At 64.6% G+C, this 57,671-nt stretch carries 46 protein-coding genes (2 of these 46 only partly in view); 24 read left to right on the plus strand and 22 right to left on the minus strand.

Annotation, left to right across the window (positions count from 1 at the left end):
- From ACVWYS_RS01015 to ACVWYS_RS01035, 5 genes are all read left to right on the plus strand, one after another.
- Positions 1-583, plus strand: the 3' end of a protein-coding gene (locus ACVWYS_RS01015) for an NCS1 family nucleobase:cation symporter-1 (RefSeq protein WP_344365764.1). 986 nt of this gene lie to the left of the window's left edge; only the last 583 of its 1,569 coding nucleotides appear in the window; its start codon lies off the left edge, out of view; the stop codon is at positions 581-583.
- A 27-nt stretch (positions 584-610) separates the two neighbouring features.
- Positions 611-1,354 (plus strand): aspartate/glutamate racemase family protein, encoded by a 744-nt coding sequence (locus tag ACVWYS_RS01020; protein ID WP_456508126.1) that lies wholly within the window; start codon positions 611-613, stop codon positions 1,352-1,354.
- A gap of 69 nt (positions 1,355-1,423) precedes the next feature.
- Positions 1,424-2,407 (plus strand): aldo/keto reductase, encoded by a 984-nt coding sequence (locus tag ACVWYS_RS01025; protein WP_456508127.1) that lies wholly within the window; start codon positions 1,424-1,426, stop codon positions 2,405-2,407.
- A gap of 51 nt (positions 2,408-2,458) precedes the next feature.
- Positions 2,459-3,199: a HEAT repeat domain-containing protein gene (locus ACVWYS_RS01030; protein ID WP_456508128.1), complete on the plus strand. Its 741-nt coding sequence runs from the start codon at positions 2,459-2,461 to the stop codon at positions 3,197-3,199.
- Complete coding sequence (locus ACVWYS_RS01035; protein ID WP_456508129.1) at positions 3,196-3,840, plus strand: uracil-DNA glycosylase; 645 nt, start codon at positions 3,196-3,198, stop codon at positions 3,838-3,840. The genes ACVWYS_RS01030 and ACVWYS_RS01035 overlap by 4 nt, the downstream gene beginning before the upstream one ends.
- 29 nt (positions 3,841-3,869) lie before the next feature.
- On the opposite strand, the gene nboR is transcribed toward ACVWYS_RS01035, so the two are convergent.
- The 9 genes from nboR to uraD form a co-directional block, all read right to left on the minus strand.
- Positions 3,870-4,490 carry a nicotine blue oxidoreductase gene (gene nboR, locus ACVWYS_RS01040; RefSeq protein WP_456508130.1) on the minus strand — a complete coding sequence of 207 codons (621 nt, stop codon included), beginning with the start codon at positions 4,488-4,490 and terminating at the stop codon, positions 3,870-3,872.
- A gap of 34 nt (positions 4,491-4,524) precedes the next feature.
- Complete coding sequence (gene aceE / locus ACVWYS_RS01045; protein WP_456510265.1) at positions 4,525-7,266, minus strand: pyruvate dehydrogenase (acetyl-transferring), homodimeric type; 2,742 nt, start codon at positions 7,264-7,266, stop codon at positions 4,525-4,527.
- A gap of 180 nt (positions 7,267-7,446) precedes the next feature.
- Entirely contained in the window at positions 7,447-8,145 is a 699-nt protein-coding gene (locus ACVWYS_RS01050; RefSeq protein WP_456509112.1) for a maleate cis-trans isomerase family protein, read from the minus strand.
- 41 nt (positions 8,146-8,186) lie between these two features.
- Complete coding sequence (locus tag ACVWYS_RS01055) at positions 8,187-9,632, minus strand: amidohydrolase family protein (protein WP_456509202.1); 1,446 nt, start codon at positions 9,630-9,632, stop codon at positions 8,187-8,189.
- A 58-nt stretch (positions 9,633-9,690) separates the two neighbouring features.
- Positions 9,691-10,494: an aspartate/glutamate racemase family protein gene (locus ACVWYS_RS01060; protein WP_456508132.1), complete on the minus strand. Its 804-nt coding sequence runs from the start codon at positions 10,492-10,494 to the stop codon at positions 9,691-9,693.
- The gene (locus tag ACVWYS_RS01065; protein WP_091254270.1) at positions 10,491-11,174 is read right to left on the minus strand and encodes a GntR family transcriptional regulator; all 684 of its coding nucleotides are present in this window, start codon (positions 11,172-11,174) and stop codon (positions 10,491-10,493) included. The genes ACVWYS_RS01060 and ACVWYS_RS01065 overlap by 4 nt, the downstream gene beginning before the upstream one ends.
- Positions 11,175-11,241: 67 nt before the next feature.
- Positions 11,242-12,597, minus strand: a complete 1,356-nt coding sequence (locus ACVWYS_RS01070; protein ID WP_456508133.1) for an MFS transporter — start codon at positions 12,595-12,597, stop codon at positions 11,242-11,244.
- A 472-nt stretch (positions 12,598-13,069) separates the two neighbouring features.
- Complete coding sequence (gene uraH / locus ACVWYS_RS01075) at positions 13,070-13,411, minus strand: hydroxyisourate hydrolase (protein WP_456508134.1); 342 nt, start codon at positions 13,409-13,411, stop codon at positions 13,070-13,072.
- The gene (uraD, locus tag ACVWYS_RS01080; RefSeq protein ID WP_456508135.1) at positions 13,408-13,905 is read right to left on the minus strand and encodes a 2-oxo-4-hydroxy-4-carboxy-5-ureidoimidazoline decarboxylase; all 498 of its coding nucleotides are present in this window, start codon (positions 13,903-13,905) and stop codon (positions 13,408-13,410) included. Before uraD ends, uraH begins: the two co-directional genes overlap by 4 nt.
- Positions 13,906-14,438: 533 nt before the next feature.
- Here uraD and ACVWYS_RS01085 point away from each other — a divergent pair.
- Positions 14,439-14,618 (plus strand): hypothetical protein, encoded by a 180-nt coding sequence (locus tag ACVWYS_RS01085; protein WP_456508136.1) that lies wholly within the window; start codon positions 14,439-14,441, stop codon positions 14,616-14,618.
- A 51-nt stretch (positions 14,619-14,669) separates the two neighbouring features.
- Here the strand turns inward: ACVWYS_RS01085 and ACVWYS_RS01090 are convergent, their stop codons facing one another.
- The 3 genes from ACVWYS_RS01090 to lhgO form a co-directional block, all read right to left on the minus strand.
- Positions 14,670-15,335, minus strand: a complete 666-nt coding sequence (locus tag ACVWYS_RS01090) for a response regulator transcription factor (protein ID WP_456509203.1) — start codon at positions 15,333-15,335, stop codon at positions 14,670-14,672.
- Positions 15,336-15,530: 195 nt separating this feature from the next.
- Positions 15,531-16,445 carry a serine hydrolase gene (locus tag ACVWYS_RS01095; RefSeq protein WP_456508138.1) on the minus strand — a complete coding sequence of 305 codons (915 nt, stop codon included), beginning with the start codon at positions 16,443-16,445 and terminating at the stop codon, positions 15,531-15,533.
- Between the two features lie 164 nt (positions 16,446-16,609).
- Positions 16,610-17,824 (minus strand): L-2-hydroxyglutarate oxidase, encoded by a 1,215-nt coding sequence (gene lhgO / locus ACVWYS_RS01100; protein ID WP_344367117.1) that lies wholly within the window; start codon positions 17,822-17,824, stop codon positions 16,610-16,612.
- A 121-nt stretch (positions 17,825-17,945) separates the two neighbouring features.
- Here lhgO and ACVWYS_RS01105 point away from each other — a divergent pair, with 121 nt between their 5' ends.
- From ACVWYS_RS01105 to ACVWYS_RS01135, 7 genes are all read left to right on the plus strand, one after another.
- Positions 17,946-18,866 carry a 2-hydroxyacid dehydrogenase gene (locus tag ACVWYS_RS01105; protein WP_456508140.1) on the plus strand — a complete coding sequence of 307 codons (921 nt, stop codon included), beginning with the start codon at positions 17,946-17,948 and terminating at the stop codon, positions 18,864-18,866.
- A 146-nt stretch (positions 18,867-19,012) separates the two neighbouring features.
- On the plus strand, positions 19,013-19,588 hold the full coding sequence (locus ACVWYS_RS01110) for a hypothetical protein (RefSeq protein WP_344367113.1): 576 nt from the start codon (positions 19,013-19,015) through the stop codon (positions 19,586-19,588).
- Positions 19,589-19,680: 92 nt separating this feature from the next.
- The gene (locus ACVWYS_RS01115; protein ID WP_456509204.1) at positions 19,681-21,423 is read left to right on the plus strand and encodes an ABC transporter ATP-binding protein; all 1,743 of its coding nucleotides are present in this window, start codon (positions 19,681-19,683) and stop codon (positions 21,421-21,423) included.
- Positions 21,420-23,465: an ABC transporter ATP-binding protein gene (locus ACVWYS_RS01120; protein WP_456509205.1), complete on the plus strand. Its 2,046-nt coding sequence runs from the start codon at positions 21,420-21,422 to the stop codon at positions 23,463-23,465. The genes ACVWYS_RS01115 and ACVWYS_RS01120 overlap by 4 nt, the downstream gene beginning before the upstream one ends.
- A gap of 572 nt (positions 23,466-24,037) precedes the next feature.
- Entirely contained in the window at positions 24,038-25,159 is a 1,122-nt protein-coding gene (locus tag ACVWYS_RS01125) for a DUF262 domain-containing protein (protein ID WP_456508143.1), read from the plus strand.
- A gap of 733 nt (positions 25,160-25,892) precedes the next feature.
- The gene (locus tag ACVWYS_RS01130) at positions 25,893-27,860 is read left to right on the plus strand and encodes a hypothetical protein (protein ID WP_456508144.1); all 1,968 of its coding nucleotides are present in this window, start codon (positions 25,893-25,895) and stop codon (positions 27,858-27,860) included.
- 573 nt (positions 27,861-28,433) lie between these two features.
- Complete coding sequence (locus ACVWYS_RS01135) at positions 28,434-29,303, plus strand: peptidoglycan-binding domain-containing protein (RefSeq protein ID WP_456508145.1); 870 nt, start codon at positions 28,434-28,436, stop codon at positions 29,301-29,303.
- A 69-nt stretch (positions 29,304-29,372) separates the two neighbouring features.
- On the opposite strand, the gene ACVWYS_RS01140 is transcribed toward ACVWYS_RS01135, so the two are convergent.
- The 4 genes from ACVWYS_RS01140 to ACVWYS_RS01155 form a co-directional block, all read right to left on the minus strand.
- Positions 29,373-33,635, minus strand: a complete 4,263-nt coding sequence (locus ACVWYS_RS01140) for a hypothetical protein (protein WP_456509206.1) — start codon at positions 33,633-33,635, stop codon at positions 29,373-29,375.
- A complete protein-coding gene (locus ACVWYS_RS01145; RefSeq protein ID WP_456509207.1) occupies positions 33,632-36,595 on the minus strand; it encodes a hypothetical protein in 2,964 nt (987 codons plus the stop codon). The genes ACVWYS_RS01140 and ACVWYS_RS01145 overlap by 4 nt, the downstream gene beginning before the upstream one ends.
- A gap of 30 nt (positions 36,596-36,625) precedes the next feature.
- On the minus strand, positions 36,626-36,829 hold the full coding sequence (locus ACVWYS_RS01150; RefSeq protein ID WP_456508149.1) for a hypothetical protein: 204 nt from the start codon (positions 36,827-36,829) through the stop codon (positions 36,626-36,628).
- Positions 36,830-37,797: 968 nt separating this feature from the next.
- Complete coding sequence (locus tag ACVWYS_RS01155; RefSeq protein ID WP_456508150.1) at positions 37,798-38,127, minus strand: hypothetical protein; 330 nt, start codon at positions 38,125-38,127, stop codon at positions 37,798-37,800.
- Positions 38,128-38,521: 394 nt separating this feature from the next.
- Here ACVWYS_RS01155 and ACVWYS_RS01160 point away from each other — a divergent pair, with 394 nt between their 5' ends.
- Entirely contained in the window at positions 38,522-39,331 is an 810-nt protein-coding gene (locus ACVWYS_RS01160) for a hypothetical protein (protein ID WP_456508151.1), read from the plus strand.
- 646 nt (positions 39,332-39,977) lie between these two features.
- Here the strand turns inward: ACVWYS_RS01160 and ACVWYS_RS01165 are convergent.
- A complete protein-coding gene (locus ACVWYS_RS01165; RefSeq protein WP_456508152.1) occupies positions 39,978-40,583 on the minus strand; it encodes a glycerol-3-phosphate responsive antiterminator in 606 nt (201 codons plus the stop codon).
- A 358-nt stretch (positions 40,584-40,941) separates the two neighbouring features.
- Here ACVWYS_RS01165 and ACVWYS_RS01170 point away from each other — a divergent pair, with 358 nt between their 5' ends.
- The 4 genes from ACVWYS_RS01170 (at position 40,942) to ACVWYS_RS01185 (ending at position 46,084) form a co-directional block, all read left to right on the plus strand.
- The gene (locus ACVWYS_RS01170) at positions 40,942-42,405 is read left to right on the plus strand and encodes an FAD-binding oxidoreductase (protein WP_456509208.1); all 1,464 of its coding nucleotides are present in this window, start codon (positions 40,942-40,944) and stop codon (positions 42,403-42,405) included.
- A gap of 91 nt (positions 42,406-42,496) precedes the next feature.
- On the plus strand, positions 42,497-43,285 hold the full coding sequence (locus ACVWYS_RS01175) for an SDR family oxidoreductase (RefSeq protein ID WP_456508154.1): 789 nt from the start codon (positions 42,497-42,499) through the stop codon (positions 43,283-43,285).
- Between the two features lie 24 nt (positions 43,286-43,309).
- Entirely contained in the window at positions 43,310-44,746 is a 1,437-nt protein-coding gene (locus tag ACVWYS_RS01180; protein ID WP_456508155.1) for an FGGY-family carbohydrate kinase, read from the plus strand.
- A 12-nt stretch (positions 44,747-44,758) separates the two neighbouring features.
- Positions 44,759-46,084: an MFS transporter gene (locus ACVWYS_RS01185; RefSeq protein ID WP_456508156.1), complete on the plus strand. Its 1,326-nt coding sequence runs from the start codon at positions 44,759-44,761 to the stop codon at positions 46,082-46,084.
- Positions 46,085-46,349: 265 nt separating this feature from the next.
- On the opposite strand, the gene ACVWYS_RS01190 is transcribed toward ACVWYS_RS01185, so the two are convergent.
- Both ACVWYS_RS01190 and ACVWYS_RS01195 read right to left on the minus strand, forming a co-directional pair.
- The gene (locus ACVWYS_RS01190; protein ID WP_456508157.1) at positions 46,350-46,649 is read right to left on the minus strand and encodes a hypothetical protein; all 300 of its coding nucleotides are present in this window, start codon (positions 46,647-46,649) and stop codon (positions 46,350-46,352) included.
- 116 nt (positions 46,650-46,765) lie between these two features.
- Positions 46,766-47,686 (minus strand): LysR family transcriptional regulator, encoded by a 921-nt coding sequence (locus ACVWYS_RS01195; RefSeq protein WP_456508158.1) that lies wholly within the window; start codon positions 47,684-47,686, stop codon positions 46,766-46,768.
- Between the two features lie 212 nt (positions 47,687-47,898).
- On the opposite strand from ACVWYS_RS01195, the gene ACVWYS_RS01200 reads away from it, so the two are divergent.
- A complete protein-coding gene (locus ACVWYS_RS01200) occupies positions 47,899-48,336 on the plus strand; it encodes a hypothetical protein (protein ID WP_456509209.1) in 438 nt (145 codons plus the stop codon).
- Between the two features lie 134 nt (positions 48,337-48,470).
- On the opposite strand, the gene ACVWYS_RS01205 is transcribed toward ACVWYS_RS01200, so the two are convergent.
- Complete coding sequence (locus ACVWYS_RS01205) at positions 48,471-48,947, minus strand: hypothetical protein (protein ID WP_456508160.1); 477 nt, start codon at positions 48,945-48,947, stop codon at positions 48,471-48,473.
- Positions 48,948-49,138: 191 nt separating this feature from the next.
- Here ACVWYS_RS01205 and ACVWYS_RS01210 point away from each other — a divergent pair, with 191 nt between their 5' ends.
- Together ACVWYS_RS01210 and ACVWYS_RS01215 are read left to right on the plus strand one after the other, a co-directional pair.
- A complete protein-coding gene (locus tag ACVWYS_RS01210) occupies positions 49,139-50,041 on the plus strand; it encodes an aminoglycoside phosphotransferase family protein (protein WP_456508161.1) in 903 nt (300 codons plus the stop codon).
- Between the two features lie 85 nt (positions 50,042-50,126).
- Positions 50,127-51,629 carry a DUF222 domain-containing protein gene (locus ACVWYS_RS01215; RefSeq protein ID WP_456509113.1) on the plus strand — a complete coding sequence of 501 codons (1,503 nt, stop codon included), beginning with the start codon at positions 50,127-50,129 and terminating at the stop codon, positions 51,627-51,629.
- A gap of 472 nt (positions 51,630-52,101) precedes the next feature.
- Here the strand turns inward: ACVWYS_RS01215 and ACVWYS_RS01220 are convergent, their stop codons facing one another.
- Both ACVWYS_RS01220 and ACVWYS_RS01225 read right to left on the minus strand, forming a co-directional pair.
- Positions 52,102-52,935 carry a hypothetical protein gene (locus ACVWYS_RS01220; protein WP_456508162.1) on the minus strand — a complete coding sequence of 278 codons (834 nt, stop codon included), beginning with the start codon at positions 52,933-52,935 and terminating at the stop codon, positions 52,102-52,104.
- Positions 52,936-53,084: 149 nt separating this feature from the next.
- Entirely contained in the window at positions 53,085-53,567 is a 483-nt protein-coding gene (locus ACVWYS_RS01225; protein WP_456508163.1) for a sensor histidine kinase, read from the minus strand.
- A 440-nt stretch (positions 53,568-54,007) separates the two neighbouring features.
- On the opposite strand from ACVWYS_RS01225, the gene ACVWYS_RS01230 reads away from it, so the two are divergent.
- The 3 genes from ACVWYS_RS01230 to ACVWYS_RS01240 all read left to right on the plus strand — a co-directional run.
- Complete coding sequence (locus tag ACVWYS_RS01230) at positions 54,008-55,444, plus strand: MFS transporter (protein WP_456508164.1); 1,437 nt, start codon at positions 54,008-54,010, stop codon at positions 55,442-55,444.
- Positions 55,445-55,635: 191 nt separating this feature from the next.
- Positions 55,636-56,469: a sulfurtransferase gene (locus ACVWYS_RS01235; protein WP_456508165.1), complete on the plus strand. Its 834-nt coding sequence runs from the start codon at positions 55,636-55,638 to the stop codon at positions 56,467-56,469.
- Positions 56,470-56,750: 281 nt separating this feature from the next.
- Positions 56,751-57,671, plus strand: partial view of a sensor histidine kinase gene (locus tag ACVWYS_RS01240; protein WP_456508166.1) — the 5' portion only. It continues 477 nt past the right edge of the window; 921 of the gene's 1,398 nt are visible here — the first part of the coding sequence; the start codon lies at positions 56,751-56,753; its stop codon lies beyond the right edge, outside the window.

A 57,671-nucleotide genomic window follows, 5' to 3' on the forward strand; every position in this document is an offset into this window, starting at 1 on the left:
GTCGGACATCGTCCAGACCATCCCGAACACGATGTTCCTGGTCCTGGCCTGCCTTGCGCTGCTGATCCTGACCATCGCCGTGAACCTGATGGCCAACTTTGTGGCTCCCGTCTATGCGCTGACCAACCTCTTCCCGAAGCACCTGAACTTCCGCAAGGCGGCCTGGGTCAGCGGCACGATCGGCCTCATCATCCTGCCGTGGAACCTGTACAACAACCCGATCGTGATCGTGTACTTCCTGGGCGGACTCGGAGCGCTGCTCGGCCCGCTATTCGGCGTCGTAATGGCCGATTACTGGCTGCTGCGCCGCGGCAAGGTCAACGTCCTCGAGCTCTACACCGAGGACCCGGCGGGAGCCTACTTCTACAAGAAGGGCTTCAATCCCCGGGCGATCATTGCTTTGGTGCCGGCCGCCTGCGTTGCGCTGCTGGTCGCCTTTGTTCCGGCGCTCGAAGCCGCCGCCCCGTTCGCGTGGTTCGTCGCAGCCGGCATCGCCGCGGCGGTCTACTACGCCATCTCGGACCGCTCCCAGCGGCTCGTCGACGTCGACGGCGAAGCAATCGCTGTCGCCAGCAACCACTGACCCATCTGTCCGAAAGCGGAAAGCACCATGCGCATTCTTGTCGCCAACGTCAACACCACGCAGTCGATGACAGACTCCATCGCCGCGCAGGCACGCCAGGCCGCGCTGCCGGACACGGAGATCGTGGGACTCACTCCCCGCTTCGGCGCCGACTCCTGCGAGGGAAACTTTGAGAGTTACCTCGCGGCGATCGCCGTCATGGACAGGGTCCTGTCCTACCCGGAGCCGTTCGACGCCGTCATCCAGGCCGGCTACGGTGAGCACGGCCGCGAAGGACTCCAGGAGCTCCTCGACGTTCCAGTAGTGGACATCACCGAAGCGGCCGCGAGCACCGCGATGTTCCTTGGCCACAAATACTCCGTGATTACCACCCTGGACCGTGCCGTCCCCCTGATCGAGGACCGGCTGAAGCTGGCCGGCCTCGACGCCCGGTGCGCCTCGGTCCGGGCCAGCGGAATGGCAGTGCTGGAACTCGAGGAGGAACCGGAGCGCGCCGTGGAAGCCATCATCGAACAGGCACTCCTGGCGGTCCGCGAGGACAAGGCGGAAGTCATCGTCCTCGGGTGCGGCGGAATGGCCGGCCTGGACGAGGAGATCCGTAAGCGTGCCGGCGTCCCCGTGGTGGACGGGGTGGCGGCTGCCGTCACCATCGCCGAATCGCTGGTCCGGTTGGGGCTGAGCACTTCAAAAGTCCGGACCTATGCCACCCCGCGGCCTAAGACGGTCATCGGATGGCCGCTGACGGGGGCCGCCACGGCGGCGATGCCCTGAGTCGGAGCTAGAGGTGCCCGACGCCGTCGGCCACTCACATTGAGGGCGCCGACGGCTTATAGTCGGACGATGGAACAGCGAATGTTGGGCAAGACCGGACGGAACGTCTCGATCGTCGGGTTGGGGACCTGGCAGCTTGGCGCGGACTGGGGCAACGTGGATCCCGGGCAGGCGCAGGCCGTCCTTGCAGCCGCGGCGGAAGCCGGCGTCACCTTCTTTGATACCGCCGACGTCTACGGCGACGGGCGCAGCGAGCAGGCCATCGGAGCGTTCCTGGCGGACAACCCCGGCCTGGACATCACGGTGGCCACCAAGATGGGCCGGCGGGTGGAACAGACGCCGGAGAACTACAACCTGGCCAACTTCCGCGAATGGACGGACCGCTCCCGGCGGAACCTGGGGATGGACTGCCTGGATCTGGTCCAGCTGCATTGCCCGCCCACCGCCGTGTACAGCAACGCCGAAGTCTACGACGCATTGGACACCCTCGTGGCCGACGGCGCCATCCGGAACTACGGCGTCAGTGTGGAGCGGACCGACGAAGCCCTCGAAGCCATCCGCCACGAAGGCACGTCAACGGTGCAGATTATCTTCAACGCCTTCCGGCTCAAGCCCCTGGACGAGGTTCTTCCCGCCGCACAGGCAGCCGGTGTGGGCGTCATTGCTCGCGTGCCCCTCGCCTCCGGGCTGCTGTCAGGCAAGTACACCAAGGACACGTCCTTCGCGGAGAACGACCACCGGAACTACAACCGCACCGGCTCCGCGTTCGATGTCGGGGAGACCTTCTCGGGCGTGGACTTTGAGCAGGGCCTCAAAGCGGTCGCCGAGTTCGAGGAACTGGTGCCCGACGGCGTCAGCACCGCCCAGGCTGCGATCGCCTGGATCGCGGCGCAGGACGGCATCAGCACGGTGATTCCGGGGGCGCGGAACGTGGACCAGGCGCGCTCCAACGCCGCCGCGGCGGGCGTCAGCGGCATTGACGCCACATTCGACGTCGGCGTCCGGGAAATCTATGACCGCTACTTCCGCGAATCGATCCACCCGCGCTGGTAAGGCGCAGGATTCTCCACGGTCAGGCGCACTTCGGCAGCGAGGAATTGACCCGTGACCAAACGATCGGACTACAGAGCGGTCCTGGAATCGCTCCCGCCTGAGAAGTGGGTGGGATACCTGAACGCCGAATCCGGCCTTCCCGGTCCCAGGGGGAACCTTGAACTTGCGGAGGCGTTCGCTGATGTGGCTGACCCTGCGCTGATCCGGACGTGCGCGGAGAGCCCGGACGAATACCTGGCGACGTGCGGCGCCGTCGGCTTTGGCCGACTGCTGGCCGACGGCGAGCGGCACGCCGCTGAGACGTTGAGGGTGCTGGCGGCCGATTCGCGCTGGCGCGTGCGAGAGGGCACTGCCATGGCCCTGCAGCGGCTCGGCGATGCGAATATGCCGTCGTTGTGGACCCTGGCTGAGGATTGGGTAGATGGTCCGCCGCTGGTGCAACGCGCCCTTGCGGCCGGTATCTGCGAACCCCGCCTGCTTCGCGCACCCGACGACGCCGTCCGGGCCCTGGACACCCTGGACCGGATCACAGCTTCATTCAGGGGCATGGATCATCAATCGCGGCGTGACGAGCAGTTCCGTGTGCTGCGGCAGGGGCTTGGGTACTGCTGGAGCGTCGCAATTGCGGCTGCACCGGCGGAGGGTTTCGGACGCCTGGAAAGGTGGGCCGCCAGCGACGACAAGGATGTGCGCTGGATCGTGCGGGAGAATCTCACGAAGGCACGGTTGGCCAAGGCCGCCCCTGCAGCTGCCCAACGCGTGGCCGCCGTCCTGGAGCGGGCCGGCAAATGACCGCTTCTTCCCTCGATGCCTTCATTGACCGGCTCGCTTCGGTGGAAACAGGGCCCTGGTGCAACAACTTCTTCGATCACACCATCCCGGGGAACGCGCGGCGCCGGCAGAACCTGCGTATCTACCTGCAGGAGATGCTGAACCGCTCCCCGCAGGTGTTGCTGCTGGGCGAAGCCCCCGGTTTCCGGGGCATGCGGATCACCGGCGTGCCCTTCACCAACCGGACCATTTTGGAGGGGCCCGCCAACGGCTTCGGGCTCTTCGGGCCGGGAAAGGGCTACGTGCTGCCGGCGGACGCCGCCGGGGTCGCGGCGGAGCCGACCGCAACGGTGATGTGGGAGGTCCTGGCCGAGCTGGACTTCCTTCCCCTGTTATGGAGCGCCTGCCCTTGGCATACCCACATGCCGGGTCGGCCGCTGTCCAACCGCACCCCGACATCCGCCGAAGCAGCCCTCGGAACCCCGTTTTGGCAGGCGCTAACAGAGCTGTTTCCCATCGAAACCGTGGTGGCGGTGGGCAATGTGGCGCACCGCAGCCTGCAGCGGAGCGGCCTGGACACACCGAAAATCAGGCATCCTGCCCACGGCGGCCGCTCCGGATTCAAACGCGGCCTGCAGGAGCTGCTGGGCACCTCCGGCTAAGACCAACGCGTCGGTTGCCGCGCCGGCCCCTAATCCAGCAGGTGCAGCTGGTCCGGGGTGTCGAGGTCCTCACCGCCGGAGAGGTCACTGCAATCCACCAGATCAACCAGATCCGGGCGGCCCTGCAGGAAGACGCGCGCCCCGGCGTCGCCCGTCGCCGTTTCAGCGGCCGCAGCGCGAAGGCCGGCATCCAGGAGCAGCGGATGTCCCCGCCGTAGCTTGCCTTGCGGGCCGCGGTAGGCGGCCGCCGTCACCCGGCCCGGCCGATGGGCCGCCAGCAGCCGGGCGACCGTCCCGGCGGTCAGGCCGGGCTGGTCCACGAGCGCGATGAGCACATGATCCTCCGGAGGCGCCGCGGCGACCCCCGCCCGGAAGGAGCTGCCCATCCCGGACTCCCAGTCCGGGTTTTCGATGACCTTGTGCCGGCTGAGGTCGGTGGTGGCGCGGACCGTTGCCGCGTCCGCGCCGAGCACTGTCACCACTTCCCGGCAGCCGCCCTGCAGGAGCATGTCAGCGAGCACTTCGACGAGCGTGCGGCCGCGGAACCGGAGCAGCGCCTTGGGGCCGAGCCCCAGCCGTGTGCCGGCGCCGGCGGCAAGCAGCACCGCCGTCGTGCGTGTAGTCGGGCTCAGGGTTCCGCTGTCGCTCATCTGCCCACCCTAACGCGCGCCTCGAACACAACGCTCAGGAGTCGCCGCCCGCTCCGCCGGTGGTCCCGGCGTTGACATCCAGGAGCTTGTAGCGGTCCATGGCGTACGACGGCGCGCCCCCCTCCACGTCGCCCCTCGCCGCGAGCAGCTGCAGGGTCTTCACCACGATCGAGTGGGTGTCGTTCTTGAAGAAGCGGCGTGCCGCGGCGCGGGTGTCGGAGAAGCCGAAGCCGTCCGCGCCGAGGGAGGCGAACTGGTGCGGGAGGAACTGCCGGATCTGGTCCGGCACGGCCTTCATGTAGTCGGTCACGGCCACGATCGGACCGGTCGCGTCCGCGAGCTGCTGGGCCACGAATGGGACGCGGGCAGGCTGGCCGGGGTTGAGGAAGGCCTCTTCCTCGGCGGCGAGCCCGTCGCGGCGCAGTTCGTTCCAGGACGTCACGGACCACACATCGGCGGAGACGCCCCAGTCCTCGGCGAGGATCCGCTGGGCTTCGAGAGCCCAGGGGACGGACACGCCGGAGGCAAGGATCTGGCTCTTCGGCCCGGCCACTTCCGAAGCCGACGCCCGGTAGATGCCCTTCAACACACCGTTGACGTCGAGGTTCTCGGGTTCGGCCGGCTGGGCGATCGGCTCGTTGTAGACCGTGATGTAGTACATCAGGTTCCGGTCTTCGGAGTCGGGTCCGTACATCCGCTCCAGGCCGTCGCGCATGATCACGCCGATCTCGTAGCCGTACGCGGGGTCGTAGGTGACGACTGCCGGGTTGGTGGCGGCGAGGATCGGGGAGTGGCCGTCGGCGTGCTGCAGGCCTTCACCGGTCAGGGTCGTGCGGCCGGCGGTGGCACCGATGATGAACCCGCGGGTCATCTGGTCCGCGGCGGCCCAGAAGGAGTCGCCGGTGCGCTGGAAACCGAACATCGAGTAGAACACGTAGATCGGCACCAGCGGTTCGCCGTGCGTGGCGTACGAGGTGCCCGCGGCGGTGAACGCGGCCACGGAACCGGCCTCATTGATGCCGGCGTGCACGATCTGGCCGGAAATCGACTCCTTGTAGGCCAGGACGAGGTCCCGGTCCACGGAGAGGTAGTTCTGGCCGTTCGGGTTGTAGATCTTCGCGGTCGGGAAGAACGCGTCCATGCCGAAGGTGCGGGCCTCGTCCGGGATGATCGGCACGATCCGCTGGCCGAAGTTCTTGTCCCGCATGAGGTCCTTGAGCAGACGGACGAACGCCATGGTGGTGGCGGCCAGCTGCTTGCCGGAGCCGCGGTTCGCGACCTCGTACGTCTTCTCATCCGGCAGCGTGATCTCGCTGTGCTTGGACCGGCGTTCGGGGACGAAGCCGCCGAGGGCTTGGCGGCGTTCCATGAGGTACTGGATTTCGGGGGCGTCCGGGCCGGGGTGGTAGTACGGGGGCCGGTAGGGGTCGGCTTCGAGCTGGTCGTCGGTGATGGGGATGCGCAGGTGGTCGCGGAAGGCCTTCAGGTCCGCGAGGGTGAGCTTCTTCATCTGGTGCGTGGCGTTGCGGCCCTCGAAGTGGGTGCCCAGGCCGTAGCCCTTGACCGTGTGGGCCAGGATGACCGTCGGCTTGCCCTTGAACTCGGTCGCGGCCTTGTACGCGGCGTAGACCTTGTTGTAGTCGTGGCCGCCGCGCTTGAGGTTCCAGATCTGGTCGTCGGTGAGGTCCTGGACCATTTCCTTGGTCTGCGGGGTCTGGCCGAAGAAGTGTTCGCGGACGAACGCGCCGGATTCGGCCTTGTAGGTCTGGTAGTCCCCGTCGACGGTCTCGTTCATGATCTTCACGAGCGAGCCGTCCTCGTCCTTGGCCAGCAGGTCATCCCACTCCCGGCCCCAGACGACCTTGATCACGTTCCAGCCCGCGCCGCGGAAGAACGCCTCGAGTTCCTGCATGATCTTCCCGTTGCCCCGGACCGGGCCGTCCAGGCGCTGGAGGTTGCAGTTGATCACGAAGTTCAGGTTGTCCAGCTTGTCGTTCGCGGCGAGCTGGAGCAGGCCGCGGGACTCGGGCTCGTCCATTTCCCCGTCACCCAGGAACGCCCAGACCTGCTGGTCGGAGGTGTCCTTGATGCCGCGGTTGTGCAGGTACCGGTTGGACTGGGCCTGGTAGATCGCGTTCATCGGCCCGATGCCCATCGAGACCGTGGGGAACTCCCAGAACCCGGGCATCAGCCGCGGGTGCGGGTAGGAGGACAGGGCGTGGCCCTCCTTGGACTTCTCCTGCCGGAACCCGTCCAGGTCCTCCTCGGACAAACGGCCCTCCATGAAGGCCCGGGCGTACATGCCGGGGGAGGCGTGGCCCTGGAAGAAGACCTGGTCCCCGCCGCCGGGGTGGTCCTTGCCGCGGAAGAAGTGGTTGAACCCGACCTCGTACAGGGTCGCGGCCCCGGCATAGGTCGAGATGTGCCCGCCGACCCCGATGTCCGCCCGCTGCGCCCGGTGCACCATGACCGCGGCATTCCAGCGCAGCCACGCCCGGTACTTCCGCTCGATCTCCTCGTCCCCGGGGAACGGCGCTTCCTGGTCCACCGGGATCGTGTTGACGTAGTCCGTGGTGGTCACCATCGGAACACCCACACTCTGCGCCCCGGCCCGCTGAAGCAGGCTCCGCATGATGTACTGGGCACGCTCGGTGCCCTGTTCCTGAATCAGCGTATCCAGGGACTCCAGCCACTCGGCGGTCTCTTCCGGATCACGATCAGGCAGCTGGTTTGTCAACCCGCTGAGGATATGGGAGGTATCTTCTCCTGCAGCCACGTCCAGCCTCTTTTCATCGTTGAATGGTTGGCTCAAGTTTTCATTCTATGAGAAAACTTTCTTGCAATTCGAGATTATCGATGCGGCCCGGGGCTCGTCAACACCAACGGCGCATCACCGCGGCCCTGCAGTCACAATCGAGCGGAAGGACCCCGCGTTGCTTGTTAACCGCGGAGTCGCTCAGGCCGAGGCGAGCAGCCTGCCCCAGCGCGGGGAGAGCAGCGGGGCGCCCGTCATCTTGAGGCAGCTCCACAGTGTCACGGCCACCGAGTCAAGCACGGGTACGCCCATAGCCGCTTCGATTTCCTCGGCAATGTTGGCGCCGTAAAGGTTGGTGCAGAGGTAGACGAGCGCGTCCGGGTTCGAAGCCGCGAGTTCCAGCGATCCGGGCCGCATTTCGGCGTCGGAGACCCGGGCAAATGATTCGTTGTCGCTCAGGCCGAGGAACCGGTGGTCAAGTGTCTTGATCCCGTCCCGTTCGTACGACGCCACGATCGCGCGGTTGACGTCCTCCGTATAGGGGGTGAACAGTCCGATCCGTTCGGTGCCGAAGGCTCGGAAGGCCTCCATGTACGCCAGCGTGGAGGTGGTGGCGGGGATGCCGGTGGCGTCCTGTATTTCCTGGACGAGTTCGCGGTCGTGACCGGCGCCGAGCCACGAGCCCGAGGTGCCGTTCCAGGCGATGACGTCGACGTCGGCGGTGGCCAGGATCTCGGCGGCGGCCCGCATGACCGGGGCATCGAACTGCTTGTCTGAGGAATCGTCGAGGGCGATCCTCGTGACCTGGATCCTCGCGAAGTGGATGGTGACGTCGTCGCGGTCGCCCAGGATGCGGTAGCTCTGCGGTTCGAGGCAGGTGTTGGAGGACGGCACGATCATGCCGATGCGGGTGGGGCGGTTTGCGGAATGCACGGGGGCTCCTAGCGGGTGGCGGGGACGGTGATGGGTGCGGAAGCGGCGCCGGCCGCGGCCTGGTGTTCGCGGAATCCGTTGCGGCCCACGAAGCTTCCGACAGGGCCGGGGTCATGGAAGCCGTTGGCGTCGAGCACCACCCGTCCGGCTGACACCACGACGTCGGGCCAGCCCGTGAGCGTCCGGCCGTCGAACGGGGAGAAATCGGTCCCCATGTGCAGGGCGGCGCCGTCGACGGCGCGTTCCCGTGCCGGGTCGAACACGACGAGATCGGCGTCGAATCCGGCAGCGATGATGCCCTTGCCCGGGAGGGCGTTGATCCGTGCCGGCCCGGCGGCGAACACTTCCACGAAATCCTCCACCCGGGCCGCTCCGCCGGCGGCGTCCATCATGGCGGTGAAGGTGACCGGCATGCGGGTTTCCACCCCGGGCAGGCCGTGCGGCATGGCCCGGATGTCATCGGTCCGCTCGCGCTTCTGCGCGAGGTCGTAGCAGGAGTGGTCCGAGGCCACGGTGTGGATGGCGCCGGCGGCAAGCCGGTCCCGCAGCGCGGCGACGGTCTCGGGGCTGCGCATCGGCGGGCAGCAGGCGTACCACTCGGGGAAGGACGTGCCGTAGACGGTGTCGTCCAGGGTGAGGTAGTGCGGGCATGTCTCGGAGAACGCCTCCTGGCCGCGGCTGCGGGCCTCGGCGACGAGATCCACGGCTCCCGGCGTGGACTGGTGCACAAAGTAGACGGGGGCGTTGGTATATTCGGCCATCGCCAAGGTCTCCTTGACCGAGATTTCCTCCGCGAGTTCAGGCCGGGTCCGGTGCAGGTGTTCAATGCTGATCCGGCCGTCGTCCGCGTGCTGCCGGGTGCAGTCGGCAATGATGGGGTCGTGTTCGGCGTGGATGTAGGTCAGGCCGTCGAGCCGGACCATCTCGCGCATGACCTTCAGGATGGTGTCGCCGTCGGCCATGGTGGTGCCCCGGTTGGTGGTATACATCTTGACGGAACGGACACCTTCGGCGGCAAGCTGCTCGAGCTGCCAGGGCACGGTTTCGTCCCATTGGACAACCGAGCCGTGGAGGGCGACGTCGCAGCGGGACTCGCGGGCCAGTTCCTTTTTGTGCAGGACCGCGGCCAGCGGGGTCTCCCGGGCGTCGCGGGGGATGCCGAAGTCGATGATCGTGGTGGTGCCGCCCCAGAGGGCAGCGGTGGAGGTGGTGCGGTAGTCATCCAGGGTGCGGAACCGTCCGGTTACCTGGGCGACGTGACAGTGGCCGTCCACGCCGCCGGGAATCACCATCCGGCCGGCGGCGTCGACGGTCCGGGCGGCGGCGGGGACGGGCTCGGAAGCGTCCACGAGCTGGACGATCTTCCCGCCGTGCACCATGACGTGGGCAGCCTGGCGGCCGAAACTGTTGACCACGGTGCCATGGGCAATGACAAGGTCTGGGGCGTGGGACATCGTTGTCCTCCTTCGAGGAAGAAGCTAGTGGGGCGGGGTTGTCAGCGGGGCCGGATTATCAGTGGGACCCGGCGATTGCCCGGGCGGCGTTCTGCGCCGTCGTGAGGGCGGCGTCGAGGTTGTCCGAGAGCCCTCGGCGGGGCTTGACCGGAGGCGGCGCGAAGGCGCCGGCCCGGTGCGGTCCGGACTGGAGGTTGACCACCGACTGTGCCATCTGGATGCCGGCGGAAATGCCGTCCACCACAGGGACGGGGATCTGGCCCGCCAGGTCGCGGGCAAGGCCGGCAAGCGGCGCGCCGGCGAGGATGACGACGTCGGCCCCGTCCTGGGTGACGGCCTGGCGGCTGAGTGCCAGCAGGGTCTCCTTGAAGTCCTGCTGCACGGAACCGATGCCGGTGAGGGTCTCGTTGATGGACCGGATCGAGGCCAACCGGCCGCCGAGCCCGAAGCGTTCCACGCAGTCCAAGTACCAGGGCCGGATCCGGTCCGAGATGGCGATGATCGAGAACCGGTGACCCTGCAGTGCCGCGGCGCACAGGGCGGCCTCGGTGATCCCGATGACCGGGACGTCGGTCAGTTCCTTCAGCGCGGGCATGCCGGGGTCTCCGAACGCCGCGACCACGACGCCGTCGATCCCGGTTTCGGTGCCGGGTCCGGACCCGTCGCGGGTGTACTCGGCGATGATTTCGGCGACGGCGCCGGCGGCGATCAGGGATTCAAAGCGGGTTTCAATGTATTCGACGCCGTGGCCTGCGGTGCGGACCAGCAGTTCCGTTCCGGGCGAGGCGGAGCGCCGGGCTTCGGATTCGATCAGCGCGGTGACGTCGTTGCTGATGTTGGGGTTGATGACGAGGAGTTTCATGTGTTCTTCCGATGAAGGGCGGGTTCCGTCCGGCGGAAATCCTCCGGAAACTGTTCCCGGTATTTGTCGATGTGCGACGCCGACTGGGCGGCCGCGCGGTCCGGGTCACCGCTGGCGATCGCGGCGTACAGGGCCCGGTGTTCCTCGATGAGTTCGGGGAGGTCGCTCACATGCCGGAACAGCCAGTGCATCCGGCCTTGGAGGGGTTCGAGCGCGGACTTGAGGAAGCCGTTGTCCGCGATCCGGGTGATGGCATCGTGGAATTCGCTGTTGGCCCGGTGGGCTTCCATGACGGCACCCTTGGCAAGGCAGCGGTCGGCTTCGTCCAACAGGGTTTGCAGCGCGCCGAGGTCTTCCGGCGTGGCGCGGGTCGCGGCCAGCCTGCAGGCCAGCACTTCGAGCGACTGGCGGACGTCGAAGAGATCCTCCACGTCTTTGGGGCTGAGTGTGCTGACTTCGGCTCCCCGCGCGCCGCGGTCGCTGACCAGGCCTTCCTGGCGCAGCATGCGCAGCGCTTCGCGGACCGGGAGGCGCGAGACGTTGAATTCGGCGGCGAGGTCGCGCTCCACCAGCCTGGTGCCGGGAACGTAGTGCCCTTCAAAGATCCTGGTGCGGAGGGTGTCCCGGACAGCCTCCCGGAGGGGGCGTTCCTTGTCCTGGGGTTCTTCAGCGGTAAGCATGGTGCTCCATTCGGGTTCTTTTGGCACTGCGTTCCCGGCTCCGGGAACAGGTGTTGCGTGGCCTAGCTTAGACAGGGAGCCGCTTGTTGTAGTTCAGCGTCAGTACGGATGCTCCCATGATGATCGCCGATCCCACGAAGTACAGCAGCGCCCACGTGTACGAGCCGGTGGCGCCGACGATCAGGCCGACGGCGATCGGGGTGACGAAGCCGGAGATGTTGCCGCTGAAGTTCATGGCGCCGCCCAGGACACCGGCGTTGGTCCGGCCGCCCAGGATGGAGGGGATGCTCCAGAAGAGGCCCACCCAGCGCAGGAAGAACATCACGACGGAGAGGAGGACCACCGCCGTCGTCGGGTCTGGCACGACGGTGACGCCGACAAGGCCGCCGATCACGACGACGCTGGAGATGCCCAGGAGGGTGCGCATGACCCGGTTGGCCGAGGCGCCGGCGGCCCTCCACTTGTCCGCGATGGTGCCGCCGAGGATTTCGCCGACGAATCCGGCGCCGAAGATCACGAAGGTGGACCAGCCGATGGTCTTCAGGTCAAAACCCTTGGCCTGTGACAGGTAGAGCGGGCCCCACGTGAGCAGGCCGTAGAAGACTCCGTTGAAGCCTAGCCAGCCGAAGCACATGGCCCAGAAGGAACGGAATTTCAGGTAGGGGAGCAGGGCACGCTTTCCCTTGCTGCCCTCGAGTTCGGCTTCGGCGTCCTCCGCGGCGTGGGAGGCCTCGAGGTACTCGGCCTCGGCGTCGTTGACTCCGCTGTGCTGGCGCGGGTTGTCCCGGACGTACCACCACACGGCGAGGCCCATGAGGACGGTGGCGACGCCGGCGATGATGAACGAGCTCCGCCAGCTGCCCGTCGATGCGATCAGGCCTGCGATGAGGATGCCGCCCAGCCCGGCGCCCAGCGGGGCGCCGGCGTCAAGGATGGTTGCGCCGCGGCCGCGTTCGGATTTGTGCATCCAGATGGCGTTCAGCTTTCCGCCCGCCGGCATGACTCCGGCCTCGGTGACGCCGATGCCCAGGCGGGCGATGAACATGCTGAGGAAGCCGCCGGCCAGGCCCGAGGCTGCCGTGGCGGCGCCCCAGCCGACGCAGGACGCGGTCATTACCTTGCGGGGGCCGAACTTGTCGATCAGCAAGCCGACGGGGATCTGCATGAGGGCGTAGGTCCAGAAGAAGGCCGAGAGCAGGAGGCCCACGAGCTCCGGGGCCATGTTGAATTCCTTCTGGATGATGGGCAGGGCTACAGAGATGGAGCCCCGGTCGATGTAGTTCACGGACACGAGGACCAGCAGGAGGAGGAACATTTTCCAGCGGACATTGGTGCGCCGTTGCACGCGGTCCTTGGGGCTTGCGGCGTCAGCGTGTGGTGCTGAGGTTTCCTGTACGGGGGGTTCGGTATTTCGAAGAGACACAACTTCTCCTTCAGAGAGAGGAAAAATGCCGGCAGGTGAGAGATTCAATTCGTTCGCGGGCCAGGAGGCCGGGGTGTGGGGCGTCCTGTGCGCGGGCTTCCCGGTGCTGCTGTGGGGGCTGATATCTGGCCTGATATCTGGCCTGACATCAGGTGCGGAACCCAGGGGAGTCGGGGCCCGGCAAGCTAGCTTGTTTTGGGATCCCAATTTGGGATCCCAAAATTGAGAATAGAAGTGACGCGGGCCACTGTCAAGGGATGCGGGTCTGCCGGTTGCGTTCGCGCGAAAAATGTCGTTTGTGACTGGGGCGGGGTTCCACTGTGGGGCGCCCGGGCGCTGGGGTTTCGGCGATCCTGTGCGGGCCGTGCGTGGGCATGGCTTCGCCCCGCCATCCGACAGGGAGCCTGTTCCCGGTGTGGTTCGGGGTGGATGGCGGGGCGGGCATGGACCTAATAACGGCCCGAGGGTTTGGTTAGCTGCCGCGGTATGTGGAGTAAGCGAAGGGGCTCAGCAGGAGCGGGACGTGGTAGTGGTCTTGGGATTCGGACACGGCGAAGGTCAGCGTGACCTCGGGGAAGAAGGCCTCGGTCCCGGCGGCCTCGTAGTAGCGTCCGGTGTCGAAGCCAAGCCGGTACGTGCCGGACGGAAGCTTGTCCGGGCCGAGGGATTTGATGCGGCCGTCGTCATCCGTGGCGCCTGCCGCGATCTTAACCCAGCGCTCGCCGTCGAGCCTGTGGAAGGTGACGGCGACACCGGCGGCGGGCTTGCCGGTGCCGGTGTCCAGGACGTGGGTGGTGACGTGGGAGGTGCTCATGTGCCGATCAGTCCTTCGAGTCGGAGTACCGCGATTTCGCGCAGCTGCTGGCCGATGATTGCTTGTTCCTGTTCCGGGGTGTGCGCGAGCCTGGAGTTGAGGGCGGCGAGGATTTCCTCCCGGCTGCGGCCGGCGGCGCGGATCAGGAAGACCTGGCCGAATTTTTCTTCGTAGCTCCGGTTCCCCTCGGCGATGGCTGCCGCAACGGCCGGGTCCGGAATTCCCAGGCCTGCCTGCTCCGACTGGGAGAGCCGGGCCTCCGTGCTGTTTCCTGCGGCCCGTTCGCCGATGCGTGGATGGTGGGCCAGGGCGGCCTCCACCTCCCGCCCGGTAAAGGGTTCCGCCGCACGGTTGGCCGCTTCCAGAAGGCTCGCGGCGCTGCCGAAGGGCCGGCCCTGGACGATCTCCTCGATCCAGCGGTCTATGTCCAGGCAGGGTCGCAGCGCGGCCGCGGCCTCGGCCCGTCCGGCCGCGTTAAAGTCTTCCAACAGCATGTGCCAGATCCTTTGTGTCAATGCTGGCATCCACGGCGTAGGGCTATACGGACAAGATATTCGTATCGTGGAACTGTTATTTCAGCATATGCAAAAGATTGAACCGTAACGTGTGCCGGGTGTCAACCGGCGGCCGGATTCCGCGGCGGATTCCGGTGACCGCTACGGAAACGGGCAGGCGCACCCCCGATCCGGGGTGCACCTGTCCGAAATCGCCGCGAAAACGGCTGGGCTCAGCCGTGAATCGTTGCGACGTCGCTCTTTTCCCAGTCCCCGCGGTGCGCATTCCGCCCTGGTGTGTTGTCTCCGGTGCCTGCCGGCTCTCCCGGTTTTAGCTCGCCCGTTCGCAATGGGCGGCTCGCCGCCGGATTCCGCCCGGCGTAGGTGCGGGGTCCGGTACTTCCATCGTCCGCCCGCAACGGCCCCCAATCCACCCCTCGTGAGCGACTTCTTCCTGGTGCAACGGATTTGCTGTCCATATACCCCTGGGGGTATGCTGAACACCTTAGACCCACCGACAGAGGAGTACCCGGATGTGCCGTGCAGTTGCCTGCAAGAAGTGCGGAAAGACCACCTGGGCCGGTTGCGGCCAGCATGTTGACCAGGTCATGCGGGGCGTCCCCAGTGCCGACCGCTGCCGCGGCCATGAGGGCGAAACCAGCGCCAAAACCACGACCACGACCGGCTTCTTCGCCAAGCTGTTCGGCCGGTAGACGCCAGCAGAATCCTCCGGCGAGTGCTGCCGGCTGTGTAAGCCGAGGGCGCTACCCCAGGCGGTAGCCGGCGTCGCGGGCGGTGAGGATGCGGTCTGCGCCGATCTTCAGCTGCAACTGCCGCACATGCACGTCCACCACGTTGGACGTGCCGTCGAAATCGCGGCCCCAGACGTGGCTGAGCAGTTGTTGCCGGCTCAGGACCTGTCCCGGGTGCAGCAGGAACATTTCCACCAAGGCGAATTCGCGGGCGGAGAGCTCCACTGTCCTGCCATCGACGCTGACCGTGAGGGCGTGCAGGTTCAGTTCCAGCGGGCCGTAGCGCATGATGCTGCCCCTAAGCGGATCGCCGGAGTCGGCTGCGCGTAGCCGGGCCCGGACGCGGGCCTCCAGTTCCTCGAGGGGAAACGGCTCGACGATGCAGTCGTCGGCGCCGCCCTCCAGCGCTGCGAGAGTATCCGCGGGTGACCCGGGGGCCGTGAGGAAGATGACCGGGATCCCCGCCTGCCTGTGGCGGAGGGCCGCCAGGACAGCGAAGCCGTCAAGCCGGCGAAGCCCTGCAGCCAGGAGCAGGAGATCGAATTCGCCGCTGGCCGCCAGGTCCACTGCCGTGACGGAGTCGGCGACCACGCTCGGGGCGTAGCCGGCCGCGCGCAGGCCCTCTTCGATGAAGCGGGACATGCGTTCGTCGTCTTCGGCTATGAGGATGCGGATCATGGCGACTCCAAGGAACAGCCCGGCTCCGGACGGTCCGCCACGTCCGTGCGCATCGGCGCGGTGCAGTCCGCGCGAAGCCGGTCGCTGCAATTTTGCGCCGTCGCTTACGTGAACCGGGAGGGCTTCCGGGGCCTTCTTTCATCCTGCCCCTGTAACGGTGCGTGCGCCACCCTTGAACGGTTGATATTCGGACTATTAACCGTCCGCGTGCTGCTGCTGCCCGAACAGGGCACCGGTGAGCTGATGCGTCAGCTCGTGGATGAGTTCGAGACGGGCCGCGCTGTCGGCGTCGTCCGGGCCCCACGTGTAGATGACCACCGCATAGGAGCGGTCGCCCGCACTAAGCAGCGCGGCGTCGTGGACGTATCCTTCCACCACGCCGTACTTGTGGTGGACGGTGATTTCCGGGGAGACCGCCGCCGGGATGAGGTCCTCGTCATTGGTGTGCTGCATGTAGCCCAGCAGCTCCGCGGTGTGCCCGGTGTTGAGGAGCTTGCCCGTGGAGAGCTGCTGGAGGAGCCGGGCCATGTCGGCCGGGGCCAGGAGGTTTTGCTCGGGATCGTAGGTGATGCCCAGGGTGGCGGCGTAGTCGGTCAGTCGGGGGTAGCCGATATCCCGCATCAGCAGGATCCACGAGTCGTCGCTGCTGGTGTTGATCATGGCCTTGAGCTGGAACGCGGCCGTGAACGCGCCCAGTTGAGTATCGAGCGACTTTTCGCCGGTTTCCACGAGGTGGTAGTAGGCGGCAGCCGTCAGGACCTTCGCCGTGCTCGCCGCCGTGTATGGTGCCACATCGCCGTAGCTCTGCAGCGCTCCGTCGCTGGTGTCCATGATGGCGACGCCGATCCTGTGATCGGGGTGTCCGCCGATGATCCGCTGGATCTCGGCGGGGAGGTCGACGGCGGCGCGGGGCGAGGGCGCCGGCGCCGCGGCCAACTGGCTTTGCGCCTGCCTCTGGCTGACGGTCAGGAAGTCGCCCTCGGGCGACGGTCCGGTGCGGATGGCACCGAAGACGACAACGGCGGCCAGCACCAGCGCGGCGGCGGCCCAGACCAGAATCACGTTCCGGCGGTGGTGAGGCGCGGCCGGCCGCGGGCCCGGAGTCGTCATATGCGTGGGCCCTCCGGACTTAACTGGGTGCTCAGCACACGCGTGCTGGGGCGGATCTTTTCGGCAGGTTCTTGACTGGCAAGGGTGGTGTCTCCGACGTTAGGCGCGGGCGCAGGCGAAGTCCACGGACCGCGCGGGGCGCCGCCCGAAGTCTTTCCAAAGTCCTAGGAGCGCAGCCGGTGCGGGGCGATCTGCAGGTGGTGCTCCAGGACGTAGTCGGCGATCGCCAGGGCGGAGGTCGCCGCAGGGGAGGGCGCATTGCGCAGCAGTGTGACGGCGCCCAGCCGGTCCACGGCGAAATCGTCCAGCAGGGAACCGTCGGCAGCCCACGCCTGGGCGCGGACCCCGGCGCCGGCCTTCCTGGCGAGGTCGCCGGGTTGCAGTTCGGGCAGGAACTGCCGGGCCTGCCGGAAGTACAGCGGCTTGAGCAGTGACGCCGAGATTTCCCGGGCACCCATCCGCCAGTGCTGCCGGGCCAGGGCCGCGGCGCCGGGCCACCGGAGCGAGGCCAGCGTGTCCGGCAGGGACACCCGGGCCCACGAGTAGCCCTCCCGGGCCAGGGCCGGCACCGCGTTGGGGCCCACATGGACGTCGTCGTACACGCCGCGGGTGAAGTGCACGCCCAGGAACGGGAAGCGCGGGTCCGGGACCGGGTAGATCATGCCCCGGACCAGATGGCTCCGGGCGGCGGCCATCACCCAGTACTCGCCGCGGAACGGCAGGATCGCAGGCGACGGGCTGGCCCCGACCATCCTGGCCACGACGTCCGACTGCAGTCCGGCGCACACCACCAGCCGGTCGAAGATGTGCGTGGCGGCCGGCGTGGAGACGTGCACGGCGCCGCCGGCATTGTTGACGGCCGTCACCTCCTGGCCCAGGAGCACGGATCCGCCGCCGCTCCGCACATCCTGCGCCATGGCTTCGGTGATGGCGGCGTAGTCCACGACGGCGGTGTGCGGTGAGTGGACGGCCGCGACGCCCGCGGCGTGCGGCTCGACCTCGCGCAGTTCCGCCCGGGTGAGCCGTTTCATGTCCGGGACGCGGTTCTCCCGGGCGCGGCGCTCGATCTCATCGAGCCGCGGCAGTTCCGCCTCGGTCACCGCGACCACCAGCTTGCCGAGCTCGCGGTACGGCAGGCCCTTGTCCCGGCAGTAGTCGCGGGTGAGGGCCCGGCCGCGGGCGCACAGGACGGCCTTGAGGGATCCCGGCTGATAGTAGAGGCCGGCATGCACCACGCCGGAGTTGTGGCCTGTCTGGTGCGCGGCCACCCGGTGCTCCTTTTCCAGGACCGTGACGTGGAAGTCCCCGGTCCGGACCAGGGCACGGGCAATCGCCATGCCCACGATCCCGCCGCCAATGATCCCGATCCGAGCCGCCACGCGCGCCGCCTTCCCCTGCACTCCAACGCCTGTTGTTGTGGACCCTATCCCGAACGGCGCCCGGATGTCAGGGGAGTCCGCGTCGTGAGGCACGGCCGGCGGCTCTACTACGCTGGCAATCATGACCCGGAATATTACTGTCAGCCTGCCGGACGCCGCATTGCGTGAATACCTTCAGCCGCACCCGGACGTCACCGTCCTGGAATGGGACTTCGCCGGTGATCCGCCCCGCCCGCGGATCGACATCGTGGTGCCGCCGTACATGGGCGGCCCGCAGGTCCTGCAACGCCTGGAAACCGTGGACACGGCGCTGGTCCAGAGCCAGTCGATCGGGTACGACGGCGTGGCGGACTTCCTGCCCTCCGGCAGGGTCTTCGCCAACGCGGCCGGTGTCCACGAAACCTCCACCGCGGAGCTGGCGCTGGCCCTCATCCTGGCCAGCCAGCGCGAGTTCCCCCGCCTCATCCGGAACCAGCAGGAGGGCCGGTGGGATGCCCGCCCCACCGCCAGCCTGGCCGACCGCCGCGTCCTGATCGTTGGCTACGGCGGGGTGGGCAAGGCGATCGAGGACCGGCTCCTTCCGTTCGAGACCAGCGTGACCCGGGTGGCCAGCAGGGAACGGACGGACGAACGCGGCCCCGTTCACGGCATCGCGGAGCTCCACGCGCTGCTGCCGGAGCACGACATCGTGGTGGTGGGGGTTCCGCTCAGCGACTCCACCCGGCACCTCGTGGACGACGCCTTCCTCGCGGCCATGCCCGACGGCGCCCTGCTGGTGAATGTGGCCCGCGGCCCGGTAGCGGACACCGACGCGCTGGTCCGGCACACCGCCACCGGCCGGATCCGCGCCGCGCTGGACGTCACCGATCCCGAGCCCCTGCCGCAGGACCACCCGCTGTGGCGGACCCCGGGCGTCATCATCAGCCCGCACGTGGGCGGGGCGAGTTCGGCGATGCGGCCGCGGATGGGACGGCTGCTCCAGCGGCAGATCGACCTGATGCTGGCGGGCGAGCCGCCGGCGAACGTGGTGCTGGGCGGCTGACACCTGCCGGACTCCGCAGCCCGGGCCGGTTACTGCCGCGGAATTCTGGAGGGGGTGACTGGGATAAGCTCGCTCGGGACCGGGGCAGGCATCGGTTCCAACTCAAAGACGTAACGGGCGGGCATTCCTTGGATTTATTGAGCGGTATGAATCGCGACGAACTCCGCATCCTTTCCTGGGTTACGGCCGCCATCTTCGTGGTTGTGGCCGGCGTGTGGCGTCCACGCAGGCTTCACTGGACCGTGCTGGGTTCCGTCCTGCTCTTCGCGGCCCTCAACGTAGGTGCCGGTATCTACGTCCTGAACCATTTCGAAGATCCGCGCTGGTCGCCGGGGGGAGAGCCACCGCTGAGCGCTCCATCGTTTGCCGGGACGCCTGTGGTGGGGCAGTTCCTGGGCCCCTTGGACTCCGCCCTTAACGGAGTGGTGGGCGGGGTGAACGAGTTTCTGGCCTTCAAGCGGGCGCTTCCCATCTCGCTGGACTTCCTTGCCGCGTCCGGCTGGGCCCTGCTGGTGTCCTTCCCGCTTGCCATTCTGGCTGCCTCCGTCAGTTTCGCCGTGGCCAGGCGCCGGACGGCGGACTTCGCAAGATACCGGGCCACCGTTGACGTGCTCCAAGATGAGCTTGAGCAGGTCAAACGGCAGATCTCGTCGGGGAATGCCGCCGGCACGGACCCCGCGAGCGTGCCCCGCGGGCAGCTTACCGCCACGGATTCGCCCTGAGAGGAACCCGGCCCGCTCACGGCATCCGGACGTAAACTGACCCTCACATCGTTCTGTGTGAAACTGTCCGAGACGCGTGAACTGGAGAGCGGATGCTCTGGAAACTGCTCGTCGAATACCTGCGGCCGCAGCGGCGGCTGCTGCTCGCCGTCGTCGTCTTCCAACTGGCGGCGTCCATCGCCTCGCTGTACCTGCCCACCCTGAATGCGGACATCATTGACCAGGGCGTCGCGAAGGGGGACACGGACTACATCCTGCGCATCGGCGGCATGATGCTCATGGTCGCGCTGCTGCAGATCGCCTGCACCATCGCCGCCGTCTATTTCGGCGCGAAGGCCGCGATGGCGCTGGGCCGGGACGTCCGTGGCGCCATTTTCACCCGGGTGGCGGAGTTTTCCGAGCAGGAAGTCACCCGCTTCGGTCCGCCCAGCCTGATCACCCGCTCCACCAACGATGTCCAGCAGGTCCAGCAGCTCGTCCTGATGTCCGCCACGCTCATGGTCACGGCGCCCATGCTCTGTATCGGCGGGGTGATCATGGCCATGCGGCAGGACCTGCAGCTGTCCTGGCTGATCGCGGTCAGCGTGCCCGTGCTGCTGGCCGCGGTGGGGTCGATCATTATCCGGATGGTGCCGCTGTTCCGCCTCATGCAGACCCGGATCGACACCGTCAACCGGGTCCTGCGCGAACAGCTCACCGGCATCCGGGTGGTCCGGGCCTTCGTCCGGGAGGACGTCGAGACCGCCCGCTTCGCCCGCGCCAATGAGGACGTCACGGATACCGCGCTGCGGGCCGGCCGGCTCATGGCGCTCGCGTTCCCCACCGTGATGCTGGTGCTCAACGTCTCCAGCGCGGCCGTGATCTGGTTCGGGGCGTTCAGGATCGAGGACGGCTCCATGCAGGTGGGCACCATGATCGCGTTCCTGAGCTACCTGATGCAGATCCTCATGTCCGTCATGATGGCCACCTTCATGGCCATCATGATCCCGCGGGCCTCGGTCTCGGCGGACCGGATCAGCGAGGTGCTCGGGACCGAATCCAGCGTCCGGCCACCGCTGCGTCCGGTTTCGCGCGCGGCCGGGCGGGCTGCCCGGGGCGAACTGGAGATGCGCGACGTCGGGTTCGCCTACCCGGGCGCCGAGCAGCCGGTGCTCTCCGACGTAAGCTTCACCGCCCGCGCGGGGCAGACGACGGCGATCGTCGGCAGCACCGGCTCCGGCAAAACCACCCTGGTGAACCTGATGCCGCGGCTTTTCGACGCGACGTCCGGGGCGGTGCTGATCGACGGCGTGGACGTGCGCGAGCTCCACCCGGACCTGCTGTGGGGGCACATCGGGCTGGTGCCGCAGAAGCCCTACCTGTTCTCCGGCACCGTGCGCAGCAACCTGCTCTACGGCAAACCGGACGCCACCGAGGACGAGCTCTGGCAGGCGCTGGCGATCGCGCAGGCCGAGGACTTCGTCCGGGAAATGGAGGGCGGCCTGGACGCGCCGATCTCGCAGGGCGGCACCAACGTCTCCGGCGGCCAGCGGCAGCGGCTCGCGATCGCCCGGGCGCTGGTGAAGCGGCCCGAGCTCTATATCTTTGACGACTCGTTCTCCTCGCTGGACACCGCCACGGACGCCCGGCTGCGGCTGGCGCTCAAGCAGAACACGGCAGGGGCCACCATGGTGATCATCGGCCAGCGGGTCTCCAGCATCGCGGACGCGGACCAGATCCTGGTGCTGGACCGCGGCAGGATTGTCGCGCACGGCACGCACGAGGAGCTGCTGGCGACGTCCGAGACCTACCAGGAGATCGTGAACTCCCAGCTCGCAGCGGAGGAGGCAGCATGAGCCGCACGGACAAGGCCCCGACGCCGGCCCCCGCCACCGGGGCACCCGCCGCCGCACCCGCTGGTTCCGGCGGCGCTCCCGGCGCGCAGGCCCCGATGCGGATTCCCCGCCCCGCGGGCGGACCCGGCCGTGGCGGCCCGTTCGCCGGGATGAACATCCCGGCGGAGAAGGCCATGAACTTCGGCCCGTCCGCCCGGCGGCTGCTGGGGGAGCTGCGGCCCGAACGGCTGTGGCTGACGCTGGTCCTGATGCTCGCCGTCGTGAGCGTGACGTTCTCGGTGATCGGGCCCCGGCTCCTCGGCGAGGGCACCAACCTGATCTTCGCCGGCGTCGTGTCCAAGCAGCTGCCCGCCGGGGTAAGCCAGGAGCAGCTGATTGCCCAGCTTCGCGCCGCCGGGGAGAACCAGAAAGCGGACATGCTCAGCGCTATGACGCTGACGCCCGGCACCGGAATCGACTTCACCGCGCTGGCCACCGTGCTGCTGTGGGCGCTGGTGCTGTATGTCCTGGCCTCGGCGTTCGGCTGGATGCAGGCGTACATTCTCAACGGCGTCGTCCAGCGCACGGTGTTCCGGCTGCGCGAACGGATCGAGGCCAAAATCAACCGGCTGCCGCTGCGCTACTTCGACTCCGTGCAGCGCGGCGAGCTGCTCAGCCGTGTCACCAACGACGTCGACAACATCTCCCAGAGCCTGCAGCAGTCCATCAGCCAGGCCGTGACCTCGCTGCTGACCGTTGTGGGCGTGCTGGTGATGATGCTCCTGCTCTCGCCCACGCTGGCCATCATCGCGCTGGTGACCATTCCGCTGACCCTCGTGACCACCACCGTGATCGCCAAGCGCTCGCAGAAGCTGTTCGTGGCGCAGTGGCGGCACACCGGCGAGCTGAACGGGCAGATCGAGGAGACCTACACCGGGCATGCGCTGGTGAAGGTCTTCGGCCGGCAGCGCGAGGTGGAGGAGCGGTTCCGGCAGAAGAATGTGGAGCTGTACCAGGCCAGCTTCGGCGCGCAGTTCATCTCCGGGCTGATCATGCCGGCCATGACGTTCATCGGGAACCTGGTCTATGTGGGGATCGCCGTGGTGGGCGGCCTGCAGGTGGCCGCCGGGGCGATGCAGCTCGGCGACGTGCAGGCGTTCATCCAGTACTCCCGGCAGTTCACCCAGCCGCTGGCCCAGCTGGGGTCCATGGCGAACCTGCTGCAGTCCGGTGTGGCCTCCGCCGAGCGCGTCTTTGAGCTCCTGGACACCGAGGAGCAGTCGGCTGACCCTGTGCCCGGCGAGGCTCCCGACGGCGGCCGCGGCCGGCTGGTGTTCGAGAACGTCTCGTTCTCCTACTCACCGGACACGCCGCTGATCTCTTCGCTCAGTCTGGTCGCGGAGCCTGGCCAGACCGTCGCCATTGTGGGCCCGACCGGTGCGGGCAAAACCACCCTGGTGAACCTGATGATGCGCTTCTACGAGCTCGACGCCGGGCGGATCACGCTCGACGGCGTGGATGTCACTGCGATGACGCGCAACGAGCTGCGCTCGCGGATGGGAATGGTGCTGCAGGACACCTGGCTGTTCGGCGGGACCATCCGGGACAACATCGCCTACGGCCGGCCCGGTGCCTCGGAGGCCGAGATCCTGGAGGCCGCGAAGGCGACGTACGTGGACCGGTTCGTGCGGTCCCTGCCGCAGGGCTACGACACCGTGCTCGACGACGAGGGCGGCAACGTCTCGGCGGGCGAGAAGCAGCTGCTGACCATCGCCCGGGCGTTCCTTGCACGGCCGTCCGTGCTGATCCTGGACGAGGCGACTTCTTCGGTGGATACCCGGACCGAGGTGCTAGTGCAGAAGGCGATGAGCGCTTTGCGGAGCGACCGGACTTCGTTTGTCATCGCGCACAGGCTCTCCACCATCCGCGACGCCGACCTCATCCTGGTGATGGAGGCCGGCCAGATCGTGGAGCAGGGAACGCATGCCCAGTTGCTTGCCGCGGGCGGTGCGTACGCGGCGCTGTATGCGGCGCAGTTCGCGGCTCCTGTGGCGGAAGTTTAAAACGTCCGCGGTCTGCGAGGCCGGTCCAGGCTGACATGCGGGCTGACTTCGGCTTTTAGGGGATGATTAGCAGACAGCGTCAGATCCCGACCTGTGCTGGTGAGTATCAGTATTGTCAGGTTGAGATCTAAAAGCCTCTTGGAGCCGTGTCAAGAAAAGGTGAATCAGAGCCTATTCTGACAACCTTTCGACCGCCTGCCTGAAGTCAGGTTGGGGTGTGCTTCAGCCTGATAATGGTCGAGTGCCAAACCGCAAGCCGAGGGCTGTGAGAAACATCTTCGAGAGTCAAATGGCATTGACGCCGCAGGCTGCCCAGTGTCCCGCATCCTTGTGTCGCAAGCGGGTCAATCCTTGCTGTCGTCGGACACTTTGAAGGACGGCGGTGCTTCATGGCCGAGAGCACGAGGTTGGCCACGGGAGTCCGCACACGTTTGAGGATGAGGCCCTGCACCAGGATGAAGCGCCTAACTTGTTGTCTGCTTCAGGTCTGGGCGCTATCGCTGGGCATACAGAAACTGATTCGCCGTCGCGTCATGTCCAGTAGCTTTGATGCGAATGGATAGGTTGGAGACATGCTGAATGAAGAAGACCTATTAGACGATCTCGCTAGCCCAGATGACCGGACGTTGCGTGCTGAGGAACTGGCAGATCTCATCGATGTCGAGCCAACGCCCGCCAGAGTTACATTCTCGACGCAGGATTTGAGTATTGACGGGCTTGTGAAGCGACTCGATAGGAAGTCGATGCTCGTGCCCCAGTTCGGTGGTCAGGAAGAACTTGTACAGGTCCCCGGCTTCCAGCGCGGTTTTGTTTGGTCCAAGGTGCAGATGGACCGATTTATTGAGTCGTTGCTGCTGGGGTACCCGGTTCCCGGGATTTTCCTGGTGAAGCAGGCCGACGACAACCGAATGCTTATCCTTGACGGACAGCAGCGCCTAATTACTCTTCAGCGGTTTTATAACGGAATTCATGAAGGGAAGGAATTCGCTCTCACGTACGTGGGAGATGAATTTAGAAATCTGACGTACCGTGCCTTGGACGATAGTCTGCAGTTCAAGCTCGACGATTCCTACATGCAAGCCACGATCGTTGCGGCTGATGGATCGCCGGAAGTAGATGACTCTATCTTTCAGATTTTTGAAAGACTAAATTCTGGAGGCACGCAGCTTACGTCTCATGAGATCCGGGTTGCTCTATACGCTGGTCCGCTCATGGCTTCCATAGAAGCCTTGAACAGCGGATCTGCATGGCGGACTTTGTTTGGAGCCCGGTCAAAGCGAATCCGCGACCACGAGCTGGTTATGCGCATCTTGGCGCTCTACACGGGGAGTGAGTACTACGCCCGCCCGCTCAAGAGCTTCCTCAATACCTTTGCCCAGCGACACAGGGATGTTGATTTCGCTAGCGACAGTCGAGGCTCACTCTTTGACAGTGCGTGTCAGGCCCTCAGTGGACAGGTCGGGCCCAGCGCGTTCCGTCGTCCAGGAGGAAGCCAAGTGAATGCCGCGCAGGCAGAAGCAATAACAGTCGCGACCATGGAGGCTCTAGCAGCGGGGAAACTACCTCATGACCTCGAAGGCCGAATTGGACGACTGCTCCGAGACGATGAATTCCTCAAACACACTGGTCGTGCCACTGCGGACAAGGATGCCGTAGACACAAGGCTCGAGCGGGCAAGGACAGCCCTCACCTGATGGTCAGTCAACATGCATCTCATAGGGCAACTATCCGGCAGCGGCTCCTAGACCTAAAGGAAGTTGAAGCGTGTTTGCGCAACCAGGATGTTGACGTGCCGGACGAACTGGTCCGGGCACTGGCCCGTTATCTCACGGTTCGCGCAGTGGGCTATGTGGAGGCGGTTCGCGATGACCTTGCGGACCTATTTGCTGCCTCTGCCGGGAATTCCCGGCTCCATCGACGAGTTACGCAGCATCTACGGATGGGACTAGGGGCCACCCCAGATCAATTACTTACATTTGTCGGATCCTTCGATCCGGCATGGAGGCAGTCCTTAGAAGCTCTACTCGACGAGAACGATCAAAATCTTCGCAGTCAACTCGGTGCCATGGTCGCTGCTCGAAAAAAGATTGCGCATGGCGACGGTGAGCAGGTGACAACGGGGCGTGCGCTCATGTGGGCTGACACAGCGCAAAGGATAGGAAAACATCTTGGGTCGTTGTTCGACCCACAACCTTAGGTCCGAAATCGTGAGTCGCCCTCAACGTCCCTTAGGGGAGCCCTGATGGACCACGAAACCCGACAGTGGGAGCCCTGAGGTAGCTGACCCTGCGCCGCCACAAACGCAAGGGCATGCACCTTCCGGGGCTCAGTGGCTGGCCGCTGAAGCACCTCAGCAGCCGCCAGGCCAGCAAGCTATGCGCGCCCAGCCGCCCCGGCAAGGCTCGCCTGAAAGGAGATAATCGGACGATGAACGACGACGCTATGGAATTGAAACGGGTCAAGTTCTATGGCGCCGCTGACCTCGCAACCTATTGGCAAGTTGAACGCATGGCGGAAGTTACCGCACGGTTCGAGGCTGAAGCTGCTCCGACGACCGTTATTGACGCGATTGAGCTGCACAACGTTCAGTTGTACATCGAGTCCGGGATTCTGCCGGCCTCGTACAGCGAAGCGGAGCGTACCGCTGCCGTTGCTCTGGCCGCTCAGCTCCGTGCAGCAGTCGCCAAGTTCTTTTTCACGATCAATCACACGAACGTAGCGGCACAGCTGAAAGGGATCTCCTATGATTACCATCCCGATCTCCTCGAGCTTCTCGGACGAAACAAGGCCTTCGAGCGCTGCGACGCCGAAGTCATGCTCGCGGCACTCACCGCTGCAGGGATCAGCCTGGCCGAATTGCTCGGCTGCAAGAAGCTCGTGATTGCCTACGACAAACAAGTTCGTGAAGCGTTAATCGCCGACGTGCGCAACGCAGAGCACCTCATTCGGAAGTGCCTACAGAAGGACGTGTCGTCGGAAACCAACCTTCCCAGGAGCCTCACCCCCTCCGACACGAGTCAGTTGCTCGCCAACTACCTAAATGATGCCGACGCGAATCTCAACTTCGTTCGATTAATCGCAACCGCCCCCGTCGACGCCAAAATAGGGATCGACGCGAAACTCAAACTCAAGGCGAAGCGCCGTAGCGAACGGATGGTGGAGGACCTCTTTCGGGAGAATTCCGGGACCAAGACTGGTGCCAAAGTGGGCATCTCCGATTCCCAGGACGAACCGGCTATAGCGGAACGAGTCGGTATGGTGGCAACGTTTGCCTACAGCAGGAGCTGGCTGGACCAGACACTCGATAACGCCAGCATCCTCAACAACTTCCAGCACCTGTTCGACTTTGCCGACGATCGCGCCCTGCTGACGCTGCCGTCGTACCCCGCCGAACTGGGCGTGTTCGAGCGGTTGACAACTACGGGACACAGGGACTATCAGACGGGCGCCGTTTTCCGTACAAAGGACAGCAGCTCGCTGCTGCAGACACGTCTGTATCAGGACTATCTGTCCTCCAAAGACATCAATTTGGAGGCCGTGATCGCGTGGTTCTTCGAGGCGTACCTGGTCGAGGAATTCGGCGCGCCCAATTTCACTTTCTCGCCTTCAGCCCGCGCATCGTCTTATCTCGAGAAGGCACGCCATCTCTTCGCCGAGATGGAGGGCCTCGTCAACCAGTTCAGGCTCTACGTCCAAGACGGCGAACTCGACAGGGAACTTCTCGCGATCACATCCGATCCCGTAGCCTACGGCGGGATCCCAAGCCTTCTGGATGGGAAGTACGTCTATGCGACTGACCACCACGAGGAGATCCGCGGTGTGCTCCACATACTTTTCTCTGACCAGTCTCGCTTGACTTACATCAACGACGCGCTCCGTGGCTCGAGCGCTGCTGGACTCCTCGTTCAGAATGAAGTCTCGTATACGGACTTCCACGAGCACCAGCGGCCCCCCGTCGACCAGCTGATCAAACTGGGCGTGCTGGAAGACACGGGCACGCGCGTGCAGATCGCGAACACAGAACAGTTCTTGGTTCTGCAGTCGCTCTTTACAAAGCAGGCAGCGGCATATCACCATCTCTCGCCCGCCGGCCGCGCGCAGGTCGATGCCCTTGAGGCCCGGGGATGGGTGACGCGCAGGAGATCACTCTTGACCAAAGCGGAAGCCAGCTACTTCAACTACTTCCTCAACAAGACCGAGTTCAGCAATGGGCCAGAGCTGCGCAACAAATATCTCCACGGGTCGCAAGCGATATCCAAAAGCGAAGGCGAACACTTTCGGACCTACATCACGGCACTGAGACTTATCTTCGCGCTGGTAATCAAGATGAACGACGACTTCTGTCTATCGAAGGTAAAGGACAACGTCACACCATCGCCCGGCCAAAGGCGCTAGATCACTGAGCGTGTGGGAAACCGATCCGCTATCGGTTAGGTAGGTTAAAGCCCAGTGCCTATGCGGCAGGCAGGAGCGATGCCGCCCCTCGAGATCAGACCCTCCCAGCGGCAGCAACTAGAGTGCCGCGGCCTTGCGGTTCCAGTCCGGCCGAAGCCCGGTAGCCCTCCACTGCCATCGACTGGGAGCATAATTCGAGGCAACGAACCCGTAAGCGGAATAGCAGGTACACCAGGAACAGCATTGGAAGCCTCGTTAACTGGACAACTGCCGCCGCTTCGGGCCGAAGGGAAGCGTGTCCGGGCGATCAGTGGTCGCGGGGCGCACTAATGTTTAGGCATGACTGCTGAGGAAACGCAAGAACTAGGGCGTCAAGGGGTAGCGATAATTAAACGCTGGCTAGAAGCTACCAGTTCCTCGCGGGCTTCGATGCCCTGCCACAGGAGGTGGGGGACACTCTCGCAGTGCGGGTTCTCCAACGCGGCGATCATGAGTGCGGTTGCCCCCTCAGAACGATACCCAAAGTAGAAAACCTGTGAGTACTCTTAGATCCCCTACTTCGTGGAGGTCGCTATGATCAGCTCATCAGTCGGAAAAGGCGGTGTCAATCGTCCAGACGACGTCAAGGAAGTGCAACGTGTACTAAGCGATCTGGAGATCGCGGCAGGTGCCGTTCCATTGAATGTCGATGGGTTGGTCGGTATCGCGACCCAGGGCGCCATTTCGAGATTTCAGGAGCAGAATCCCGACCTCCCGCGCGATGGGAAGATCGACCCGGGAGGACCAACTTTCACACGGCTCGATGAAGTCTGCAGCAATCTCTATGCAACGATCGCGCAGGTGCAGGGCTTCCCGATTCTGGTTGCGCAGGCGCCTCCCGGGACGCCGCTCGAAGTGATTTCTCTTTTAGATGACATTCGCAGCGACTATTCCGCCCTTGCTCCGGCCGAGCAAGTTGACGACGCCAGCAACTTTGAAGACCCGGTTCCAAACCTGATCGCTCAATCTGATCGAGTCCGCTCTGCGCTCCTTGGGGCGGCGGCGCCAGCGGTTCCATTGATGATCGTTCTGATCTTCATATTGGCGTTGCTCAGCGCCATTACCTCCAATCCGATCTGGCAGCGAGCAGCTAAGGAGACGGTGAAAGGACTCAAGGATCGCATGCGACTTTTGTCGCAGAAGATCCGTGATGCCGTCCAGGCTATCGTCGACACCATCGAGGGTGTTATTGGCGGCACGCAATGTGCAGAGGTCTGCGCGAACGAGGTCAATAAGGTTAAGGATTTGCAGCGGCAAATCAACGAGCTGTTGGACAGGATGCCTGCCAACGACAACGACCCAGTCGCTATGAAACAGCTGCAGTTCCAACTTGCTCGACTTTATGAACAAATCATAACGGCCCAGGCGGACGTCGTTGATTGCCTTGCGCGAAACGGCTGCTAATAGGTGTCGATTTGTATCTCATGAACAAGCCCTGGCTCGCCGGAGATCTGCAGCGATGGGGGTCGCGAGTCACAGCATGACGACGTCCGCGTGGACGAGGCGACGGGTGGCTACCAGTGCCGGCGCCGGGTTCTGGTTGCGGTCGTCGGCCGGGTGAGACTCGTACTCCCGCACTACAAGTCGTCGCCGCTGTCCCTGTGCTTCGGGTACCGGCACTGTTGCCGCGTAGGTAGCCGTCGTCCCGGCGGCGGGTTGCGCGATGAGGACCGTCTCACCGCCGATTCCAGACCAGCCCAGCAGGGGGTCGGCGAAGGTGTCGGGCTGGGCCTCCACCACCGCCACGACTTCGTTGCCACCGGGGCGAAGTGTCCCGGTGGCGTCCATCGCCGCCGTTGGCGCGGGACCTGTGAGGGACACCTGGAGTTGGCCGTCGCCGTGCGTGCAGGTGAGCGACCGATCCGGCAGAGTCTGTACGAACGCCGTGCTCACCATCGGCGATAGCTCGCACCGCGGGAGCGACGCCGGCTGGTACCGGGCGAGGCCGAGCCGGACGAATGGGAAGTACGCGTCGCCGGTCTCGAAGCGCAGATCGACGTACCACGCCTGGCGCCCAGTGTCCCAGATCGGCGCGAAGCACGCGATGTCACGATGCGGCCCGCCGCCCGCGAGGGGAGTATTCTCACGGACGGGTTTGGCGCCTAGGAACGAGTGCGCCGTTAGTGGTCGTGGAAGAGCGGAACCGTGGGCCGGGTCGCCGGTGATCAGTGTGATCTCGCGCGACAGCTCCGACGACTCGGTGACGGGACCCCCGCGGTCGCACACGACGGCGAGCAGCTCGCCGGCACCGGATGAGAACCAAGGCCGCCCCAGCCACACCCGCAGCCCGAGGCCGGCGCGGTGACTGGTCGTCGTGCCGTCCTGCCTCCGCTGGTCGTATGAGAGCAGGGGCAGTACCTGCAGCACCGTGGGCTTGGCCGGCGGTGCGCAGCTCAGGATATCAATTGTCACCGTCGGTCCGGCGGAGTTGCCCTCCTCAGCCGGCATGAGGGGGTCGAAGTACTCTCGGAAGCGGGTAGCGGCGACCGGAGTGTAGTCGACACGGCGGTAGCGAGTGTCACCGAACTCGTGCGACCGCAGCTGTTCGATCTGGGCGGCGGCGGCCTCGAGCCGACGCCGCTCCGGTGTTATCAATCCGGGGGCCCCGGCATCCTGCAGAAGCCGTGCCCGCACGCTCTCCGACGTCTCGGCTTTCCCGCCCCGCGTGCGGAAAGTAACCCCCTTGCCGTCGAGTGGCTCGATCAGCGGCGCGATCTCCGGCTGCCACGGCGTGCCGGACGGCTCCGGAACCGGGACTGAGAAGACCTGACGGCCTACATCGTGGATCATGTTATCGACCGCATTGTAGTGCTGCGCCGGGTCATCGACGGTGTCCGCCCACCTGGCCCGCAGGTCCACTTGTGCCGTGGATGGCAGGTCAGCGAATAGCCGCCCGTAGAGGTGCAGCGTCGTCTCACCGTTGTTCCGGGCCAGCACCCGAGCTCCGGCGAAGCCCGCAACGTCGTCAGTGTCGAGTTCGAGTTCCGGGGCGTAGCGCGGCTTCTGACTGGCGTGTACCAACATGAGGTCGCGCCACGGCGTGGTCATCCAATGTGCGCTCCGCACAACGGCGTCGACGACCGCGTCGAACTGATCGCCCGACAGTTCCTGGCGACACCAGTCAACGATGCCCAGCTGCTCAAGGTCGCCCTCGAACAGCGACGACAGCCGCAGCGTCGCGGTTCGACCGCGGGCCACGCGGACCGTGAGCACTCCGCGGTCAGCATCGAAGTCGGCTCCGGGCTGGCCGTCCTCCAGTGAGAGCCGAAGAGGCCGCTTCGCGTACCAGGCTCCGCCGCCCGGGTACCGCAGCTCCATGACCTGCTCGGGCTCGGCCGGGTTGAACTGGAGCCGCACCATGGCCCCGACTCCTAGGGGATCAGGCAGGTAGGGAAGATCGATACTGTCGGCGTCGAGGCAGACGTATCCCTGCTCCTCGGGCGGTGGCGGGTTGCCGGCGGCTTTCCCCCCCGGCCCGATTTCGGGCTGGTGAGTTCCCGTCGCCACGAACCGTGCGCCGGGAAGCGTCCGGACGGTTCCGTTCTCGCGGGTCGCCACGACATACCACTCCTGAGCGGCTGCGGCTGCGGCATCCGGACCCAGGCCCTTGACGGCACCGAACGCGTCGTCGAGCAGTCCGTGAGCCTCGATCAGGGCCAGTGGCGCCTTGGCCGCGAGCAGGTGGCGCTGCGCCGTGTCGTGGTAGCGCAGGCTCTCCTCGCCCGCGGCCTGGCTCGCCTCAGCGTAGTCGGACACGGACATGCCCGGGGTGCTCCGGATCACGAGGCGTTCGACTCCCTCACCGGGACCGAACAGCCAGCGTGAGACCAGTTCCGGAGGCGGGACCGGCTCGAAGCGCCGATAGATCAACGGCTTGGCGGGCGTGGCGACCGTGTACCGCGGGTCGCCGTTGCCCTCGAACACCATGACGAGGTGGTCTGCGGCTTCCACGGTGTGCCCCTGTCCCGCAAGGTCGACGGTGCGCACACGGGCACGGTAGCCGGCCCCGAACCTGAGGCGGGGCAGCGTTGCCGGCGCCACCTCCGCGGCAATGTCCAACTGCAGGCTCGTCAGATCCGCCGCGGCATCGCCGCCGAGCGGCTCTTGGGGGATCGCCTGGCCGGGGCGGGGTCCGGCCAGGCTCCAGCCGTCCCACGTGGTGAGTGCCTCGTGGGTGTAGAGGGGCCGATCTGGATCGGCAGGCGAGTCCGGCCGGTCGACCTCCGAGCTCAGCGAGAGCTCTACCTGCCCCTCGTCCTCGACTTCGAGGGGCCGGTCGGGGTTGCGCAGAGCGCGATACCCGATCCGCCGTCGGTGCAACGATCGCCAGGTTCCCTCGACGAGGATGTCGAGGCGGTAGCCACGGACCAGATCCTCCGCGGCGAGATCTGCTGGGTTCTCCGGATCTGCTTCCAGACTGTCATCGGCGGCCCGAGCGGCGTAGAAGTCCTCGTGGAGGTCCTCGGCGTGGTTGGTGTGGATCAGCGCGATCCCCCCGGTGCGGGCGGTGGGAACTCCCTCCCGTGCGGGCTCTTCGACGGGACGCTGTTCACGGTCGTCCTGCCGCTGCAGGGTCGCGGCGAGGTTGAGGGCCTTGAGGGCAAGACCGTCCACGTCGACGGCGACCGCGGAATAGCGGGCCGGGTCCAGATGGAGGAAGCCGTGAACGAAGTCCGCCCGGCCCGAACGCTCGACAGCGGAAAACACACTCTGGCCGGCGACGCTGGTCCGTCGGCACCACGTGGCGGGGGTGGCGTCGACGTTCCAGACATCGGCCGCAGGGTCGTCGCTTCGAGCGGGGAAGGCCGACGTGCGCCGCACCTGAAGTCGCAGCGGGACCGGCGGATCGGCCTCCGCAGTGACGGGGACGAAGTCCGGCCGGATCTCGAGGTCGATGACGAGTCCGAGCGCACCCATCAGGGCAGGGTGGTCACCGAGCACCGACAGCAGGTGATGGAAGTCATGAGCCTGGGCGAGCTCGTCGCGTACCTGCCCCTGGCTGCCCGGGAACTCCTTGGGATGCTCGGTCGCGGGGCGTGCGTGGAATCCGGCGAGGCTGGTGAAGGCATCGGGCGGCGTGCCGCCTCCGCCGAACGGCCGGATCAGCGGCTGGACGACGGTGTTATGGGCAGCCCGGAGCGCCCTGGCCTCGGCGGTGGCACCCTCGAGCACGGCACGCAGCCGGCCGGAGAATTCGTCCGAGTCCGCGACCCTCGCGTAGATGCCCTGGGAAAGAACTTGGCGCAGATCGCCGAAGTGGTCCGCGAGCGTGAACCTTAGCTCGTCGCCGGGACCCGCGGGTGGCGGTCCGATCGGGGCGGCATTGCGGTTGGTGACGGGCAGGTCATCGCGGGCCCGGAATGCCAGGTGGGCCCATCGGTTGCGCAGGTGGCCGAGCACCTTGGCAACGGGGTAGCTGATCAGCGGGCGGTCGGCGAGGTCGTCGAAGTAGAAAGGACGAACCACGGTGTCGGAGGGGAATAGCGATGTCCATCGCGTACTCTCAGCATTGATCCCGATACTGAGCGGCGCCTCGGTCTCCCCATCAGGCCGGACGATGCGAAGCTCCAGGTCGGCGAGAGCCTGTGGCCAGTCGGCGAAGTCAGGAAAGTCGGCGAGGGTGACCTGGCCGTCCGGGCGAAGCCGCGGAGCGATGAACACCGACGCGGCCAGCTGGCCGTCCGCCGTCAACCCGCCCGGCAGGAGGATCCACTGAACGATCTGCCGGCGAATCATGATGCGAACGCCTGCAGATAGCGAGCCCACTCGACAGGGGTCACGGACTGGGCGAAGCTCGGGTCGCCATCCGAACCTGCGAACCGCCGCTCGACCGACAGCGTGACTGAGGTGCTGAAGAAGGCGACTTTGACGCTCACCGTGAGGCTGGCCTGGCCCCAGATCTCACTGCCGACCGGTTTCTTCCGGTAGGTGAACGCGAGGTAGAACTCAAGCGAGACGGAGATCAGCCCGAGGACGCTCAGGTAGCCCCCGCAGCGGAGATACCCGGTGAGTTCGACCGACGAGCCCTTCATCCCGAAGTAGACCCCCGCCATGATGTACACGCCACCCGAGGCAACTCCAAGGTTGATGCTGATGTTTCCCCCGAACTCCAGGGAAGCTTCAACGGACTCGAGCCCGTTAGCGCTGACACCGACGGCGAAGAAGCCTCCACCACCGAACAGGCTGACGGTCAATAGGAACGGCTTGTGCCGCTCGCACAGTGCGAAACGGATTCCTGCGGGTCGATCCGTCCAAGGGATGGAGAGCGCTGCCCCGACGGCGATGTTCTGGATGCTGAAAATACCCACACCGACGTTGGGCACAGCCAACGTGTAGCCGGCGACGACACCTTGACCATCGACTGTCACGTACGGCGGGTCGTCAAAGCCGTCGGCGGGCAGGATCGACTGCAACGTGTTGACGAAGGCCAAGGGACCGAGGAACCCGATCTCCACCTTGCTCGCGCCGAACTCCACCTTGCAGCCCGCTTCCGCACGGAAACTAAGTTCAGCGATCCCTGCCGACAACGCCCCGGCGAAGGTGAGCCGAACATTGCGTAGCCGACCCCGGACCACGGCGCTCGATGGCCCACCCTTGACGGCCCGCATCATGGAATCCAAGAGAAGGTCTGCTTGGTCCAGGTCGAGGGTGAGGAACGGGAGGACTGCCTGGCTGCGAAGCGGGGGTTTCCAGATGAACCGTGTCTCGACGACATCGGGGGCTTCAGCCCCTGCCGGTTCGCGGCGCGTCGTCAGCCGCGGCGGGTTGACGACGAAGGCTCGGTCGTCGAGCTGCTCCGGGGTTGGCTGGTTGCCTGCGGCCGCCGCGGCGAAGGGCATGACGTCGGGAAGAAGAGAGAGCAGCGGGATAGTACCCAGGATCTTCGTCGTCGCGAAGGCTGAGAGATCCGCTGTGCCCTGCTCAAGTTTGTCGGGGGATGCGACCGGACCGAGGGTGCGCGACAGCGCCGTCACTGCGGCGTCCGGGCGTGCCAGCCCTCCCCCGCGTTGGCTGGGGAGGGCCAGCTGCTGCGCCGAGGCGAACTCGACGAACGTCTGCGCCCGGTTATTGTCGGCGGAGAATCCGTGCCGAAGGTACTTCTCCTCGAGGACGAAGTCGGCGGGAGTTGCGTGGCCGACCAGGTCGGCGACCGCGGGGCTGAGGGCGTTGAGGGCGGCGACCCGGGGCAGCCATCGGGGAATGTAGGAGGGCGGGGCGCCGGCGGGGTTCATGACGTGCGCGGGCTGGGGGTTGGCGATCCCCGGCGGCTGCTCGATGTCGTACGTCAAGTTCCTGGCGTTCAATGCCGTGGATCCGGGCCGATCGCCGGCCTCTGCTACCGCGAGGGTCTGGCCGTCGAGTGGGATGACGTGCGCGTTTTGGATCGCGGCGGGCGGATGGTCGAAGACGGCTCTGATGGTGCGGTGGTCTGCAAGCGCCTCGTAGGGCACGAACATGAGGGGCAGCGAGAACTGGACTCCGGCTCCGCTGACATCGGTACCTGTGGCCTCGAACCTCAACTCGGTCCCGTCCGGTTTAAGCAACCACGATGGCACACCTTCCGGTGGCTGCAGAACGCGGGCGGTGGTGGTCGTCAACAGGATGGAACGCAGCGGGAACTCCCGGCCCTCGTGGGCGAAGGCACGGCTTAGAGGCGCATAGTCGAGCCTGGGCTGTTGGACGATTACATCAGTCGTGGTGATGAGGTAGCCCATGCCTGTGAAGAGTGGAACCTCGGGCGGACTGGCCACGACCTTGAGGTTTGCCGGCATCCGCTGGACACTCGTGACGACGACCGCTTGGTGGCCGGTCCCGCAGAGCCAGCCCACACTGACGGTACGCACGAACGTATCGCGGCCCAGGCCGGCAACGTGCTGGTATTGTCGAAGGCCCAATGGGTCGAAGCCCGCCGGTTGGTGCTCCGGTGGAACCAACGGGAAGTCCCAGCGGCCCTCGAAATCCACGTTGGCGCCCAGAGCCGTCAACTCCAGCCGGCGGGCCGACAATGGCTCTGGCGTGTACTCACCGACGCCGTCGGCGGCCGGTATCGGCAGATGGAAGTTGCTGGTGAGTTGGACGGTTTGCCGACGGTTCTCGGGAGTCGGCAACGTCGGGAACGCTGAAGGGCCCCGGAACACGCCGAGTGCGCGGAGATCACGGGCCGGGTGCGGGACGCCCTGAGCCTGTTCATTTGTCGGGCTGAGAACCGCGCTCCACAGCTGTTCATAGGGGCTGTCCGTAGCGGCGGTGTCCGTACGCCACCGGCTGGTCATGTCCGGGGACAGCACCAGCCGCCACGGGAACTCGATCGAGGTCTCAAGGTCGCCCGGAAGCTCCGGCGCAGGGATACCGGGGGTCGGGGCGGTGACGCGCGGCAGCGCCGTGGGTGCCAGCACCGGCTCCCACGCGCGCCAGTCGAGCAGCGCCTTAATGGTCAGAGGCAGGTCCCCGGCCGGCAGTCGGAAGACGAGCCGGCTCTCCCCGGCGAGGGCCGTGGGAATCGGCGCGACGGGGGGAGCGGCGGCGAATGTCGCTTCCGCGAGAGCCTGCGGTGGAAAGTGCACGACGATCAGCGCGTCCGCTCCCGGGTCGGTGCGGACCAGCCGGGCATCGTCCTCGGAAACCTCGAGGTTGACCAACTCCAAGGTCAGGCTGAGCATGTCGGAGGGACGGAGCAGGCTGATGGTGCCGGCCATTGTGGTCTCTTTTCTCGAGAGGGTCTGAGCTCACAGTGTGTTCAGAACGGCCGCGAACGCGGCGTGCACAAGCGGCGTCGCCACCTGAGTGAGTCGGATGTGCGCTTCGTCGTCGCCGATTGGCAGCAGAGCGCGGATGACGTCGGTGAGGTCCCGGTCAGCCAATCCTTCGAGGGATCCATGCACCTCCTTGCCGCCCATCCCGGAGGTGAACATCAGTCCCTGGAAGGTCACTTCGCTGTGATTGCCGACGCGCTGGAAGTAGGACTCCCTCTGTGGTAGCAGTCACAGGGCCGGATGGTCGGAGCACTCGAGGGGCGGATGCCTCGCCTTTATCCCTTCGAAGTGGACGGGATTGAAGCAGGTACACCTTGAACCAGCCATAACCACTAATGCCCACGGGCACCCCCAGATCTGACACGAGTCAGAAGAGCTGGAACAGATCTAGCCACGACTGTCCGCCGTCCACCGAGAGATGTCAAGACATCGAGGTGGCTTTCCAAAAACCTCCGCGGAGGACGACACGTTGCCTCATTGGAAAAGCTCCGCCTGAGTGGGGGTGTAGGGGCCTCGGTTGCTGTGTGATTGTTTTTGATGGGACTGACCATGGGTGAGCGCAAGGCAGTGACAAATCATCGGGCGTTGCGGGTTGGCGGACTGGGCGGTGAAGGGTCAGATCCTCACCTAGTTGGTGGACCCAACCGGCTGGCACCGGGACTACCTGCGGTCCGGCCCGCGCCGATCGCTTCAGCCGCCCAAGACCCATGCGATGCGTCCGGAACGGAAACCGGTTTATCCAGCGGGCCTCTAGCCTTCCCTGGTGTTGCGGTGGGCCGGTACTTAGTGGCCCAGCGGGCAAGCTGCGGGCGGCTACCGGCCCACCTGATTGGGCAACCGTAGATAAGACAGGAGACAAGCTTTCCTACTGCTCCCAGGAACCCGATCTGGCCCCTTCCTAGCCCTGGAGTTGTCATAGATTCCGCTATCAGCGTGCAGTCGGCGCGTGGAAAGTAAACACAGGAGGCCGTGTCCCAGACTGGCTTGAGTTGAGTGGCTTCCACGGTGACCTGCCCTGTGCAGCGGCGCTGCGGGGTTCAGGTTGTTGCTCCCTGAGGGGGTCACAACCGGTGTTGTCCTGCCAGGCGACGGGGGCGAGGATCTAGAGCCGGGTTGTGAGTCAAGGCAGGGCTTGGTTCGGTAGGTCAGGCTGCCAGGACTAGTGATGGGGCTGCGGACGCCGCGTGGTTCGGCGTCAGGATGGTGATCCGATAGTCGTGCTGGGGCGGGTCGACGTGCACCGGCAGGTGGTGCGACTTTGCGCACGCGTGAAGCTCTCCCATGGCGTCGGGTTCAATATGTGCACGGGTCACATCGAGTTCCAGCGCCAGTCCGGAGACGAGCGAGCTGGCGCGCTGGACCACGTCATACAGGCCATGGACGCTCTGAACAGTCACGTGGCCTTGGACCCTGACGTGGGCCTTGGCGCCGTCGATGTCCACGCGGACCAGCGCGCTTATACGGGAAGAGCCCATTGACACAACTGGGGAATTAGTCCATCTTCTTGAAAGGACGGCTTATTCTAATGAGCCGCTCCTCTCTTGAGCATTATTTTGGTGCGATAACACCCCCTTTAGGGGCATCTTCCCGGTGACGACAACAACTATTCAGGCTTTGCCCCGCACCGTGTTCCGCTTGGAGGCCGAGGAGCAAAGGGACCTGCGCACCCCGTCGGGGACACCACAAGCGTCGGGCCGGATCAGGCGACGTGGCCGATCCGGATCGAGGAATGGTAACGATTCGAGGGCGAGCGGCCCCACACGTGGCCAGATGTCCCAGTATTGTCAGGAACCGATCCGGGAGCATCGGCTGATCTACGGGGACGACTTCTACCTCTGACTTCTCTAGCTAAATTTAGAAGGGTGAACGATGAGTACACAAGCAGATGCTCTGATGTTGTTAGACGCTGCAGCGCAGGAGAGCCCTTCCATTCCGTGGAAGCTGGATTGGCACAGCACAATATCCCGAATACGTACACTCATCATGCAGCCGGAACTGATTCGACAGTGTGGCCTTAATGTATGCGGTCCAGCTGTATTCTTCCGCATCTGGTTCGCGCGTGACCCCTTGGGATCGGCTACCTTCGCGTACCGGCTGCTGAAGTCTGGGGGTGCCGATCTGGGTCCAAGGAGTATCGTGCCCGGAGCAGCTCTGCTGGCCCAGGACTATGCCACCCTGCGTGCCACTTTTGGATCTAACCTGACGCCCGAAGCCGCCGACTGGATGCTAATGAGCGCGCTCCGAGACTCAGAGAACTTGTTCATCGACTACATTGGTGAACCAGGAACCCTTCGGGACATGGCAGCGGGTATAACTGTGCCAGCGACACTCATCGATTGGCTCCAGGCGACAAACGTTTACTCAAGCGTGGAGGTCAATCCAACGGGATCAAAGGATGTTTTACGCGCTCTTACACCTACAGCTAATGTTGATGTGGCTTTGTTGGTCAATTCGGGATTCGATGACCTCTTCCCGACGCCCAACGGAGAGCCGCTTGGCGTCAATTTGTTGGCCTACCCCAACCACTATGTTCAATTGTTGGAGCCGGTCACCGTGGACTCACCTCCGGGGTGGATCAAATTAAGTGAGTGGAGCTGGGGGCGAAGTTACACAGGCATGTGGGCCAGTGAGGCCAAGTTTCTGTCAGAATTCTACGGCGCAGTCTCCGCATACGTATGATCCCTGGTTCTTCCTTGGGAACCTCTTGCACCCCAACCGCTTCCTTCCGGATGGGCCGCTCTGGTGTCTCGACCCAATTTCATGTTTAGTTGCCGCGGATGGCTGGTGATCGCTCGGTCCCGAGGCGTCAGCCGCCGGGTCAATCCTCGTTACATGGCATGCGCAAACACGCTCGCGGCTCCGGGACGGGTCCAAAGGCCAGGGCTTGGCCTTGAACACACAAAATGCCTCCCGGTGTGCGAGTCGCCGGATGCCTCCAGCAGGGCCGAGGTCAGCAGCGCCCCATGTCGCCGGATCTCACCATATGCTCGCTCGCCGTGACGCGTTGGCACGGCTGACGGGGTTACCAGCCCCCGGGCTGGGCAAAAGTCCTGCTCTGGCCGAGGTGCTGCGTGGCCCGGCCTGCCTCCACGTCTGTTGGGGTATCTTGTCGGTGGAGATCAGCCGTACCCCGGAATCGGTTATCCCGCGTGCCGTCGGCTGGAGGTACTTCTACTCCCGTCCTGGTAAAGTACCGACAACCGATCTTCCGTCAGCCCAAGGCTGACATAACGTCCGCTATCGGCGTCGGGTCAGGCCAGATCGACGCGACCTCGGTACCTCGGTTTCACGTAGGCAACGGGATAGTGCTTGCCGCTTAGCCGAATTACATCTGCCACACGTCGCGGTTGGATGATGCGATAGCGACCGCACCGGCGCCCAACGCGCTGATGACATCTTGCTTGTCGCATACCAAACCTCCCGCGATCAGTGGCAGGTCGGTGTCCTCGCGCACCCACGAGATAACGCGCGGCATGCAGCCAGGCAGTAGTTCGATGGCGTCTGCGCCAGAGATGGCGACTTGCTTGGGCACATTGTTATAGCTAAATGAATCTACGAGGAAGAGCCGATGGATGGCGAGGAGCCCTACCCCTTTCGCGTGCTTGATCATCATGGATTTCGAGCTGAGCACGCCATCGGCTTCCGTGTGCTGCGTCAAGAAATCGATGACGACAGGCTTGGTCGAGAATCCGTCGACCAAGTCGACGTCGACGAAAACGATGCGCCCGTCATCCTTCAAAGTCTTTACGATGTCCGTGATGGTCAGCACGGAGCCGAAAAGCACGAACACCACAGGGCAGTGCGTCCGCATCACTGCCCGCAACCCGTCCTCGTCTTTGATGCTTGCGATCACCGGATGCAGCAGCAGAATTTTCTCGATCGGGTGGACTTTCTTGTCCAGCGTACTTTTGCCCGCGCGCGCAGTGGTCACCGATGGCCTCTTTCCGAGTTATTGAGTGATTATAGCGTGAGCGCACCGCAGGCAGGAGCCGCGGGAGAACGCGCCGGCCGCCTCCATGAAAGGGTTCTCCGTCGACCCTGCCCCCAACCTCCCCCGCTGCGCGGCTACAAAGGTTACCTATCGGTCCAATGCGGATCGCTAGACGGGTCTTGTGACGCGTGCTACAGTTGCCGCAAACTTCATACACATTTCGCATCATGCGGAATGGTCGCTAGAGACTAGAGAACAGCGACCTCCTATTCCTTGGGAGGTTGCTGTTCTTTTTTTGTCTCATCTCCCAGTTGAGGTCGTTATTGCCCGACCTCCCTATGAAAAGGAACCCAACTCCTTGTCTCCCACCCTTACTGACCAGATCACACGCGAAGAGATCGTCGCTGCCTACACTGAGATGCTTGGCTCTGACCGGGTCATCACCGATGAACAGGTGCTGAAAGAGAACAGCGTCGACCGCTACTACAAGGTCGAAAACATCTTCGGCGTCTACTCGCTCCCGCTGCCGGCAGCGGTCCTGAAGCCGGCGAGCACTGAGGACGTCGCGAAGATCCTCTCGTTCGCGAATGAGCACCTGGTTAACGTCGTTCCGAAGACCGGCGGTAGCGCTACCGAGGGCGGTCTTGAGACCGTCATTGAGAACTCGATCGTGGTCGACGGCTCCACGATGAACCGGATCATCGATATCAACACTGAAGACATGCTCGCGACCGTGCAGTGCGGCGTCGGCCTGGAGCAGCTCGAAAACGAGCTGCGGGAGATCGGATATACCACCGGGCACTCGCCGCAGTCCAAGCCGCTGGCCCAGTTCGGCGGACTCGTCGCGACCCGCTCGATCGGGCAGTTCTCGACCCTCTACGGGGGCATCGAAGACATGGTCGTGGGCGTCGAGACCGTGTTTCCCAACGGGGAGATTTGCCGCATCAAGAACGTCCCCCGCCGCGCCGCCGGACCCGACATCCGTCACCTCGTTATCGGCAATGAAGGCGCTCTGAATTACATCACCGAGGTGACCGTCAAGATCTTCCGGTACTACCCAGAGAACAACAAGTTCTACGGATACCTGCTCAGCGACATCAAGACCGGCCTTCAGATTCTTCGAGAGGTTGTTACGCAGGGGTACCGCCCGTCGGTCGCGCGTCTGTACGACAAAGAAGATGGCCTGTACCACTTCAAGCACTTCTCCGACGGCCGGTGCGTGCTGATTTTTGTCGCCGAAGGCCCCGAGCGCATCGCCCAGGCGACCGGCACAGCGATCGAAGAGATCGTCGCCTCGTTCGACGGCGCTGAACGGGTGGATGGAGCCCTGATCGAGGACTGGTTCAACCATCTCAACTGGGACGTATCCAAGCTCGAGGAAGAGCGCATCGAGATTCGGGAGACGCTCGTCAACGGGTTCACGACCGAGATCTCGGGCAACTGGAGTGTCATCGGCGACATCTACGAAAACGCGCTCACCCGCATTCGTGCGGAGATTCCCGCGCAGTTCACGATGCTGGGTGGGCACTCCAGCCACAGCTACCTCAACGGCACGAATATGTACTTTGTGTACTACTACAAGGTCGACGTTGACCCCACCGAAGAGCGAACAACCTACCACGACCCGATCCAGAACATCATCGTCGAAGAGACGTTGAAGCTCGGCGGCTCGATGTGTCACCACCACGGCGTCGGCAAGCACCGCACTCACTTCCTCGCGGAGGAGTACGGTTCATCGCTTTACATGCTCGAGACGCTCAAGTCGGCATTCGACCCCAAGGGAATCATGAACCGCGGGACAATTTTCCCACTCCAGAAGTAGCGAGACCCCACGGGTACGGCGCCGGGACCCCAACGGACCGGGCCACACTGCGTCAAAGCAGCTCCTTATTCCAACTAATTGACAGGCACTCATGAACGACATGAATATCGCCGACTTCGGCGCGGACTTTTTTTCCCTAAAAGGGAAGAACGCGATCGTCACCGGCGGCAATACCGGGCTGGGTCAGGCCTTCACCCTGGCGCTGGCGAAAATGGGCGCGAACGTGCTAGCGGCGAGCATCATGCCCGATGACGGCGCCATGGGCGCGCTCGTGAAGGATGCAGGGTCCCGTTACTCCTACCTTCGCTCCGATATCACTGCCGAGGGAAACCCGAAGCGCGTGGTAGATGCGTGCATCGATGAGTTCGGCAGCGTCGACATACTCATCAACTGCGCTGGCCGGGGCATCAACGAGCCCGACGTGTTGAAATTTACGCGCGAGCAGTGGGACCCGATGGTGGCCCTTAACCTCACCGCAGCCTTTGAGATGTCACACGCAGTAGCGCAGCATATGGTGCCCCAGCGCAGCGGTAAAATCATCAACATCTGCTCGGTTTTCTCGTTCCTAGGCGGCCAGTGGTCGCCGGCCTATGCGGCGACCAAACACGGCATTGCCGGGCTGACGAAGGCTTATTGCGACGAGCTCGCTCCATTCGGCATCCAAGTCAATGGGATCGCACCTGGATACTACGCCACCGCCTTGACCTCGGAGACACGGGCAAACGCACAAGCCAACCAGCGCGTCATGGATCACGTCCCAGCGGGGCGCTGGGGACAAACGCAGGACCTCATGGGTGCGACGGCGTTTTTGGCCAGTCGCGCCTCAGACTACGTCAACGGTCATATTTTGAGCGTCGACGGCGGATACCTGGTGCGCTGAGCGCCGGAGGATAGCGACTAACAGATGACAAAGAAGTACATCGTGGGTATAGACGGCGGCTCGCAGAGCTCGAAGGTGCTCATTTTCGATACAGAGGGTCGGATCGTAAGCGAGGCTGCTGAAGCTTTGGCACCGATGAACACCCCCAAGCCCGGCACGGCCGAACACCCTGACGACGACCTTTATGAAACGATCGTGGCTGCGGCGCGCCGGGCACTCGCAGCCTTCACCGGCGACGTAGCCGACATCGTCGGGGTGGGGCTGTGCACGATTCGGTGCTGCCGCGCCTTGGTGCGTGCAGACGGCACCCTCGCCGAACCCGTGCAGAGCTGGATGGACCATCGTCTGTCACGCCCGTACGAGCACACGAACGACGAAGTCGCGTATGTGACGACCACGTCGGGTTATCTGATGGGACGGCTGACAGGAAACCGCACGGACACCGCGGCGAACTACATCGGTCCCTGGCCCATGGATGTGAACACATGGGACTGGTTCGCCGACCAGGAAACCTTCGATTCATTCAACGTGCCGCACAACATGCTCTACAAACTGCAGATGCCGGGGGAGATCGGCGGATATGTTACAGACGCGTTCGCCGCCGAGACCGGGATCCCCGCTGGCCTTCCTGTCGTGCACACCGCAAACGACAAGGCAACCGAGGCGCTCGGCGCGGGCCTGCGCGACGAGAGTACCGGGCTTATCTCGCTCGGCACGTATATCGCTGGCATGGTCATCGGCGAAGACTTCGTGGCGGAGCCACAAAGCTATTTCACAAACTTCGCGTCGGAGCCTAAGCGCTACATGTACGAGAGTGCCGGCATCCGACGGGGAATGTGGACTGTGACGTGGCTGCGAAACCTCGTCGGCACCGAGATCGCGCAGGCAGCTTCAGCCGCAGGAGTGACTCCTGAGCAACATCTAAATGCCCTCGCCGCTCAAGTGCCGGCCGGGTGCGACGGCCTCATGTGCGTACTCGACTGGCTGGCCTCGCCAACGCAGCCGCACAAAAAAGGGATGTTCATCGGCTTCGATGAACGCCACGGGTACGCACATATGTACCGTGCGATTCTGGAAGGTATTTCGTTCCGGATGAAACAGAACGTGGCGGACATGGAAACCGAGCTCGGCATCCAGGTCGAAAAGCTCGTCATCTCCGGTGGTGGTTCGAACAGCGATGTCGGGATGCAAATCTTCGCCGATATGTTCAATTTGCCCGTCGTGCGCAATGAAGTGCGCAATGCGGCCGGGTTGGGCGCGGCGATTTGTGTGGCCGTCGCGTGCGGCATCTACCGCGACATCGATGAGGCCACGTCAAGAATGGTGCACGAAGCCGACGGATTCACGCCCAACGCGGCTCGCGCGCAGCTATACCGCAATCTCGGCGCGGTCTATTCGGATATCTCTGCGGAGACCGATGCCATCCTCGAACGCACTCACAACATTCTGTCCGAACAATAGGAGTATGACGACATGCCCAAGCTCGCCCAATCAAGGAAGATTTTCGAGCTAGTCCTTCTGATCCTCGCCGCGGGATCAATCTATCCGTTGGTCTATTTACGTCAGAACTTCGAAAAGACCATCCTCATCACGTTCGACATGAACCAGGCGGAGCTGGCCAACCTGTATTCGATGCTCGGCATCATTTTCGTCATCGGGTATCTGCCCAGTGGATGGTTGGCCGACCGGTTCCCCGTCAAGTTCCTCATCATCTTCTCGTTGCTGCTGACGGCCGGCACGGGCCTGTGGTACGCGCAAGTTCCTGACAAGTCCTCCTTGGTGTACATCTACCTCATCTGGGGTTTCGCGACGGTCTTCACGTTCTGGAGCGCGATTCTGAAGACAGTGAACTTGCTCGCAGATGCGAACGAAGAAGGCCGCTATTTTGGTGCTCTCGACGGAGGGCGCGGCCTGGTAGAAGCGATTCTGGCAAGCGCCGCGGTCACGGTGTTTGCGTTTGCCGCCGGTCCGGGTGCGGCCGACGGAGCGGCAACGCGCGCCGGCTTCCAGGCGGTCGTCTACATGTACTGCATTGCGATCATCGTGATCGCCGTGGGATTGTTCTTCCTCATGCCGGGTGGTCGTGATAAGGAGATCAAGGCGGACGCTCAGAGCAAGGTAAACGTCAAGTCGACGTTTGCCGCGATTGCGGAGATTCTGAAGATTCGCGAGGTGTGGGTGATGATCGTCATCCTCTTCTGTGGGTACACGCTGTTCTGGGGTCACTACTACTTCTCGGGCTTCTTGAACGTGAACCATGGAGTATCACAAGTGGGCGCAGGCGTCGTAACAGTGATCGTTTTGTGGATGCGGCCGATCGGCGGATTCGGCGGTGGATTCCTCGCCGACAAGTTCGGTCGATCCAGGGTGCTAACGCTCGCAATGGCGCTCACTGCCGCACTAATGATTGCACTCGCGGTGCTGCCGGGCGGTTCGCCGATTGGCCTAATTTACGTGCTGATTGTGGCGGCCGGCCTGGTGATGTACGTGGTACGCGGCGTGTACTGGTCCATTCTCGATGAGTGCCGTGTGCCGGTGGCGGTGACAGGTATCGCAATCGGGATCATCTCTTTCTTCGGCTACTTGCCCGACATCGTCCTGCCACAGATCAGCAGCGCGATCTACACGAACTTCGGCGACAACGTGGGGGGCGCAAACAGCCTCTACTTTGTGGTGACGGCGGTGATCGGTCTGATTGGTGCCGGGGCAGCAATGTACTTCACGCTGCTGTTGAGGCGTCGCGCCGCTGCCGAGGCAATCGAAGCAAATTCCGCACCTAATTCGGTGGTGGAAGCCTAGAGTACGACGGCACACAACGCCCCGCCCCAAACGGGGGCGGGGCGTTGTGTGCCGTCAAATGCAAGAATTATGCAATCAGTGAAGACTCTTACAAGTCACGCTCCGAGCGACATTTCAATTGGATACGTTCCTGCATGGAGGGGAGCGGCCAGCTGCGCCACACGTCCTTGGGTGACGCCATTGGGAAGCATGCTGCGGGCGTTTTAGCCTGCGCTGCACGCCGTTTCTGTGTAGCTTCCGGTACGCCCGGGGCCGGAGACCTGGCCTAGGGGAGCATCATGTCGATGTAGCTGCCCGGGCGGACGATGTCGGACTTCGGGCGGGTGAGGGTATCGACGTCGGTGTAGCTGCCCGGGCGGACGATGTCGGACTTCGGGCGGGTGAGGGTATCGACGTCGGTGTAGCTGCCCGGGCGGACGGCGCGGCGGGCGTCGCCCCGGACGAGCGTGTCAAGGTCGGTGTAACGGCCGGATGCTGCGTAGCGGCCTGTCGGCCGTGTTTCAGCAGTCCCGGAAGCGGCGGAGTGACTCCCTGAAATGGTTGGATTTCGATTCTGGGTTATCACGGGATCTCCAATGGTAGGAAGGCTGGCGGGCCGAGACGGTAGCCGCCTGAGATCCACCTTCCGCCTCTGCATCATAGGTATCAAACAGGGAAAAACGATCGCACAATAGGCGGCGTCTATGGCGCCTGCTCGTGAGGGAGATGCTCCAGGAATGTGAGGTCCGTCACCCGGCTGACGGCGGCCATGGCGCGGGCCATAACGGAGCCCGGCTCCGCGGCGAGGGTGACAAGTCCGACGGGTATGGCGCGCTCCGGCTCCACCAGGGGCAACGCGCACATCCCGGCTGGGACGCCAAAGACGTGAAGCCAGGCGGACGGCACTACGGTTGCCCACGGCCCCGTCGTTACTTGCGCGAAGAGCGCTGACACCGAGTCGGTTTCTACCCGGGGTGACGGCATAACACCCACCTCGGCAAACACGTCATCGAGACGCCGTCTGCCCTGCATCACTGGATCCAGCAGGCAGAGCGGAAGGGCAGCGGCAGCCGCCCAGGTTGCCGACTCGACCCGAGTCCCCGTGTCGGCGGCCGTCAGCAGGACGTACTTCTCCATGTATAGGTGGGCCACCTGGAACTCGCCAGGGATGGAATCCCGGACGTAGGTGATGCCGGCATCGATCTCGTAATTCTGCAGCCTTCGAAGAACATCCTCGGATTTCAGGTCAGACACAACCTGCACCCGCGCCAGCGGGTGCTTAGCGCAAAATGGAGCTGTGAGCAGGGACAATGCGATCGAAGCGGTCGGAACGGACCCAAAACGCAGCCGTCCGCTGAGCCCGGCGCGCATCGCGCCGATCTCCTCTTTCAGTCCGTCACGGTCCGCGAGGATCCTCCGGGCCCAGACTACAATCTGTTGCCCTTCGGCTGTCAGGCCCTCAAATTTGTTGCCCCGCTGGATCAAGGGAACGTCCAGCTCCTCCTCCAGCTTCCGGATCCCCTCTGACAAGGCCGGCTGGGAAACCGAACAGGACTGGGCAGCCCGCAGGAAGTGACGCTCGCGGTCCAGGGCCACCATGTACTCAAGTTGACGGAAGAACATGAGATCGGTTTACAGCACCCTCCCGGCCGGCGCCACCAATCGTCCATGGACGCCACTGAATAAGTTCGGAGTCTCTCGCTTCAACGGACACGGGAATGGAAAATCCTGCGAATCACAAACAGAGGCGACAATAAGGCATGCAGATTCGTTCTGGCAGCTCACCGCAGCCCAAGAGGCGATGGTTTCCGACGTGGCTGAAGGTAGTCCTCATCGTGCTCGCAGCCATTTTTGGCATTCCTGCAATCCTTCAGGTGACTCACGTTATTGCGACGGCACCGATGGTTGCGATCGCAGACCGGATGCACCCGGCTCCGGGATGGAACGCGGAGGGGGAGAATATTACGGGCGGACCGTTCTGCATCCGCTACGACGTGGACTGTGACAGCATGTGGCGCAGCTACCGGACGGAACGGAAAGTAACGCCTGCTGACGTGCAGCGCATCAGTGACGAAGCCATGAACGGTGCGAAAGTGAAGGGCGACTGCGAGACTTCTCCGCTGCCGTCAAACGTCACGGGCACGTACGAGGCGTGTTCTGCCTCTGCGGTAATTGAGGGTTACGACGTAGAAGTTCGGGTCCTGAAGCTCAGCGAGGACAGCCCGGACAGGAGCATACAGTTCAGCCTCAGCAGCGTTAAAAACAGACGGTAACGCGAGCGGGGCAGCGTCCTCATCGGGCAACGTCCCCGCCCTCATGCGCCTCATCTCGATCTGCAACGCACAGGTGAGGCCCTTCGTCAGATCAAGGGGAGTCCTCGACGCCGGCAGGCTGGACCACCCCGGGTTTACTCTTCGACAGCCCCGCCCGTTGACACTCCGCTCAGGGTGTCAATGTAATCCAGCGTTTTGGGACTGACGTGCCGCACGGCGCCAAGAGCCTCGCGGAGAACGGCCCTGTTGTCGTCGTCGCCAAGCGCTCCTCGGAGTTCGGCCACCGTCTCGATGCCCTGGCTCTCCAACACGCGCGTCATGTCGTCTACTTGGGCGAGGCGGCCGGGGGACGGCCAGTCGATAACTTCGGAAAGCGTCCCGGTATCGAGGTGCCGCCGGAATCCACTAGTCGTGGCGGCATCCGGCCAGGCCTCGATCAGGGCGACAACTCGTGGCCTGACGGTCGCGTGGTAGTTCTGTCGTCGCTGCAAGGTGGCATCGACAACGATGGCCCCGATGTGGTCCCAGCTACGGCTGACTTCTGTGGAGTCGTCTAGGCCGTGGGAGTCCAATTGCGCCGGGAGGTTGGCGTCATCACTATCGATAGTCATAAGTGAATACTTCCATGTCGGCGGTGAGCGTGCGGCTGCGGCGGCCGGGGGTCGGAGCGTACTCGTGGTTGGAGCGTCCGGTGTTCGACGCAGGCCTCGTCCGGCTCCCCGTCCGCTCGGGGGTCGTGAACTATATTCGGACAAGGACCGGACTGCATTGCACTGCAGGCACCAGGAAGGCGGGTTTCTGAATGGCGGAAATGCCGCGGGCCACGGTGGAAGTTAGTAGCGCTGTCGTCCAGCGCCTCGTCCGGGACCAGCGGCCCGACCTCGGCGATTGTCCTATAGCGCGGGTTGCGAACGGCTGGGACAACGCGACCTTCCGGCTCGGTGACGGCCTGGCCGTCCGGCTGCCGCGCAGGGCGGAGGCCGTTCCGCTGATACTGCATGAGCAGCGCTACCTTCCCGACATAGCTCGCCGCTCCCCAGTTGCGGTTCCTGTCCCCGTCCATGCCGGCAGGCCGACGTCGGACTTTCCGTGGCCGTGGAGCATCGTGCGGTGGGTCCCCGGAACCGCTGCGGCCGACGTCGGCCCGGCTGGCCGCGGACCGGCGGCCACAGGCCTGGCCGATTTCCTGCTGTCCCTTCACGTGCCCGCCGAAACGGGCGTCCCGGTCAACCCTTTCCGGGGCGTGCCGCTGACAGACCGTGACGCTGTGCTGGTGGAACGGCTCGAGGACCGCGAACGCTACCCGCAGTCGGCCGCGCTGAGGGCAGTGTGGGCGCAGGCCTGTGCCGCCAAAGCCTGGGATGGTCCGGCGATGATGCTCCACGGGGACCTCCACCCCGGCAACATCCTGCTGGCGGACAACGGCTCCCTGGCCGGCGTCATCGATTTCGGCGACGTCGGGGCAGGGGACCCGGCTGTCGATCTTGCGGTGGGGTGGCTGATGCTCGACGCCGGCACACGCCGCCGCTTCATGGGCGCCTTTGGCTCCGCAGTGGATGGGGACACCTGGAAGAGGGCCCGCGGGTGGGCTCTCATCCTGTCCACCGCCATGCTGAGCAACTCCGACGATAATCCGCGGATGTTCAGGGTAGGAAGGTTCGGGATCAGGCAGATCCTGGATGACGGACTTAGCCTGCAACCCTGACGCCGGCGTTAATGTCGGTGCCTCCTCATATGCTGTGAGTGTGGAAGGCAGAGCAGCTGCGGAGACGTTGGAGGCCATGGAGGCCATGGAGGCCTCCCTCGCCGCGATGTCTGCTATCGCAGGTCGCGGAGCCGGGAACGTGGCCTCGACTGGCGCTGACGTTCTCCGGGACGAAGCGGACGCGTGCCTGGACGGCATGGCTGAGGTAGGCCGCATGGAGGCCAGGCTTGCCGCGCTGAAAGTGCACTTCGCCGCCGGATATGCCCGCGCTGCCGCCGCCATGGCGTCCCCGGCCGTTTCCCCGCAGGAGCGCACCGCCCAGGAAATGGCGGTGACAGCAGAGGTGGCCTGTGTCCTGACCGTGAGTGAAAGATCGGCGGCGGCGCTCCTGGCTGAGTCAGCCATATTGACCACCAGGTTGCCCCTCACGCTGTCTGCGCTGCAGGCAGGAAGCATTTCCTGGCAACACGCGCGGGTGATGTGTGATGAAACGTCCGGGCTGGATCCCGCCGCGGGGGCTGCTTTGGAGGCTCATTTCCTGGACCCCGAAGCTGACTTTGCGGCGCGCGGCTGCCCGGCAGGGGAGCTAGTTCCGGGCAGGTTCCGGGCCAAAGCGCGCAGATGGCGTGAGCTGCACCATCCTGTCAGCATCGAAGCGCGCCACCGCAAGGGTGAGGAGGACCGGCGGCTGGAATATGTGCCGGACCGGGATGGCATGGCCTGGCTCTCGGCCTATCTGACTGCTGATGTGGCGGTGGGTGTATGGTCCCGTGCCACGGAGGCGGCGCGTGCCCTGCAGGGGCCGAATGAATCCCGGACCCTTACGCAGCTCCGTGCGGACGTCGCCGCTGACTGGCTGCTGGCGGGGGTGGCGGAAGGAACTCCGTCACCCAAGGCGCAGGTCCTGGTGACCGTGCCGGCGCTGTCTCTTTTAGGCGCCGCGTCGGAACCGGCCACGCTGGACGGGTATGGTCCCATTCCTCCGACCATGGCCCGTCGGCTTGTGGGGGATGGGGCCGGATCGTTCCTGCGTGTGCTGACCGATCCGCGCAATGGAGCGCCGCTGGAGATCGGGCGGACCAGTTACCGGGTTCCGAAGGCGATGCGCCAATGGTTGCGGCTTCGGGATGGCCGGTGCCCTTTTCCAGGCTGCAATAACCATTCTCTGGATAACGAAGCGGATCACGTGTTGGCCTGGTCCGAGGGAGGCGGCACCGGCATCACCAACCTGGGCCAGCCATGCCGGCGGCACCACCGTCTCAGACACACCACAGCATGGAGGCCGGTTGACGCCACCCGGGACCAGCCACCCGGCTGGATCTCACCCGCGGGACGCTCGTATCCCAGCGAACAACAAGACTGGGAACCGCCACACTGGCCGCAGTCCCTCGGGGACGCCGGTGAAGGCCCGGCGCCGGAACCGCCCGACCGGGAATTGGAACCGCCCGATTGGGAAACGGATCCGCCCGAATGGCCGGACGTACTTGCCGGTGCCGTCGGACCCGGCGGCGCCGTCGGACCCGGCGAGACCGAGCCGCCATTACCGGTGGATCCCTTTCCTGGCTGGGCACTGTTCATCGCGGCATAAGATCGCCCCTCCATGTTCCGGTGCTCCATGCTCCGATGCCCAGGGGAGCACGTACACACGGTGGGCGTTCTCGTGTGCGACGAGTTGCACAATCCTGCGGGCGTCCGCGTCGGAACAGTCGTCGTCGTCGATCCATCCGCTCACTACCTTGGTGCGGTGCACCACAATCTCGCGCCGAGGTAGTGAAGTTCGGCCGGGCCGTAGGCGTCGGAGTGTTAGGGCAGCTGATGACGGCAGCGCCGACAGCCAGGAGTCTGGAAGAAGTGGCCCGCGAAGGCCAGGGCGGGGGCTGACCGCTGAGAATTCGGTAATCCCCGCCGGATGAGTTAGCCGCGACAACACAACCGCCCTGGCCCACCATCACTAACAGGTTAGGTGCCCCGGGCGAGGTGGACCGGTGCCGGGTGGCTGTTCAAACCTAAGCACGGCCCCGAAGGATCAGGTTCCTGTCGGCCCCGCCCTCACTTCGCCGTCACGGTGCGGGCTGCTGGGCCGTTTTCGAACTCGAGGACACCTCGGGCTGCGGGGTCGGTTCGGTCGTGGGGGCGGGGTTCGAGCTCTGGCCGGTTTCGGGGACGACGTCCGCCGGCATGGTGACGCTTGGTTGGCCGGCTCCCGGCACTGCGGTTCCGGCCGAGCCGCTGTCCGCGCCACTGGGGCTACCGTCCGTGGTCAGGCCATCTTTTTTGTTGGAGCCTTCCTGGACTTGCCCCGGCACTTGCGCGACTTGCCCAGGCACGTCCTTCACGTCCTTGGTGGATGCGTCCGTTTTGTCCGGGACGGTCGGAGTGCCGCTCAGCGCTGAGCCCAGCGTCGTCGTGGGCCCGGCCGCACGGCCGTCGATGCTCGACGTCGACGAGACAAGGCTTGAGAGGGGCTTATTGGTTCCGAATTCGACTGCCGTGACACCGACCATCGCGATAACGAATGCGGCAGCACTGACCGCCCCGACCTTGATCCAGGTCTTGGGGGTGAACTGCATCCTCACCCGTTTGGCTCGAGGTCTCTCGGCCGGAGCGCTGGCGGCCAGCACGTCGCCGTCGTCAGCGGGCAGTCCACCCACGCGTCGCTGGGGCATTTTCCTCAATGCCACGGCGGCGGCCGAGCTGAGTGTTCGGGCATAGAGAGCGGCGCCCACCGTGGCAACGATAGAGCCGAGTGCGGCGCCGATAAGGGTCCCGGCGACGCCGAGGAAGGACCCCACGAAGGCAGAGGTCACCGCGGCCAACGCCGAGCCAATAGTCTGGGTGCCGCTTAGCCCGAGGAGCTGTTTCGGCTTGTCTTCGTTAGCGGAGTCTGCAGGCATCTTCAAACACATTTCAGTCAGGTAATGTTACGAACAGATAACTTTACCTGCCTGCGGCTCACTCCCGGCTGCGGCCGTATTTATTTGTGACGCTTCTCACGGACAAGAGGAGGGTCGAGGTTCATGCCACTGCGGCCTCCGGGCCGGCGCTAGTCCAGGGGCAGCGTTATGGTCACACGGGTTCCTGCGGCGGCGGACGAATCGATCATCACCTCTCCGCCAGCAAGGTCCACCGCCAGGCGCATAAGGCGTAGCCCCATGCCGGTGTGCCGGCCAATCATGGCTGCCGGTGCGTCGAAACCACCGCCGTCGTCGGTCACTTTGAGCTGAATGCCGTGGGTCATGCCGTGGGAGACGCAGCTGAGCCGGACCGTGACAACTGATGCCTGAGCGAACTTATAGACATTGCTGAGGAGCTCCTGCGCCGCCCGGTACAGAAGAGTTGCGGACTGTCGGTCCACTTCCATCCGGTGTTGCGGAGTCTCCAGATGCACCACGATGCCGCGTTTGCGGAGGGGGAGGGTCAGACGGTCAATTGCGCCGGTCAGCCCAAGGGCATGGAAATCGACCGGGTGTGTATCGGTGAGGACGCCACGTACGGCGACGACTTCATCGCTTTGTAGTGATTTCATATTCTTACTGTGCGCCTATGCCGTTGGCATTTTCCGGTGACGCGCCGAGGGCAGAGGCAGGATGTCTCGCCGTCGTCTGCCTGGCAGCAGAGTTCATCCGGCCCGCGGTGTTTAGGTGCCTGCGGGTTGGAATATCTCGACCACATTGCCGGACGGGTCCTCCAGCAGGATCTGCTGACCGCCTGGGCCTTTGACGATGTCGCTTCGGAACGTGAGGCCGCCCGCACGGAGTGTTGCAACTACCGCTAGAACTCAAAGTCCCGCCGTCGTTCGCTTGATCACCGCCGCTTTCTCGACGTCGGCGAGCCTCTTGAGCGGTCCGGTCGGGAGCGTTATGAGGGGCGTCGGGGACTAATTCGGTGAAGGGTGCGGTTATGCAGTCGGGGCCGGAACCGGTTCTGCGCGCAACGCGCCCTGCACGCGGATGGGAACGAGATCACATGACGACATCGACTGCCGACGGAGTCGGCTTCCGCTCCAAACGCGGACCTGTCCTCATTGCCCTGATGCTCTCCACGGGTCTGGTGGCGATCGATGCGACCGTGGTGGCGACGGCCGTGCCGTCGATTGTGCAAGACATCGGCGGGTTCGCGTCGTTCCCGTGGCTGTTCTCCGCCTACCTGCTGGCGCAGGCCGTGTCAGTACCTGTCTACGCGAAGCTCTCCGACACCATCGGCCGTAAGCCGATCATGCTCATCGGCATCGGTCTGTTCCTGCTCGGCTCGATCCTGTGCGGCGTTGCCTGGAGCATGCCGGTCCTCATCGCCTTCCGCGTGGTGCAGGGCCTGGGCGCGGGAGCGGTCCAGCCGATGGCCATCACCATCGCCGGCGATATCTACACGCTGGCAGAGCGGGCAAAAGTGCAGGGCTACCTTGCGAGCGTGTGGGCAGTTTCCTCGGTGGTTGGCCCGACGCTCGGCGGCGTGTTTGCCGCACTGGGCATCTGGCGTGGCATCTTCCTCGTGAACATCCCGCTGTGCCTGGTGGCAGGGTGGATGCTGGTCCGGTCGTTCCACGAAAATATTGAGAGCGTGAAACACCGGGTCGACTATCTGGGGGCGGGGCTGCTCACCGTTTCTCTCACCCTGCTCATTCTCGGGGCCCTCGAGGGCGGCCAGGCCTGGGCCTGGGATTCCGCCATCAGCATTGCAGTCTTCGCGGGTGGCGCCCTCTTTTTCGCCGCGTTCCTCCTGGTTGAACGGAGGGCGGCGGAGCCGGTCCTGCCGCCGTGGGTGGTGTCCCGGCGGCTGCTGGCGACGACGGCGATGATCGCCTTCGGCGTCGGAGCGGTCATGCTTGGCCTCACCTCTTACGTTCCCACGTTCCTCGAAGGAGCACTCTCCACCTCCCCGATCCTGGCCGGGCTCGCCCTCGCGGCGCTGACGATCGGCTGGCCGATCAGTGCGTCCCAATCGGGCCGCCTGTATCTTCGGATCGGGTTCCGGAACACGGCCCTGATCGGCATCACGGTCACCGTCATCGGCACAGCAGTCCTTGCCCTCACCGCCTCCGTCCCCAGCGTTGCGCTTGTCGCGGGCAGTTGCTTCATCGTCGGGCTGGGTCTCGGGCTCGTCGCGACCCCGACACTGATCGCCGCCCAATCGAGCGTCGAATGGAACGAGCGCGGTGTGGTCACCGGCACCAACCTGTTCGCGCGGTCGATCGGCAGCTCCATCGGCGTCGCCGTTTTCGGGGCGATAGCGAACGCTGTCTACGCCGGCACTCTGCACGGCGAGACGGACCCCCAAACAGTCGTCGCGGCCTCCTCCGCCGTCTTCCTGGCCGTCTTGATCGCCGCCGTGCTCACCGTCGTCGCCGTCATCGGCATGCCCGCCACAAAACCCGTCAAGCAGGTCCACGCAGCAGCGCGAGAGTAATTCAGAGCCAGATGAGCCCTTGACGGGGCGGGAGAGCCCGCCGCCGGTCCCGCTGGTCACATAGTTGCAGCCCGGCAGCCACCGTCATTGCCGCTGCCCGTACCGGATGGACCGGAAGCGGAGTAATGTGCGGATTCTCAGCGAAGAGCGGGCTGCGTCCCGTTCCCTGACGCATTTCAGGAGGTCCGGAGATGTACGATACGGGCGATGCAGGGGGCGATGTCCTCGTCGATGCGCCATGGCTTGAGGAGCATCTGCACGATCCAGGGCTTCGCCTGATTGAGATCGACGTGAATGCGACGTCTTATGACCGCGGGCACATTGAGGGTGCTGTGCTGTGGAACGTCTACCGGGACCTGAAGGACGGCAACTACCAGCTCGTCGATACGGCCGCTGTCCAAAAGCTGATCGCCGGTTCCGGGATTGCCCCGGACTCAACAGTGGTCTTCTATGGCTATGGACCGGCAATGGGCTTCTGGCTCATGAAGCTCTACGGCCATACCGACGTTCGCGTTCTCGACTGCTCTCGAGACACGTGGCAAGAGGCCGGACGTCCGTGGACCACGGAGGTGCCCGCACCGGCTACGACCGACTACCGTCTGCCCGGCCAGGATGAACGGCTCCGCGCCGACCGGACGCGGGTGCAGAGCGCGATTGATGACCCCTCGGTCACGATTCTGGATGTGCGCAGTGATCTTGAATTCCGGGGCGAGCGGTTCTGGCCGTCGGGTGGACTCGAACCAGGAGGTCGCGCCGGCCACATTCCCTCGGCTGTTCACTTGTCGATCGACGCCTTGCGCGACGACGGCGGGGCGTTCCGAAACGTCGAAGAATTGCGGGAGATATTTGCGCCGATAGACCCCGCAGGCGCTCGCGAGGTGATCCCGTACTGCACTATCGGTATCCGAGCCTGCACGGCGTGGTTCGCGCTGACCTATCTGCTGGGTCGTGAAGACGTCCGGGTCTACGAAGGTTCCTGGGCTGAATGGGGACGGAGGCCCGAGTCACCGGTGGAAACCTCGTGATGCGGGCCTTGAAACTGCTGAACCCCTAATTCTTGGTCGACATCTCTCTGCCGCGCGCCGAGGGCGATCAGGCGCTCGAGTTCTTCTGCCGTGGATACGCCATCAGCCCGGAGTTCTCTCAGCGCTGGCCCGAATGCTCCTCCCCTTTCACCGCCGAACGGAAGTATCGTGTGGCCAGTAGCAGCTAGTTTCTGGCTCAAAGAATGAATCCTCTGGCTTTTAGGTTGAGATCTCAGCCAAATGGAGAGAAGCGCGTGATTGCCGTGGATATGGTGACTGGCATGGAACCAGTTCTGAAATATGTCCGGCATTGGGGCGCCCTCGTGGCGGCCGTCATCTTCTTCTCCCTGTGGTGTGTGGCCGAGGCCGGCCGAATGGGCCCGACCGGTGGGTACGGGGTGAGCAACACGGGTCTGGACAGCTGGCCTGGAACTTGGCCCCTGGTGCTGATGACCTTGGCCATTGCGACAGCTTCCTGGAAGCCGCTGGTGTCCCTCGGGTTCACGGTTGCACTCCTTGCCGGACAGCTAAGCCATGCACTGCCGCCGATGGCTTCCAACCACTGGGCCATCTATCTGGGCTCCTTTGTCGCTCTTGGCTTCATCTTGTGGACCGCACCGCAGCGGCTGCGCTATATCGCTGCGGGCGCCAACGTGGTCGCAGCTGCCATCATGGCGTTCCTGATGCTCTCGTGGAGGTACGGCAACGGCGTCGGCTGGTACCGTCCTGCGTACGCCGGCGACCGCTGGATGCTTCAGGACTACGGCTGGCAGCTATTTGCACTCCTCCTGTTGATAGCCGGATCCTGCGCCGCGGTCGGACTTCTGTTGGCGCTGTACCAGGAACGGGGCAGCCTGTTCCGGGCACGGGAGCTGGCGCAGAGCAGCCTGAAGGAAACCGAGATCGACCTGATTGTGGAGCGGGAACGGACGCGCATCGCCCGGGACCTGCACGACGTCCTCGCCCATTCCCTGGCAGTCATCGCCGCCCAAGCCGACGGAACCCGATACCTGAGCAAGGACCAGCCTAAAGCTGTCCTCAACGCCCTGGACACCATCGCCCGGTCAGCCCGCAGCGCATTGGTGGACGCCCAACGCGTCATCGAGGGAGTCTGTGATGACGGCATGGTGACGCCCCAGCCGCGACTTAGCGACATTCCGGCTCTCATCGAAGGGATGCAGCGCGGCAGTTTGAAGGTCCAC

It is taken from the genome of Arthrobacter sp. TE12231, assembly GCF_054062895.1.

Bases quoted from the DNA above. Each gene is read 5' to 3' on its own strand.
- ACVWYS_RS01050 (WP_456509112.1), bottom strand. From the start codon at position 8,145: ATGATCGTGCCGTCCTCCAACACCTGCCTCGAACCGCAGAGCTACCGC.
- ACVWYS_RS01025 (WP_456508127.1), top strand. From the start codon at position 1,424: ATGGAACAGCGAATGTTGGGCAAGACCGGACGGAACGTCTCGATCGTC.
- ACVWYS_RS01140 (WP_456509206.1), bottom strand. From the start codon at position 33,635: ATGATTCGCCGGCAGATCGTTCAGTGGATCCTCCTGCCGGGCGGGTTG.
- ACVWYS_RS01215 (WP_456509113.1), top strand. From the start codon at position 50,127: ATGGAGGCCTCCCTCGCCGCGATGTCTGCTATCGCAGGTCGCGGAGCC.
- ACVWYS_RS01020 (WP_456508126.1), top strand. From the start codon at position 611: ATGCGCATTCTTGTCGCCAACGTCAACACCACGCAGTCGATGACAGAC.
- ACVWYS_RS01110 (WP_344367113.1), top strand. From the start codon at position 19,013: ATGAATCGCGACGAACTCCGCATCCTTTCCTGGGTTACGGCCGCCATC.
- ACVWYS_RS01120 (WP_456509205.1), top strand. From the start codon at position 21,420: ATGAGCCGCACGGACAAGGCCCCGACGCCGGCCCCCGCCACCGGGGCA.
- ACVWYS_RS01085 (WP_456508136.1), top strand. From the start codon at position 14,439: ATGTGCCGTGCAGTTGCCTGCAAGAAGTGCGGAAAGACCACCTGGGCC.
- ACVWYS_RS01230 (WP_456508164.1), top strand. From the start codon at position 54,008: ATGACGACATCGACTGCCGACGGAGTCGGCTTCCGCTCCAAACGCGGA.
- ACVWYS_RS01175 (WP_456508154.1), top strand. From the start codon at position 42,497: ATGAACGACATGAATATCGCCGACTTCGGCGCGGACTTTTTTTCCCTA.
- ACVWYS_RS01055 (WP_456509202.1), bottom strand. From the start codon at position 9,632: ATGTCCCACGCCCCAGACCTTGTCATTGCCCATGGCACCGTGGTCAAC.
- ACVWYS_RS01145 (WP_456509207.1), bottom strand. From the start codon at position 36,595: ATGGCCGGCACCATCAGCCTGCTCCGTCCCTCCGACATGCTCAGCCTG.
- ACVWYS_RS01160 (WP_456508151.1), top strand. From the start codon at position 38,522: ATGAGTACACAAGCAGATGCTCTGATGTTGTTAGACGCTGCAGCGCAG.
- ACVWYS_RS01130 (WP_456508144.1), top strand. From the start codon at position 25,893: ATGAACGACGACGCTATGGAATTGAAACGGGTCAAGTTCTATGGCGCC.
- ACVWYS_RS01035 (WP_456508129.1), top strand. From the start codon at position 3,196: ATGACCGCTTCTTCCCTCGATGCCTTCATTGACCGGCTCGCTTCGGTG.
- ACVWYS_RS01210 (WP_456508161.1), top strand. From the start codon at position 49,139: ATGGCGGAAATGCCGCGGGCCACGGTGGAAGTTAGTAGCGCTGTCGTC.
- uraH (WP_456508134.1), bottom strand. From the start codon at position 13,411: ATGAGCACCTCCCACGTCACCACCCACGTCCTGGACACCGGCACCGGC.
- ACVWYS_RS01205 (WP_456508160.1), bottom strand. From the start codon at position 48,947: ATGACTATCGATAGTGATGACGCCAACCTCCCGGCGCAATTGGACTCC.
- ACVWYS_RS01220 (WP_456508162.1), bottom strand. From the start codon at position 52,935: ATGCCTGCAGACTCCGCTAACGAAGACAAGCCGAAACAGCTCCTCGGG.
- ACVWYS_RS01115 (WP_456509204.1), top strand. From the start codon at position 19,681: ATGCTCTGGAAACTGCTCGTCGAATACCTGCGGCCGCAGCGGCGGCTG.
- ACVWYS_RS01125 (WP_456508143.1), top strand. From the start codon at position 24,038: ATGCTGAATGAAGAAGACCTATTAGACGATCTCGCTAGCCCAGATGAC.
- ACVWYS_RS01060 (WP_456508132.1), bottom strand. From the start codon at position 10,494: ATGAAACTCCTCGTCATCAACCCCAACATCAGCAACGACGTCACCGCG.
- ACVWYS_RS01180 (WP_456508155.1), top strand. From the start codon at position 43,310: ATGACAAAGAAGTACATCGTGGGTATAGACGGCGGCTCGCAGAGCTCG.
- uraD (WP_456508135.1), bottom strand. From the start codon at position 13,905: ATGCTGTTGGAAGACTTTAACGCGGCCGGACGGGCCGAGGCCGCGGCC.
- ACVWYS_RS01155 (WP_456508150.1), bottom strand. From the start codon at position 38,127: ATGGGCTCTTCCCGTATAAGCGCGCTGGTCCGCGTGGACATCGACGGC.
- ACVWYS_RS01185 (WP_456508156.1), top strand. From the start codon at position 44,759: ATGCCCAAGCTCGCCCAATCAAGGAAGATTTTCGAGCTAGTCCTTCTG.
- ACVWYS_RS01195 (WP_456508158.1), bottom strand. From the start codon at position 47,686: ATGTTCTTCCGTCAACTTGAGTACATGGTGGCCCTGGACCGCGAGCGT.
- ACVWYS_RS01235 (WP_456508165.1), top strand. From the start codon at position 55,636: ATGTACGATACGGGCGATGCAGGGGGCGATGTCCTCGTCGATGCGCCA.
- ACVWYS_RS01135 (WP_456508145.1), top strand. From the start codon at position 28,434: ATGATCAGCTCATCAGTCGGAAAAGGCGGTGTCAATCGTCCAGACGAC.
- ACVWYS_RS01105 (WP_456508140.1), top strand. From the start codon at position 17,946: ATGACCCGGAATATTACTGTCAGCCTGCCGGACGCCGCATTGCGTGAA.
- ACVWYS_RS01065 (WP_091254270.1), bottom strand. From the start codon at position 11,174: ATGCTTACCGCTGAAGAACCCCAGGACAAGGAACGCCCCCTCCGGGAG.
- ACVWYS_RS01095 (WP_456508138.1), bottom strand. From the start codon at position 16,445: ATGACGACTCCGGGCCCGCGGCCGGCCGCGCCTCACCACCGCCGGAAC.
- nboR (WP_456508130.1), bottom strand. From the start codon at position 4,490: ATGAGCGACAGCGGAACCCTGAGCCCGACTACACGCACGACGGCGGTG.
- ACVWYS_RS01225 (WP_456508163.1), bottom strand. From the start codon at position 53,567: ATGAAATCACTACAAAGCGATGAAGTCGTCGCCGTACGTGGCGTCCTC.
- ACVWYS_RS01090 (WP_456509203.1), bottom strand. From the start codon at position 15,335: ATGATCCGCATCCTCATAGCCGAAGACGACGAACGCATGTCCCGCTTC.